General features: G+C 43.9%; 33 protein-coding genes, 1 tRNA gene and 3 pseudogenes. 31 read left to right on the top strand and 6 right to left on the bottom strand.

The annotated features are described in order from the left end of the window. The first annotated feature begins 98 nt into the window (after nucleotides 1–98). The 3 genes from G586_RS0111340 to G586_RS0111330 all read left to right on the top strand — a co-directional run bounded on the left by G586_RS0111340 (nucleotide 99) and on the right by G586_RS0111330 (nucleotide 1,950). Nucleotides 99–704, top strand: coding sequence for an NUDIX hydrolase (locus G586_RS0111340; protein WP_026527848.1), 606 nt, complete (start codon nucleotides 99–101; stop codon nucleotides 702–704). Nucleotides 705–831: 127 nt separating this feature from the next. Next, nucleotides 832–1,527: a YggS family pyridoxal phosphate-dependent enzyme gene (locus G586_RS0111335; protein ID WP_026527847.1), complete on the top strand. Its 696-nt coding sequence runs from the start codon at nucleotides 832–834 to the stop codon at nucleotides 1,525–1,527. A 150-nt stretch (nucleotides 1,528–1,677) separates the two neighbouring features. Further along, nucleotides 1,678–1,950, top strand: coding sequence for a hypothetical protein (locus G586_RS0111330; RefSeq protein ID WP_026527846.1), 273 nt, complete (start codon nucleotides 1,678–1,680; stop codon nucleotides 1,948–1,950). Nucleotides 1,951–2,054: 104 nt separating this feature from the next. Here the strand turns inward: G586_RS0111330 and G586_RS0111325 are convergent, their stop codons facing one another. Next, nucleotides 2,055–2,279, bottom strand: a complete 225-nt coding sequence (locus G586_RS0111325; protein WP_196811590.1) for a hypothetical protein — start codon at nucleotides 2,277–2,279, stop codon at nucleotides 2,055–2,057. Between the two features lie 711 nt (nucleotides 2,280–2,990). On the opposite strand from G586_RS0111325, the gene G586_RS26990 reads away from it, so the two are divergent. From G586_RS26990 to G586_RS24955, 3 genes and pseudogenes are all read left to right on the top strand, one after another. After that, on the top strand, nucleotides 2,991–3,146 hold the full coding sequence (locus tag G586_RS26990; RefSeq protein ID WP_242832005.1) for a hypothetical protein: 156 nt from the start codon (nucleotides 2,991–2,993) through the stop codon (nucleotides 3,144–3,146). Further along, a pseudogene (locus G586_RS27635) lies at nucleotides 3,121–3,678 on the top strand (InlB B-repeat-containing protein); the annotation flags it as partial. The gene G586_RS26990 and the pseudogene G586_RS27635, both read left to right, overlap by 26 nt. A gap of 789 nt (nucleotides 3,679–4,467) precedes the next feature. Continuing rightward, entirely contained in the window at nucleotides 4,468–7,374 is a 2,907-nt protein-coding gene (locus tag G586_RS24955; RefSeq protein WP_242832004.1) for an Ig-like domain-containing protein, read from the top strand. A 52-nt stretch (nucleotides 7,375–7,426) separates the two neighbouring features. On the opposite strand, the gene G586_RS24950 is transcribed toward G586_RS24955, so the two are convergent. Continuing rightward, nucleotides 7,427–8,575, bottom strand: coding sequence for a GGDEF domain-containing protein (locus G586_RS24950; RefSeq protein WP_051204740.1), 1,149 nt, complete (start codon nucleotides 8,573–8,575; stop codon nucleotides 7,427–7,429). A 211-nt stretch (nucleotides 8,576–8,786) separates the two neighbouring features. On the opposite strand from G586_RS24950, the gene G586_RS22720 reads away from it, so the two are divergent. The 7 genes from G586_RS22720 to G586_RS24945 all read left to right on the top strand — a co-directional run bounded on the left by G586_RS22720 (nucleotide 8,787) and on the right by G586_RS24945 (nucleotide 17,810). Continuing rightward, complete coding sequence (locus tag G586_RS22720; protein WP_081674332.1) at nucleotides 8,787–11,471, top strand: right-handed parallel beta-helix repeat-containing protein; 2,685 nt, start codon at nucleotides 8,787–8,789, stop codon at nucleotides 11,469–11,471. Between the two features lie 18 nt (nucleotides 11,472–11,489). After that, the gene (locus G586_RS0111300; protein WP_026527843.1) at nucleotides 11,490–12,791 is read left to right on the top strand and encodes a hypothetical protein; all 1,302 of its coding nucleotides are present in this window, start codon (nucleotides 11,490–11,492) and stop codon (nucleotides 12,789–12,791) included. Nucleotides 12,792–12,847: 56 nt separating this feature from the next. After that, on the top strand, nucleotides 12,848–13,510 hold the full coding sequence (locus G586_RS0111295) for a DUF6320 domain-containing protein (RefSeq protein ID WP_026527842.1): 663 nt from the start codon (nucleotides 12,848–12,850) through the stop codon (nucleotides 13,508–13,510). A gap of 188 nt (nucleotides 13,511–13,698) precedes the next feature. Next, nucleotides 13,699–14,871, top strand: a complete 1,173-nt coding sequence (locus G586_RS0111290) for a pectin acetylesterase-family hydrolase (protein ID WP_026527841.1) — start codon at nucleotides 13,699–13,701, stop codon at nucleotides 14,869–14,871. A 53-nt stretch (nucleotides 14,872–14,924) separates the two neighbouring features. Beyond that, nucleotides 14,925–15,731, top strand: a complete 807-nt coding sequence (locus G586_RS22715) for a class B sortase (RefSeq protein ID WP_051204739.1) — start codon at nucleotides 14,925–14,927, stop codon at nucleotides 15,729–15,731. Between the two features lie 19 nt (nucleotides 15,732–15,750). Beyond that, the gene (locus tag G586_RS0111280) at nucleotides 15,751–16,209 is read left to right on the top strand and encodes a hypothetical protein (protein ID WP_026527840.1); all 459 of its coding nucleotides are present in this window, start codon (nucleotides 15,751–15,753) and stop codon (nucleotides 16,207–16,209) included. 476 nt (nucleotides 16,210–16,685) lie between these two features. Continuing rightward, nucleotides 16,686–17,810 (top strand): hypothetical protein, encoded by a 1,125-nt coding sequence (locus G586_RS24945; protein ID WP_051204738.1) that lies wholly within the window; start codon nucleotides 16,686–16,688, stop codon nucleotides 17,808–17,810. Between the two features lie 82 nt (nucleotides 17,811–17,892). On the opposite strand, the gene G586_RS0111265 is transcribed toward G586_RS24945, so the two are convergent. Then, nucleotides 17,893–17,963, bottom strand: a tRNA-Gly gene (locus G586_RS0111265). 84 nt (nucleotides 17,964–18,047) lie between these two features. On the opposite strand from G586_RS0111265, the gene mscL reads away from it, so the two are divergent. Then, nucleotides 18,048–18,530: a large conductance mechanosensitive channel protein MscL gene (gene mscL / locus G586_RS0111260; RefSeq protein ID WP_051204737.1), complete on the top strand. Its 483-nt coding sequence runs from the start codon at nucleotides 18,048–18,050 to the stop codon at nucleotides 18,528–18,530. 58 nt (nucleotides 18,531–18,588) lie between these two features. Here the strand turns inward: mscL and G586_RS0111255 are convergent, their stop codons facing one another. After that, the gene (locus tag G586_RS0111255; protein ID WP_026527838.1) at nucleotides 18,589–19,617 is read right to left on the bottom strand and encodes a 3-deoxy-7-phosphoheptulonate synthase; all 1,029 of its coding nucleotides are present in this window, start codon (nucleotides 19,615–19,617) and stop codon (nucleotides 18,589–18,591) included. Between the two features lie 273 nt (nucleotides 19,618–19,890). Between G586_RS0111255 and G586_RS0111250 the strand changes: the two genes are divergently transcribed. From G586_RS0111250 to G586_RS0111190, 13 genes and pseudogenes are all read left to right on the top strand, one after another. Next, nucleotides 19,891–21,954: a methyl-accepting chemotaxis protein gene (locus G586_RS0111250; RefSeq protein ID WP_026527837.1), complete on the top strand. Its 2,064-nt coding sequence runs from the start codon at nucleotides 19,891–19,893 to the stop codon at nucleotides 21,952–21,954. Between the two features lie 140 nt (nucleotides 21,955–22,094). Continuing rightward, nucleotides 22,095–24,344, top strand: coding sequence for a transporter substrate-binding domain-containing protein (locus G586_RS0111245; protein WP_026527836.1), 2,250 nt, complete (start codon nucleotides 22,095–22,097; stop codon nucleotides 24,342–24,344). Continuing rightward, nucleotides 24,331–25,047, top strand: a pseudogene (locus G586_RS0111240) (amino acid ABC transporter ATP-binding protein); the annotation flags it as partial. The gene G586_RS0111245 and the pseudogene G586_RS0111240, both read left to right, overlap by 14 nt. Nucleotides 25,048–25,456: 409 nt before the next feature. After that, nucleotides 25,457–27,229: an MATE family efflux transporter gene (locus G586_RS0111235; protein ID WP_026527834.1), complete on the top strand. Its 1,773-nt coding sequence runs from the start codon at nucleotides 25,457–25,459 to the stop codon at nucleotides 27,227–27,229. A gap of 26 nt (nucleotides 27,230–27,255) precedes the next feature. After that, nucleotides 27,256–40,674 carry a non-ribosomal peptide synthetase gene (locus G586_RS0111230; protein WP_026527833.1) on the top strand — a complete coding sequence of 4,473 codons (13,419 nt, stop codon included), beginning with the start codon at nucleotides 27,256–27,258 and terminating at the stop codon, nucleotides 40,672–40,674. Between the two features lie 76 nt (nucleotides 40,675–40,750). Next, complete coding sequence (locus G586_RS0111225; RefSeq protein ID WP_026527832.1) at nucleotides 40,751–41,041, top strand: STAS domain-containing protein; 291 nt, start codon at nucleotides 40,751–40,753, stop codon at nucleotides 41,039–41,041. Between the two features lie 280 nt (nucleotides 41,042–41,321). After that, a complete protein-coding gene (locus tag G586_RS0111220; RefSeq protein ID WP_026527831.1) occupies nucleotides 41,322–43,409 on the top strand; it encodes a M4 family metallopeptidase in 2,088 nt (695 codons plus the stop codon). Nucleotides 43,410–43,478: 69 nt separating this feature from the next. Beyond that, the gene (locus tag G586_RS26125) at nucleotides 43,479–43,616 is read left to right on the top strand and encodes a hypothetical protein (protein ID WP_155834113.1); all 138 of its coding nucleotides are present in this window, start codon (nucleotides 43,479–43,481) and stop codon (nucleotides 43,614–43,616) included. Nucleotides 43,617–43,680: 64 nt separating this feature from the next. Beyond that, nucleotides 43,681–43,995 (top strand): hypothetical protein, encoded by a 315-nt coding sequence (locus G586_RS0111210; RefSeq protein WP_026527830.1) that lies wholly within the window; start codon nucleotides 43,681–43,683, stop codon nucleotides 43,993–43,995. Nucleotides 43,996–44,114: 119 nt separating this feature from the next. Continuing rightward, the gene (locus G586_RS0111205) at nucleotides 44,115–45,200 is read left to right on the top strand and encodes an acyltransferase (protein ID WP_026527829.1); all 1,086 of its coding nucleotides are present in this window, start codon (nucleotides 44,115–44,117) and stop codon (nucleotides 45,198–45,200) included. Nucleotides 45,201–45,224: 24 nt separating this feature from the next. Continuing rightward, nucleotides 45,225–45,770: an NUDIX domain-containing protein gene (locus G586_RS0111200; protein ID WP_196811589.1), complete on the top strand. Its 546-nt coding sequence runs from the start codon at nucleotides 45,225–45,227 to the stop codon at nucleotides 45,768–45,770. A 38-nt stretch (nucleotides 45,771–45,808) separates the two neighbouring features. Next, the gene (locus tag G586_RS0111195; RefSeq protein WP_026527827.1) at nucleotides 45,809–47,710 is read left to right on the top strand and encodes a C1 family peptidase; all 1,902 of its coding nucleotides are present in this window, start codon (nucleotides 45,809–45,811) and stop codon (nucleotides 47,708–47,710) included. A gap of 374 nt (nucleotides 47,711–48,084) precedes the next feature. Beyond that, on the top strand, nucleotides 48,085–48,384 hold the full coding sequence (locus G586_RS0111190; RefSeq protein WP_026527826.1) for a hypothetical protein: 300 nt from the start codon (nucleotides 48,085–48,087) through the stop codon (nucleotides 48,382–48,384). Between the two features lie 65 nt (nucleotides 48,385–48,449). Here G586_RS0111190 and G586_RS0111185 read toward each other — a convergent pair whose 3' ends face one another. Continuing rightward, nucleotides 48,450–49,172, bottom strand: coding sequence for a PilZ domain-containing protein (locus G586_RS0111185; protein WP_026527825.1), 723 nt, complete (start codon nucleotides 49,170–49,172; stop codon nucleotides 48,450–48,452). A 127-nt stretch (nucleotides 49,173–49,299) separates the two neighbouring features. Here G586_RS0111185 and G586_RS0111180 point away from each other — a divergent pair, with 127 nt between their 5' ends. The 4 genes from G586_RS0111180 to G586_RS22700 all read left to right on the top strand — a co-directional run bounded on the left by G586_RS0111180 (nucleotide 49,300) and on the right by G586_RS22700 (nucleotide 56,933). Continuing rightward, the gene (locus G586_RS0111180) at nucleotides 49,300–50,019 is read left to right on the top strand and encodes a hypothetical protein (protein WP_026527824.1); all 720 of its coding nucleotides are present in this window, start codon (nucleotides 49,300–49,302) and stop codon (nucleotides 50,017–50,019) included. Nucleotides 50,020–50,033: 14 nt separating this feature from the next. Beyond that, on the top strand, nucleotides 50,034–51,860 hold the full coding sequence (locus G586_RS0111175; protein ID WP_026527823.1) for an ABC transporter ATP-binding protein: 1,827 nt from the start codon (nucleotides 50,034–50,036) through the stop codon (nucleotides 51,858–51,860). After that, nucleotides 51,853–53,682, top strand: a complete 1,830-nt coding sequence (locus G586_RS22705; RefSeq protein WP_035773085.1) for an ABC transporter ATP-binding protein — start codon at nucleotides 51,853–51,855, stop codon at nucleotides 53,680–53,682. The genes G586_RS0111175 and G586_RS22705 overlap by 8 nt, the downstream gene beginning before the upstream one ends. Nucleotides 53,683–53,804: 122 nt before the next feature. After that, on the top strand, nucleotides 53,805–56,933 hold the full coding sequence (locus G586_RS22700) for a glycosyl hydrolase 115 family protein (RefSeq protein WP_051204736.1): 3,129 nt from the start codon (nucleotides 53,805–53,807) through the stop codon (nucleotides 56,931–56,933). Nucleotides 56,934–57,415: 482 nt separating this feature from the next. On the opposite strand, the pseudogene G586_RS26795 reads toward G586_RS22700, so the two are convergent. After that, a pseudogene (locus G586_RS26795) lies at nucleotides 57,416–57,671 on the bottom strand (hypothetical protein); the annotation flags it as partial.

The raw sequence follows: 57,671 nt of genomic DNA, 5'->3' as shown, positions 1-57,671 counted from the left end.
CTTAGGTTCTCGTCAATAGGCATAGAGATATTTGTTCGAGGGATTTTTGGAATATAAAAATTTACTTTTAGAACATTGAAGAAAGGAAACTGTTACTAATGGCAACTATTAATTCAGTTGAACAGCTTACAGAGAATAAGTTTGTAAATCTGTTCCATGTAAAGGGAGAAAATGATAAAGGACATAAGTCCAATTATTTTGTGGCATCACGCTGCAAGACTAAGGAAGACCTTATGATCACCACAGGGAAAAATGTAGCTGATGGAGTTTCTATTTATGCACTTTGCGGTGAAAAGCATGATAAGGTCGTGATGGTAAGGCAGTACAGATATCCCATAAATACATATATTTATGAGTTTCCGGCAGGACTTTGCGAACCCGGTGAGGACTATCATGAAGCAGCAGTAAGGGAACTGCACGAGGAAACAGGATTGGTTTTCCATCCTCTTGATGTGGATTCCATGTATGAGCTCCCGAGATTTTCATCGGTTGGAATGTCGGACGAATCTGTTGCCATGGTATTTGGATATGCAGATGGGGAGATTACAGATAAGTACCAGGAACTCAGTGAGGAGATTCAGGTTGTGCTTGTTGACAGAGCCGAGGCTAAGCGTATTTTGAAGGAAGAGCATGTGGCAATACTAGCAGCTTATCAGCTTCAGCATTTTATACACGACGAAGAACCCTTTGCGTTCCTACATTAAAAGCCTTCCCCCCCTTTGGGGGGCGCACAACGTCCGGGTGGACGTTGGCTTTGCGCGGACCGAAGCGGAGCGAAGACAGGTGTCAGCGAAGCTGACGGATGAGGGGATGAGAAGATTAGGAGGAGCAATGAGTATTAGTGAGAATTTAAAAGTAGTTGAGAAAAGAATACAGGCAGCCTGCGACAGAGCAGGGAGAGATAGAAGTGAGGTGACCCTCATCGCTGTTAGTAAGACAAAGCCGGTTTCTGACATCAGAGAGGCGATGGACTGCGGAATTACTGTTTTTGGTGAGAATAAGGTACAGGAGATAAGGGATAAGACAGAAGAAATAAAGGAGCCGCTTCACTGGCATATGATAGGTCATCTGCAGACTAATAAGGTGAAATATCTTCCGGGAAAAGTCGACATGATCCATTCCTGCGACAAGCTTTCTCTTGCTGAAGAAATTGAGAAACAGGCAGCAAAGAACGATCTTGTGATGGACGTCTTATGTGAAGTAAACATGGCGGGAGAGGATACCAAATTCGGACTTACTCCCGAGGAGACCCCTGAATTTGTAAGAACCATAGCAAAGTTTCCCCATGTGAGAGTAAGAGGACTTATGACAATAGCTCCCTACACTGATGATCCGGAATCAAACAGGGTGTATTTCAGGGGGCTTCGTGAACTCCTTGAGAGTCTTAAGGCTGAAAACATACAAGGAACAAAACTGGACACACTATCAATGGGAATGACCGGAGACTATGAGGTTGCTGTTGAAGAAGGAGCGACCTTTGTCAGAGTGGGAACAGGAATATTTGGTGAGAGAAATTACAATAAGTGAAAAGCAGAGCCGGTATGACATTGTGGGTCATGGAATAATGATATAACAACAGTTTACCAATTTTTCATAATCATTTTATTGATAATAGAAGCGATGAACTTTAGAATAAGAGTAAGGTACGTATAAGTCTATTTTTCTCGGAGTGGTCTGATGATAAGGACAATGCCATTAACCAAAAATCTCACATTGGATCAGATTAATCACCTGATTGATACAGGGCATGTTTTTGTGGCGCCTCTTGGTATGAACAGGACTGCTTATATTGTAATAAATCACAAACCTTTCATGGTGGTGGTTACAGATGTTTCCATTAATGGCATTCAGCTTTCCGGGTCCTGGTACAACTGGGATGAACTCGAGAAAATGGGAGGAGTATTTGAATCAGAATTTGAAGCACTAAAGGCTGTTGCCGGCGGTGCATAAAGGAACTTTAAGTTTTATTAATTGAAATAAATAATTAACAGGTAAAAAAATGGGGCGGTCGCACTAATGCGACAGCCCCTCCAACATTTTTATATGATAGATGCTTAATTATCTTTACTGGTAAGATCAGCCAATAGAGCTTCAAGTTTTGATATTTTGTCATTCAACTCAGCTAAAGCCAGGTCCTTTTTTGCTAAAGCATTATCTTTTTCAGCTATAACAGCATCCTTTTCAAGAATAATAGCATCTTTCTGAGCAGCGCAGTCATCATATCCATCCTGATACACATTTTTCAAATGAAGTTCTTCATTGTATTCCAATACGCTCACACGAATCACCTCCGCTCGGTTTTTAGATAGGAAGTCAGCCAGGATACCTTCGGTTATACATTCAGCTACAGCACTTTTAACGGCTTCTTCCAAAATGAAAGCAGCTCCTTCTTATTGTTGAACAACATTCTGAAAACTGAGTTCTTGTACTTTTGGTGAATAGCTACTTCTTTCAATTATATCCTCCTTGTATGGTTTTCTGTTTGAAAGACCATATAAGGCAGAAAAATAGAATAAAACTTAACTGTGTGGTCACTATAATTATATCCTACATCGCTTGCACAAACAATCTGTGGAAAATGCGGGAGATACTCCCTGACACCATATATGGCCTTTTGAACAAATGGAATAATACAATATTAAAAATAAGATGACAATCATAAATGCAAGAGACAAAACAATATGACGATGTAATATGATTGTTATACTATTTTTCGTAATGCTTAACACATTTTTTAGATTATAAAATGTATAATTATTTGTGAAATGATTATTTGATTGATATGAGGGGATAATTTTGAAGGAAAAGTACTTGAAAGCCATGCGGAATAGACCTACGCTCCTTAGAGCAGAGCAGAGCAGAGCAGAGCACGAGCTAACTGCGCCCTTTTTGCGTCTTGCGGGGCGCATGAAACTGAATACAACATTCGTGATGGATAACCGTCTGATCTGACGGGGGTATAGCGCCCTGCCGGATCAGACGGTTTTTGTGTGTACATCATGGTCAGCGGCGGCCATAACAGCCGTGAATGCGAAAGGAGACAGATTGTTTATGAAAATGAAGAAACGACTTTTGAGCATCCTGCTCACCCTCGCGCTGGTGCTGGGATTGGCGCCTGGGATGAGTCTGACGGCGTATGCGGATAACCCATATACTGGGGCTGCAAAGATCGTGTGTACAGGTACTTCGACTATTACAAATTCAGGTGGTCATACACCAGTTAACAGAAATGCTACTTTAAGATATAGCTCATTACCTGTTGAATGTACGCTTAAAGACCTGACAGGAGGTTTTAATTTTGCCAACATAACTTCATCAAGTATTAGCCAGGGAACAAATCTTACCATTGATAATACAAAAATGACTGGAACGATAAGCGACTTAGGTTCATCGTCATTTACCTTAACAACTACTGGAGGCAATGGGTTCAATTTTAAATTTGAAATGACTCTTTCAGTAACTGAACTCGCAACCTATTCCGTAACGCTTCATACAAACGACGGAACGATTAGTGAAGGGAAAAATGTTACCAGCTATGTACAGGAAATGGGTGCTACTTTGCCAACGTCCACTGATATTACAAAGGATGGTAATGAATTTAAAGGTTGGTTTGATAATTCAGGTTTAACAGGAAATGCAGTAACTTCAATTTCGACTACAGATACAGGCAACAAGGAATATTGGGCTAAATGGGAATTAGCTCACACCCACAGCTTCACCTACACTGCCAGCGGTGCGACCATCACGGCGAAGTGCACGGCGGCGGGGTGTAATCTTCCTGAGAGCAGTGCAGGGGCTGGCGACCACGTCGCAACCCTGACCATCTCAGCCAATGGCGGCACCTATGACGGGGCGACCGCATACGGCGCGACCACCACCGATACCAACAGCATCCAGGGCGATGCGAAGATCCAGTACCAGAAAAAGACCGACGGAAGCTACGGAACGGCCGCGCAGACTGCACCCAAAGATGCGGGCGATTACAAGGCCAGCATCACAGTAGGCGGCGCGACCGCAAGCGTGGAGTACACCATCGCCCAGGCTGATCCGACCGCAAACGCTCCCACAGGCCTGACCGCGACCTACGGCCAGACCCTGGCGAATGTCTCTCTGGAAGGGAAGAATCCGGAAGGCAACACGCCGGGAACCTGGGCATGGGCGGACAGCACGCAGAGCGTGGGCAATGTCGTTACCCCGGCTGCTACATTCAAGGCGAACTTTACACCGACTTCGTCTAGCTATAAGACTGTAGAAAATGTGGACGTAACCGTAACGGTCAGCAAGGCGGCAAACCCCGCAACGGTCACGGGCACAGCGACTGTAATAAAAGGCGGAAACACCGTCGATCTGGCAAACAACGTCACAAAGAACGGCGCGACGGGCGATGTCGGTTACGCAATCGACGGCGAGGCGAAAGGCTGCACCCTGAACGGCAGCGTCCTGACTTCCGGTAACACCACGGGAACTGTGACCGTCAATGTCACCGTTGCAGCAGACAGCAACTATGAGGCACTTGCCGCAACACCAATCACTGTTACAATCAACGACAAGGGCACGCAGACGATCACCGCTGCTGATGTGACTGTCACCTACGGCGATGCGGACAAGAAGGTAAACGCCAGCGTGACCGACCCAGCCCAGGGCGGCGGCGCGATTAGCTACGCTGTGAAGGACGGCAGCGCTGACTACATTGACGTGAATGCTACCACCGGCGCACTGACGATCAAAAAGGTTCCGGCAGATGGCAAGGCTTATGTTGTTGTGACGGCAGCGGAAACAGCTGCCTATGCCCAGGCGACCAAAGAAGTAACTGTGACGATCAACAAGGCGGCTCCGACTGTGACCGCGCCGACGGCAAAGACGCTGACCTATACAGGCACCGCACAGGAGTTGGTCAATGCCGGTTCTGCAACAGGCGGCACGATGCAGTATGCCATCGGCAAGGATGACAAGACTGCTCCGACAGACGGCTGGAAAACATCCATCCCTACAGCAACCGAAGCCGGAACCTACTATGTCTGGTACAAGGTTGTGGGTGACGCGAACCACAACGACACGCAAGCGGCAAAAATCACAGTTACTATCAGCAAGGCCACCGTGACCGCCCCGACCATCGCCTCCAAGACCTACACCGGCGAGGCACAGACCGCGACCGTGACGGCGAGCACGCTCTATAGCGTGACCACGAACAACGGCGGCACGAACGTCGGCAGCTACAATGTGGTGCTGACGCTGACGGATCCCGCCAACTACAAGTGGACGGACAGCACGGAGGCTGCCAAGACCCTGAAATTCAACATCACCAAGGCCACTGCGCCCACGGTGACCGTCCCGACGCTGACCGCCGTGACCTATGACCCGGCGAAGACGCTGGCAGACATCAGCCTGCCTGACGGCTGGGTGTGGGTGACAAGCAGCACCGTTCCCACCGTTGGCGACAGCGGCTACGAAGCGGCGCTGACCGTGGACGACGCGAACTACGATTACACCAACGTGCAAGGCTACAGCGCGTCCACCCACAAAATGACCCGTACCGTGAGCCTGACCGTGAACAAGGCGGCAGCAACTGTTACAACCGCGCCCACCGCGAAGACGCTGAGCTACACCGGCTCCGCGCAGAAGCTTGTGAACGTGGGCACCGCGAGCGGCGGCACGATGCAGTATGCCCTCGGCACCTCGACCGAAGCCACCGGAGCTTATACCACATCCATCCCTGAAGCCACCGACGCCGGAACCTACAATGTCTGGTACATGGTTGAGGGAGACAAAAACCATATTGACTCAGAACCTGCATGTATTACCGTATCTATTGCACCAATCCAGTCTTATGAGGTTATCTACAAGGTAGTGGGAGGAACATGGTCTGATGGCAGCACCGAGGAAAAAACAGATATCGTTCAAAGCGGATCGAAGCCTACCAATGTACCCACCGATATGAAGGCATTAGAAGGCTATACGGGCGGAGCCTGGGATACAGACCCTGATAAGACAACTATCACTGAGGCGAAGACATTTATCTATTCATTTACAGCGAAAAACACTGTTAGTGCAGTCGTAACCTTCAAGGTGGTTAATGGTTCCTGGGATGATGGAACTACTGCTGATAGGACAGTGCCCCTGACAGCTTATGAGGGTACTGCGCTTTATTTGAAGGATGCAGATATTCCTAAAGTTGGTAATAAGCCTAATGATAACTTCGCAGCAGGAACCTGGGATACGACACCAAATACAGAGGCAGAGATCACAGCAGATATGACCTATACCTATACTTATGCTGCCACGTCTCCAACTAATGCAGGTGAAATAGATACAAAGGTTGATAAGAAGGAAGATACGCCTGAGACCACAGTAGAGGGACTTACTGAAGATGTCGTTCTTGGTGTTGTAACTGACGCTGAAAGAACTGCCATAAATAATGGTGCATCAGCAATAATGTCACTTCAGATCACGAATATCGACCAGTCTGTAAATAACAGTGATAAGCAGCTAATGGAGAAGGCAGCAGTAGAAAACCGGAAGAATGCAAAAGTTGGCATGTTTCTTGACTTCTCAATGATCCTGCAGGTTGGAAACCTGGGATCAAGAAAAGTCACCGAACTAAATGGAAAGAGCATCATGGTTGAAGTAACCGTACCTGAAAATCTGCAGGCACCTCCCGGAGTTAATAGAACCTTCTTCCTGATGAGTATACATAATAACATTGCGAAGATACATGGAAGATCCAGGACAAACAAGATACCGGCAACTCTTACAGATTTTTCAACCTATGCTATTGTCTATGCAGATGATTTGACGCAGCCTGAAGGTTTCAACACCTCTATCAGGATAAAGCAGAAGGATGGAAAGCTTTCTATCAGCTGGGACAAGGTTGAAGGCGTGAAGAAGGTTGAAGTCTATGCTACCTACTGCGGAAATAATTATCCCAATAAGGCAGTAAAGACAACCACCGGCAACTCAGTAAATATAAAGAAGCTCAATGGGAAAAAGATAAACTTCAAGAAGAACATGAAGTTATACCTGGTAGCTTATGACAGCAATGGCAACAAAATCGGAAAGTCAATATGTGCTCATTTTGCAGGTAAAGATCACAAGAAATATACCAATGTAAAATCCATTGAGTTGTCAGAAAACAGTGTATCCCTTACTAAGGGAAGCAGTAAAAAGGTAAAAGCTACGATAAAGCTTGATGATAAGAAAAAGAAGAGGATTGGCGATGATCACGCTAGTAAGTTCCGCTTCAGATCTACAATAGCAGGCATTGCAACTGTCGACAAAAACGGCAACATCACAGGAGTAAGTGCAGGAACCTGCTACGTATATGTATACGCCCAGAACGGTCTTGCCAAGAAAGTACAAGTAACTGTAACAGAATGATATAGATACAGGGAGCTGCACATGCAGCTCCCTGCCTTTGTTTGGGTGTCTTTTATGCTCTCGAATGTTTCATGTGATAGAGATCAGTATCGGCTCTTGCGATGAGAGACGGGATAGGTACAGGAGAGGAGTAGTCGTACTCGGCAATTCCTACGCAAACCGATAACTCATAGGGTGACCCTGCTTTGTCATTTAACAGCTTTACGCTTGAGCGGATCTTATCGGATAGCCAGTTTACTTCGCCTTTGTACTCGGTTTCAGCTATTATGATGAACTCATCACCACCGAATCTCGATACAAAGAAGCGGTTTCTGTGAGCCTGGCAGGCTTCCTTCATTGCGGTAGCAACTCTGATAAGAGCCTTATCACCTTCGAGATGTCCGTAGGTATCATTGATTTCCTTGAAGTGATCAACATCAATGATCATAAGATACAGCGAAAGACCGGGAGTCGGCGTTTTCATTTTTTTCATAAGATATCGCTGCATCTGATGTCGGTTGTTGACCTGAGTCAGGGAATCCATGGATATAAGGGTCTCCAGCGATGTTATGTAAACAAGAAGTACTGCAAGAGTTGCACCGTAGCACATGATGGGAATATCAACAAATATTGCCTGCAGTATTCCGCATCCGATAGGAAGTATGGGGAAGATTCCTATAACGAAGTACATGCTGTGATCTAAATAACGCTCCTGAGTATAGGCTCTTATAAAAGCTTTAATTGAGGATAATACCATGTATCCAATAGGAACCAGCATAAGAAATGCATATAACGGACCGTATTGGAGCCTGCTGTTTTCATCAAAGTAAAAAACAATTCCCCTGAAGGAACCGAATATTATAAGAAGAACCGCCAGAAGCATTGGTAATGAACTTCTTATAACTCCTTTTCTTGAAAGGATGTTTTTGTTCTGCTGAATAAGCTCGCAATAAATAAACCAGCAGTAAGCGCATCCCAGAATAAAGATATATGGAATAATAGTTATTATATATATCCCGCTTCTAGTACTTTGGAAAATTCCACCGTAAAAAAGGACCCAGACAGCGTCGGATAAAAAATAACCTATCATTACCCATATCATACGTCTAATTGTTATGGTTGAAATCTGGCGATCGATGCCATGATTTATTTTTACCAGAATGAGTCCTAAAATACATGTACATGCAATGTTTGCTTGAGCATAATAATAGACTTCAGACACGATAAAGTCCCCCGGAGTTGTAAAAATTTCGCATCTGCGATTTATATAGATAAAGAAATTTTATCACTATATGAGTAGTAAAATTCAGTAAAAACGAAATTTAATACAATTTTTATAAATTTTACATCCCGTGAAATTACCCTAAATTATAAGCTGAACCGGCTAATTGTGCTATACTTATATCTAGAATATTTTTAATGGGGGTAAAGCCATGCAGATTTATGTTTCACAGAGCGTAGTTCGAAGTGGCGACGGAACGAGGAATCATCCCTTCCGCTTTATTCAGGAGGCTGCTGACATTGCGCAGCCGGGAGACGTAGTAATCGTTGAACCCGGTATCTACAGAGAATTTGTTCATCCCACAAACAGTGGAACCAAGGAGCAGCCAATCATTTATTTAGCCACAGAACCACAGGCTGCTGTTATTACCGGTGCCGAGGAGATTAAGGAGTGGGAGCCTTTTAAGGGAGATGTCTGGAAGGTCAGCATTCCCAATAATATGTTCGGGAATTACAATCCTTATACCACGCTTATTGAGGGCGACTGGTGCATTCCCGGGAAGATAAACCATACCGGCGAAGTATTTTTAAATGGTAAATCCATGTACGAGGCTGAGACACTTGGAGAGGTTGAGAACCCTGCTGTCAGGAAGGATTCATGGGATCCGGAATTTAGTGTTTATGTCTGGTACACTGCTCAGGATGTGAATGATACTGTGATTTTTGCCAATTTTCACGGCAAGGATCCCAATGAGGAAAATGTTGAGATCACCGTAAGAAGGAATTGTTTCATGCCTCTTGTTAATGGCATAAACTATATTACGGTTTCAGGATTCGCTCTTAGGCAGGCAGCGACACAGTGGGCTCCGCCTACGGCATACCAGGACGGTCTTATAGGTCCCCACTGGTCCAAGGGGTGGATCATAGAGGACTGCGAGATTTCCGAGTCCAAGTGCTCAGGCATTTCTCTCGGAAAATATCTTCAGCCAAACAATAACAACAAGTGGACCAAAACTTATTTAAAGGATGGTACTCAGACCGAAAGAGATGCTGTGTGCCAGGCCGTTAATGAAGGCTGGGATAAGGAAACAGTGGGCTCTCACATTATAAGAAGATGTGAGATTCATGATTGCGGACAGGCCGGAATCGTGGGGCATCTGGGTGGAATCTTCAGTATTATTGAAGATAACCATATTTACAGAATAAATAATAAGCATGATGTGGATGGAGCGGAGATTGGCGGTATTAAGATGCATGCCGCAATTGATACCGTTTTCAGGAGGAATCATATTCATCATTGTACCAGAGGAATATGGCTTGACTGGCAGGCTCAGGGAACGAGAGTAACGCAGAACTTTTTCCATGACAATACTCCGCCGCAGGGGTGTGAGATCACTAATGGTCTTGCGCTTGGCGAAGATATTTTTGTTGAGGTATCCCATGGCCCTACGCTGATAGACCACAATATTATGCTCTCTGATATTGCATGCAGACTGAGCACTCAGGGAATTGCCCTTGTTCACAATCTTATTTATGGTTCGTTTTCCTTTGTTGGAGAGGGAACAGACAATGGTGGCAAGAAGTTCCAGAGCTGCAGGTATACGCCATACCATGTTCCGCATTCCACGAAGATTGCGGGCTTTATGACAATACTTCACGGCGATGCGAGATTTTATAACAATATCTTTGTGCAGAAGGAAATCAGACAGGATCTTAGGGATTACGTTCACGCTGCAGGCTTTGAATCGCTTAATCTTTACAATTTCATCTGCGGAACAAAGCCCTACGACGGATATCCTACCAAGGAGAAGTATTTTGCTTCCCTAAAGCCTATGTCCGGAGATTTTGCAACGCCCGGTGAGAATGACAGGTATTACGACCATCTTCCCGTATACACAGGCGGAAATGCTTTCTTTAACGGAGCAAAACCCTGCGATATAGAGTTGGGTGCATATATAGAAAATAACCATACTGTTAAGATCATGGTAACCGAGGAGGATGGCCAGTTCAGACTCCATACCAATCTCTATGAGTATCTGCCAAGGAGCATGACACGGATGGTCTCAACCAAAGTTCTTGGTGAGGCATTTGAGCCCGAGCAGCTTTTTGAAAATAATGACGGGTCAGAAATTATCTTTGACACAGATTACTTTGGGAGAAAGAGAAGTATTCATCCTTTGTGCGGTCCTTTTGAGGAGGGCGCGGGAGACAGGTTTACTGTTTCATATCCCACGATGGGAAGTCGTGCGATTTATCATCATGCAAAGGAGAGGCTTGAGGGCAGAATAAGAAAAGGAATTTCCGTAAAGGAAGCAGTAGAGGCTGAGGCTGAGCAGAGGCCCTTTGGGGATTTTGAAAACGGACCTGAGGGAGAAGGAAGCTGGGAGGTTTCCGAGAAGGAGGAAGAGGTCTACAGAGTACAGGCCGATATCACTATGACGGGCTGTGAGAATGTGACCTTCCCTTACAATGGTACGCTGTTCCAGGTGCAGGATATTTTCGTAAGAGGTAATACTGCATGGCTAAGGGACTTGAAGAGCCAGAAGCTGGTTGAGGTTGACTGCGAGTATGGCATTTATTCCGAAAAGAAGAAATGGAGCGTAAGCTCACTTCAGTCAGTGGATGCGGGGGCTGATGCCAACATGGGCGGCCTCGTACAGACTGTGGGAACACTTCTGTGCGTTCTTAGTAAGAGTATGGCTCATGACCCTGCAGATGCCTGCAAGACCATAAGCGACAGAGTTAATAAAGTGCTTGAGCCGCGTATAACCATGCGACTTACACCTAAATATTTAAAATTTATACAGGAGAAAAAATTTATCTCATTAGAGGATGTCATCTACAGAGTAAAGACATCACCTATTGAGCCTGTCACTGAGACAGTAGAGAATCTTTGATGGCAGGTATTTATTGCAATGGAAAGAAGTTCAAACTGGTACAAACTTGATAATGCTGCAAAGATCATTCCTTCAACGGTTCGCGGTGCAAATACGAGAGTTTTTCGTATTTCCTGCGAGCTGTTTGAGGAGATTGATCCGGAAATACTACAAAGGGCGCTTGATGAGTCTATCGTCGAATACCCTTTTTTCAACTGTATTTTAAGGAGAGGGCTTTTCTGGTATTACCTTGAGGATTCAAACCTTTCATGCACTGTTGAGGAGGAGCATCTTCCTCCCTGTGCTGCGCTTTATCTTCCGGGTAAAAAGAGCCTTCTGTACAGAGTGTTCTACTATAAGAGGCGCATCAGCATTGAGATGTTCCATGTGCTTGCCGATGGTACCGGAGCATTTATGTTCTTTAGACGCCTTGTAACAAGATATCTTGAAATTGCCCATGATTTTCATGTGGACGGCGATTTCTTCGCGTCCGAGATATCATCCCTTGATGAGAAGAATAATGATGCGTTCAAGCATTTTTATCAGAATCAGAAGGGCTTAAAACAGCTAAACAGCCTTGCTTCCAACAAGGCATATCAGCTTCATGGAGACATTGACGCCAATAATGAATCCCACATAGTTGAGGCATGTGTATCTGCCAAGGCCTTCAAAAGTCTTGCTGAAAAATACAACTCGACAGTAGGTGTTCTTGCAACTTCAATTTACATCGCAGCAATTATAGATACGATGTCCACAGCTCAGAAGAAAAAGCCGATAGTTGTAAGCGTTCCCGTTAACCTGAGGCAATACTTCCAGTCCTATACGGCGAGAAACTTCTTTGGAGTAATTAGCATATGCTTTGATCCCATGGATTACGATAATACGCTTCAGAGCATAATTAATGTAGTGAATGATTCATTTAAAAATCAGCTTGATCCCGCAAGAGTGAATGAGACCATGAATTCCTATGCGGCACTTGAGCATAATATAGCTATAAAGGTTGTTCCGCTTTTCATAAAGGATTATGTCGTAGGACGCTTTGATGCAGCAGCCAAAAAGGGCGTCACCACCTCTATCTCAAATATGGGCGTTATAAAAATGCCTGCGGAGGTGAGACCTTTTATTGAGCGGTTTTCCGCATTCATGACAGCTGCCAAGGAGCAGATAACCATCTGCAGTTTCAGGGACAAGATGGTCTTTGGTGAGTGTTCGCCCTTTACCAACCATCCCACAATGCTGAATCTGTGCAGACGACTTACAGCCGAGGGAATCGGAGTGGAGATAAGCACAAATGATTATGACGTTCCTGTGAAGGAAAGAAAAGTGAGGGAAAGTAAGTAATGTATTATTGCCCAAAATGTAAAATCCTTATTAGAGGAGACAAGACCTGCTGTCCTATGTGTGAAGGAAAAATCCTTAACAAGCAGGATGTTTTGAGGTCTCAGCTTGATAAGACAATGTATGACCTTGACGATTTTTCAGAGGATAGTGAAGCACCTTATCCCACGCTTCCCGAGAGGAAAATTAATGGTGTGACCTTTGTGAGAATATGCACCTTTTTACTGGCAGTCATCATAGTGATGGGGCTTTCACTCCAGTATCTTTTCGGAGATATGTTTACATGGTTCGGAATGGTAATTCTTGGAAGCATTGTTGTGTGGCTCGATATACTGGCCATCATGAGATACAGATACAACGTTCTAAAGGTACTGGCGGTGGAAGTGCTGGTTGCCATTATAGTTGATTACTACATTGACAAGGTTACCGGCTTCTATGGGTGGAGCGTTGTCTTTATGATTCCATTTTGCCTGGTTGGGCATTCCATAGTGACCTGGATCATAGCCAAGTTTATGAAGCTTCGGTTTGAAGAATATATCATCTATATTGTTTTTGACGCGATCCTTGCGTTTTCGCAGGCCTACTTCATATGGAACGGAGAGAATACCCTTCCGTATGCGGCAGTATTTGTTATGGCTGCATTTGCAATTGCGCTGGCTGCGCTGTTCCTGTTTAGGTTCAGAGAACTTCGGAGCGCAACCCACAGGCTGTTTAATGTATAATTTTTTTGGTCCTGCACGGAAGTTTAATGTATAAATTCTTTGGTTTTGCACGGAAGTTTAATGTATAAATTTTTTGGTTCTGCATGGAAGTTTAATGTATAAATTTTTTTGTTTTGCACGGAAGTGATTGTGTATATTTTGCCTTCTCCCTATGGGAGAAGGTGGCACGAAGTGCCGGATGAGGGTGAATGGATTTTAAAGAAAAAAGAAAAATAAGAAAACAGAAATTTGAGGAACAATTCGGAGACTTCGTCGAGAATTCAATCGGCAAAACAATTGTTGATTGGGATCTCATTGCTCCGGAGCTTCCCGAGAAGCCTGAAAAGAAAAAGTGGTACCGGGTCATAATTCCCATGGGAATGTCCGGTGACGGCTCAGAATATCATATTTATGTTAAAATTGCAGATCCTAAAAAGCTCTGCATCTTTTTTTCAGGTGGAGGCGTGGCTTACAACGAGTACACAGCTGCGAGGCCTATAACCGGGGGAAAAGTGGCAGCGGATCTGCCTAATTATTATTGGAACAATCTTCGTCCCTTTACTCAGATAATGAATATTGATATGGGAATCATGAACCTTAAGGATAATACTAATCCATTCAGAGACTGGTCAATAATTGATATTGCCTATGCTACGGGTGATTTCCATGTGGGAAACAGTGAATTTCCTTATGAAGGCGAGGACGGGGAGCAGCATGTGCTGCATTTCCATGGATATATCAATTTTCTTGAAGCGATGGGGATTTCCAAAAATCTCTTTCCTAATCCCAAAAAGCTTCTGATTGCAGGTAACAGTGCCGGAGCTTTTGCCGTAGCTGCACTTACTGATGAGATACTCAGGATGTGGTATAAGGGAGTGAAGGATGTGACTGTTTTATCTGACAGTGCACTTCTTTTGTATAATAAGTGGCAGTACACCGCAAGGGAAATCTGGAAGGCGCCTGCGCCTATATGTGAAGCTATCAGGTCTGATAATATAACACTTAGCTGGTTCAGAAATCTTTATAAGAAATATGGTGACTCATTAAGATATCTGTATTCGAGCTCAACAAGGGATTACGTGCTAAGCGCCTATTACAATGACATCACAAATAAGACCTATAAAACGGATTCGGACGTTCAGGATGCTTATTATGAGCAACTCCGCGAGATGGTGGGAGAGCTTAAACGGCTGACACCGGGATTTGGAATGTTCATTAACAACTGGGCAGTTCCTTTGATCACTAAGGGTGGAACGGTTCACACCGCTGTGCGTGAGCCCTATTTCACGAAGTTTACCCAGGACAATGTTACCATGTCCAGATGGCTTCATGATGCAGTCAACGGGAACGTTTATGATGTGGGGATGGGGTTAATTTTATAGGCTTTTTTGCCGAAATAAGTTTTGTAAAAATAACATTACGGGGATTATTGCTTATGCAAAAACGTAGGGGGAAGATCAAAAAGACAATCAGAAATACAGTCCTTGCGTTATCCTGTATCACATTTCTTGTGTTTACAGGTGTTTTTGCTGTAGAAATCTATGAAGATCAGAAAAGCTGTGCTAATTTAAAGAAGGTTCAGGCCATGGCGGCAGTTACAGTGTCAGAGTCCAAGGCCATTGAAAACAGCATCAGCGAAGATCCTGATGATCCGATAAATAATCTCGTTGCCCTTAAAATCGAATATTTATTTAAAAAGAATAAGGATTTGAGCGGATGGCTACGGATAAACGGGTCCGAGATAGACTATCCTATCATGTATAGGGAAGGTGATAATGACTACTACCTTCAGCATGATTTTTTTGGAAACGAGGACAGAAACGGGCTGCTGGTCCTTGATAAAAGATGCAGCTTTGACATGTCCGACAACCATCTTCTTATTCATGGACATAACATGAAGTCCGGCGCACTTTTCGGAACTCTTAAATACTATAAGGAAGATGATTATCTAAGAAAGCACCAGGCGGTGGAGCTCGATACTCCTACAGAGCAGAGATTCTATGAGATCATTGCTGTTGTGGATACCACGGCGAACGGTGAAAAAGATGGTTTCAATTACGCTGATTATATAAGTATAAATGATAAGGAAACCTTTGATAAATATGTGGCGTATTTAAAGGCTAAGTCCATGCATAAGATAGCGGCTACCGCTACATATGGAGATCAGCTTTTAACACTTTCTACCTGTGATTACACTATGAAAAACGGAAGATTACTCGTTGTAGCAAAACGGGTTGGATGATATGAAAGGGGACATGAAAATGAAGAAACTAAGATTACTGCCTGCTATTCCTATTTGCTGTATGCTTCTTCTTACGCCGGTTTCATCAATTCGTGCAGAAGCCGTGACGGTTGATATAAATGATAATTATGATGCCGGACTCCTTAAGCAGGAGAATGATGGAAACGGACCTGACATCCTGATTGATGACGGGTCATCATCTGCAAGTTCATCTGCATCATCCACTGCAAATGCAGCAAACAGTGTTTCAAGCGCAGCTGCTACCACAGCTTCCTCAACCGCGGCACCTGCAGTTGCATCTTCAACGACAGATGTTGCCGCAGCCACGACCGCTTCGACAGTAGAGACCACTACAACGGATCTTCCAAGGACAGGAGATGATAACCGCATACTTATCACCTTTATTGCTATGCTTGCAAGCTTCGCAGTATTTCTGACTGCACTTATATCTGGTGATCATTTTGGTAAAAATGCGTAAAAAATAAATCATAAAATCTTATAAAATGATACTAAACATATTATTAATTATTTGGTATAGTGTACATAGAAATATCCAAAGATGAGGGGGAGTTTTCTATGTTTCACATGATTTCATCAATCTTATTATTGATTGCAGCAGTTGTCTGCTGGTTAATTCCAAGGACAGCTCCGGATGAAGAATGATTTTTAGTTAGGGCCATCGGCAACGCGCCGGTGGTTTTTTATTTATTAGAATGCTTTGCGATGGGGAGCTTCCCTTGCGGCACACTTTTTTCACGGAAACTACACAGTTTCTCCATAAATCGCTATGTTTTATGACCGAAATATAAGATAGCAAAGGATTTGCCGAATATCAAAGGAATGAAAAGCTTTTGGTATTCGGCATTTTTTTCGAATTTAGTATAACACTGGACAAAAGCTGATGTAGGATTTGAGTGCCCAACAAAGGGTGGCACAGATAAGGAGGTAATGCCTATGATGGAACTTACTGGTATCAAAGAGCAGAACGGTATTTATACATACAGCTATAAGGTTGATCCTCCGAAGAATGCCGGTAAAGCGGGGAGTGGGCAGCAGGAACAGAGCTTTGCTGAGTGCTTCAACAATGCTGCAAATATAGAGCAGAAGACATCTAAATCTGATTATACGCAGGCTGAGTGGGATGCTCAGAGGGCTAAGAACAATGCAATAGGAAAGCTTCAGAAGGTTGATCCTGATGTGGCAGCCCTTGAACGTGTGGCACCAAATGCATCCGAGGAAGTAAAGAGTGCTTGGATAGATGCTGCAAAGGAGACTGGCTACAATGGTATGGGCTATGGAGGAAGCGGAGCGACAAGGCTTTTTGCTGATCTTGCAGAAAGTGCCAGGATGACGGATAACAGCATCGCAGGGGTTCAGGATCTTCTCGGAGGAACTGTGGAGTCCGCGATAGATGCGATTTCATCTGCAAGCTATGACAGAGCGCATATTGATTCAGACAGCGCTGATCCTGAGAATCTTAGAAAAGAGCAGGAGTTTTATGATTCCTTTCTTGAAAAGCTAAATGGCCTAAAGGATGGGAGCTATATCCCCTCAGATGAGAGTACTTTTGAGAGGTTGAATAAAGGAAACCTCGAGGTTTTGCCGGGAGATGATGTTGAGGGGGCGGAAGCCCTTGAAGTAAGTGACAACTACGGACAGGGATACTTTTTCCATAAAACTACTGCAATGGATGCGGATGGGAATAGATTTGAACTGAGTGCAAGATATCCGGGTGACTATGATAAGACAGACCCTTCCGTTGAAGTATATGTGCTCTATAAAGGTCAGGAGAGCCTATATAAAGTAGATGTGGGAAGTGTTGATCCGGACAGCGCAAGTCAGACAGAGCTCTACGGACTCTTTGCTTATATAGAGGATGATAAGAATGTGCCGAGGAATATAGATCCCGATTCTTCAGACATATATTATTCAGGGCTGGATAAAAAGTATGAAAAGATAAGGTCCGAAGGAGTTACTGAGACAGATACAGAGGAGATGCTCACCGGTTTTAAGAGTATGGATACGCTTTCATACTGGGAAAAGAAGGATTTGAGAAAAAGCCTGTATGAAATCATGTGAGTGTGTATGTTTATAAGTGATATATAGAGAATTGAAGCGCTGTAAAACGTAAAAAGCTCAGGCCGAAGGGTCTGAGCTTTTAAGCAGAACACGGGAGTCGAACCCGCCTCTTCAGCTTGGGAAGCTGACATACTACCGATGTACTAGTCCTGCAAAGAACTATTTTATAATATACAATTTGTGCTATAATTTCAAGTAGTTTGAAAAAATGTTTCAGTTTTGATTGGAGGAGAGAATATGGTAGTAGATAAGAGTAAGGCTCTCGAGAAGAGCAAAGGTTTTGCCGGGGAATTTCGTGAGTTTATCATGAGGGGTAATGTGATGGATCTTGCTGTCGGTGTTATCATCGGCGGAGCATTTCAGAGTATCATCAATTCTCTTGTAAATGACATCATTATGCCTATTATCAGTGTGCTTACCGGTGGTATTGATTTTTCCAATTGGTTTATTTCTCTGGATGGTTCACAGTACTCAACGCTTGCAGCTGCACAGGAGGCAGGAGCAGCAACACTTAACTATGGTGTTTTCATAACCGCTATTATCAACTTCCTTCTCATGGCGCTTGTTATTTTCTGCATCGTTAAGTCACTTAACAAGTTCAGTGAAAAGGTTAAGAAGGAAGAAGAGGAGGCAGCTCCTACAACCAAGATTTGTCCTCACTGCAAGAGCGAGATCAACATTGAGGCAACCAAGTGCCCTTGCTGCACATCTGATTTATAAAAAAGGCAAATTTAAAGGCATCTGTCTCTCGGACGGATGCCTATATTTTTGGTCTGTTTTAAGACAGCTCGGCAATATCGAGGAGGAGGCGCTCGGTGTCTTCCCAGCCAAGGCAGGGATCGGTGATTGATTTACCGTAGATGCCTTCGCCGATCTTCTGGCAGCCTTCTTCGATATAGCTTTCGATCATCACACCTTTTACAAGGTCTGCGATATTTTTGTTCTGATTTCTTGAATGGAGCACTTCCTTAACTATACGGATCTGCTCCTTATATTTTTTACCTGAGTTATTGTGGTTCGCATCAATGATGGCAGCGGGGTTCTTAATGTCGCGCTCTGAGTACAGATAAGCAAGCAGGCTTAAGTCCTCGTAGTGATAGTTGGGCTGAGACTGACCATGTTTATTCTGGGATCCGCGAAGTACACAGTGTGAAAGCGGATTGCCACCGGTTTTTACTTCATAGCCTCTGTATACAAAAGAGTGAGGGAGCTGTGAAGCGTATACGGAATTGAGCATTACGCTTAAGGTTCCGCTGGTGGGATTCTTCATTCCTGCGGGAACTCCGAAGCCGCTGGCAACCATGCGGTGCTCCTGATCCTCAACGGAACGGGCTCCGATAGCAACGTATGAAAGAATGTCCTCAACATAGCCCCAGTTTTCAGGATAAAGCATCTCATCAGCAGCAGTAAGACCTGATTCCTCGATTGCACGGATCTGCATGTGTCTCATTGCAACAAGTCCTGCTCTGAAGTCTGTCTTTCCCTCGGGATCCGGCTGAGATGTAATTCCCTTGTAGCCTTCACCTGTTGTGCGGGGCTTGTTTGTATAAATTCTGGGAACGATGATAAGCTTGTCCTTTACTTTATCATTTATCTTGGCAAGTCTGCTAACGTAATCACATACGGCATCTTCGTTGTCAGCTGAACAGGGACCAACAATTACAAGAAACTTATTGCTGCTTCCTGTTAAGACGTCTGCGATTTCTTTATCTCTCTCTTTTTTAATATCAGCGAGCTTTTGTGAAAGAGGGAACTCATCCCTTATCTCCTCGGGAGATGGAAGCTGCTGAATATACTGAAATGACATATGTAAATTACCTCCGAATTACTATATTAAGGATTGGCACCGCCAAAAATCCTACGAGTTCCACTATAACACGTTAAAGTAAGAAAGTAAACGCTGAAAGTTTTAATTATAAAAAAAGCATAAAATTGAAGCCATTTTTCATTAGTTTTGTTTTCAGAAATTTAATAAAAAATAATCGAATATTTGATAATTAGTTATGACGTTTATGATAGAATTTTTATAGATGTGATTCATATAATTTTGATTATACAGTATTTATGAGAGGGCAAATTTATGTGGAAAAGAATGTCTATTATGGCGAAGATGATCATAGGAATCATCCCTATCGTCGCTATTGCAATGGTGCTGATGAACTATATTAGTATCACGACATGTCGTCAGCTTGTGCAGAACCAGACGACTGAAAGAAATGAGGCTATCACCGCCAGCAATATTAACAGTGTTGATTGCTACCTGACGGAGATAAGGTCAACAGCAGTTGGGCTTGCTGAAACAGTAGGCGGTACCTACAGAAGTACTGCAATGGAAACTTATAAGGATATTTTTTCCAATATCCAGAAAGATAATGATATCATTTCCGGTGCAGGTATATGGTTTGAAGCCTATGCTTATCATGGCGATGAGATGTATCAGGGACCGTACTGGTATAAAGATGGCGCCAGCATCGTTGAAACCTGGGATTACAGTAATGAGGAATATGATTACCTCAACCAGGAGTATTATCTGAATGCCAAGAAGATGAGCAAGGGAACTGCTAAGATAACAGATCCATATTATGATCCTACATCGGGAACTGTTATGGCCACATGTTCGTCACCTATTTATAACAATGACGGAGAGTTTATTGGCTGCGTAACAGTCGATATGGTGCTTGATACTATTTCAGGTATTGCCGGGGCGATTAAGGTTGGTAAGACCGGTAGTGCAATCCTGGTAACAGCAGATGGTACATATCTTTACACATCAGATTCTTCTAAGGTAGAAGACGGCATGAAGATTACTGATGATGAAAATGCATCACTTGCATCTGCGGCAACGCAGGCACTTGCAAATGATACAGGAATGAGCCGCTTTGAAGAGAACGGGAAGTATGTCATCGTAAACTGGGGAACTGTTCCTGATGTTAATTGGAAGCTTATGATTCGAATGAATCAGGATGAACTGGAAGAAAAAGTAAATGCAATGGGAAACATGATGATTTGTATTCTTTGTGTTTCCTTGCTGGTATGCTGCGTGGTTATTTTTCTTCTGGTCAGAGCTATTGCCAGGAGTCTTGCCAATGTTAAGAAGTTTGCAGGATCTCTTGCAGATGGCGATTTTACTGTAGAGAGGCTTCATACAAGATCACGCGATGAGCTCGGTCAGATGAGTGATTCACTAAACAACATGTTTGAATCAAACAGAAGCGTTATCAGTCAGATTTCTGATGAATCAGAGCAGATTAGTTCAGCAAGCTCATCACTCTCATCGATGGCGAGTGAACTGACAAACCAGTTCGAAAAGATTCAGAGTAATATGTCGGGGGTTAATGATGCCATGATGTCATCAGGTGCCGCTACAGAGCAGGTTAGTGCATCTGTTGAAGAGGTTAACACTTCTGTACAGAGTCTTGCTGATGTAAGTGAGGAAAGTCTTGCAGCCACCAAGGATATCATGGTACGTGCGCAGGAAATCGAGCAGAGCAGCCAGAAGGCATATGATAACGCTATAAATATTGCCCAGGAGAGAAGCAGAGAGCTTAATGAAGCATCTGAAAAAGCCAAGGTTGTTGAGGAAATCAGTAACATGGCTCAGTCAATTGCTGAGATAGCAGACCAGATCAACCTCCTTTCACTCAACGCTTCCATTGAGGCAGCGAGAGCCGGAGAGCATGGTAAGGGCTTCGCGGTAGTTGCTTCTGAGATCAATAAGCTGGCAAGTGACACAGCAGAGGCAGTTTCACAGATCCAGACAACGATTGATGGGGTTCAGAATGCGTTTAAGACTCTTACAGACAGTTCTCAGGAGCTTCTTGATTTTGTAAATAATACTGCAGCACCTGACTATGAGAATTTTGTTCATGTAGCACGTCAGTATGGAGATGATGCACAGCAGTTCGGCACGCAGTCCAACCAGATAGCACAGATGGTTGAGAATATCAGAGCTGCTATGGCTGAAGTAAATCACGCTATACAGAATATTGCGGAATCTACGCAGGAGACCGCTTCACACAGCTCAGACATCACAGATTCCATTAATACAGCTGCCGATGTTGTGGAGAATGTAAGCGATATGTCTAACAAGCAAGAGGATATAGCTGTAGTACTTGATGGTATTGTAAAGAACTTCAAGCTTTAATAGACGGCTATGAATTCATAGACACACATTGGATTTGGGAAAAAAACAATGTGTGTCTTTTTTTATTAAATAAGAGATTTCTCCGGATTTCTAATTTCTTGTGACAGTAATACTGGTTAGGAAAGGAAAGCGCATATTCAATGAAGAGATTTTTTATAGCTTTCATGATATTGCTTCTGACGCTATGCATTCCCGGCAGGATTGTAAACGCGGAGGATAAAGAGGCGATTACATCAAAAGAGCAGCTAAATAAACCCGGGAAAAAGGTAGGTGTAGGCGTTGGCTCAGCAGCGGTTCTTATTGTGGAAAAAGAGCTACCTGAGGCAGAAATCTTATATTTTGAGCTTAATGAAGGGCTTCAGGCGGTGGAACAGGGGAAACTGGACGCCTATATCTATGACCGTCGCCAAATGAGGCTGGCTTTGGAGACCAGTGAAAAAAACTTAGAACTGCTTAGTCAGAACATGGATGAAAAGACTAAGATCGCAGTAGGAATATCACCTGTTAGCAAGATTGAAGATTTAGAGAATAAGCTTAATGAGTTTATTGATATTTGCCACGAGGATGGCACACTTGATGAAATGTTCAACAGGTGGGTAGTGGAAAATGATTTTGATATGCCGGATATTCCCGAGGCGCAAAATCCTGAGACTAAGCTGATTGTCGGTACCAGCGGTATAGTTATGCCGTATAGCTACTACCAGGGAGATGAGCTATATGGTTATGATATTGAGCTCGCCAGGCGTTTTGCCCGGTATATCGGTGCTGATGTGGAATTTAAAGTATATGATTACAATTCAATTATCAATGCGGCAGCTTCGGGAGATGTTGACTGCATAATGGCCAATCTTGATGTTACCCCTGAGCGTGCCGAGGCACTTGCTTTTTCTAAAGCGCTATACACGGAAGAAATTGGAATCGCAGTAAAAAGCTCGGGCGAGGGTCCGGAGTTTAAGACATTTTCGGATCTTAGCGGAAAAACAGTTTCGATGCTCACGGGTGCTCCCTTTGAGGAACTCGTACTTAGTCACTCACCGGATGTTGCAGAGTTTACTTTTTTTAATAATACGCCGGATATGCTGCTTGCTCTAAAGCAGGGGAAAACTGATGCAATACTGCAGAATAATGCAATTGCAACGCTTGCGGTGAATCGTGATGCGGAACTGGCGCATTTTCCGGAGGCTCTGAAAGAAAGTACCTTTGGTATTGCGTTTTGCAAGGATGACGAAAGTTATGACACTTGGCAGCAGGCCTATGATGCCATCCCGAAGGAAACTATTGATGAATTATGGGAAAAATGGACCGGATCTGATGATGATAAAAAAGAGCCCATCCCGCAGGACTGGCCGGGAGAGGGTGGCACTATTAAGGTGGCGGCCTGTGACAGCTTAGAGCCTATGAGCTATTTGGGAAATGGTGGAAATGTCATGGGATTCGATGCTGATATAGTTCTTCTTATGGCTAAGGAGATGGACGTCAAAGTCGAGTTTGTACCTATGGAGTTTGCTGCAATTCTGTCTTATGTCCAGTCAGGTAAGGCTCTGATGGGAATAGGATCAATCATAGTCACCGACGAGAGAAGAGAAGCGGTAAACTTTGTCGAATACTATCCTGCAGCATTTGTGCTGATAGTAAGGAGAGTTAATACAGAAGACGGTGCCACATCTTTCTGGAATGATGTAAAAGTGAGCTTCGAGAAAACTTTCATAAGGGAAGGCAGATGGAAGCTTTTCGTAAGAGGTGTGGTGACAACACTGATCATCACAGTGATGTCGGTAATTTTTGGGACAGCGCTGGGATTTTTGGTTTTCATGCTCTGCAGAAATGATAATAGGATAGCAAATTTTATCACCGGGGCTGTCATGTGGCTTGTTCAGGGTATGCCCATGGTTGTTCTGCTGATGATACTCTACTATATAATTTTTGGAAAAGTATCCGTGGACGGAATAGTTGTTTCTATCATAGGATTTACTCTGACATTTGCTTCATCTGTTATCGGACTGCTTAGACTTGGCGTAGGAGCTGTTGATAAGGGCCAGTATGAAGCTGCATATTCTCTTGGCTATCCTGACTGGCGCATCTTTTTCAGGATAATCCTGCCTCAGGCTCTGCCACACGTGATGAATCCATATAAAAACGAGATTGTCAGTCTCATAAAAGCAACTGCTATAGTCGGGTATATTGCGGTGCAGGATCTGACCAAGATTGGAGATATTGTAAGGAGCCGCACATATGATGCATTTTTCCCGCTTATTGCAATAGCTGTCATATATTTTATGCTGGAGGGACTATTAGGGTTTATCATCAGCAGGATAGATTTAAGGATAGATTACAGGAAACGGAAATCTCCGAGAATACTTAAGGGGGTACGACTAAATGATAAGGATTGAGAATCTGAAAAAAGAATACCCCAATGCGATACCGCTTGAAAATGTTAATGTGACGATAAATAACGGAGATGTTATTTCTGTAATAGGACCTTCGGGAACCGGTAAGAGCACACTGATCCGTTGTATCAATCTATTAGAAAAGCCCACATCCGGCAGGATTTTTCTCGATGATACAGAGATAACAGATCCCGGCTGTAACCTTCAGGAAGTCCATAAAAAAATGGGAATGGTATTCCAGTCCTTTAACCTGTTCGGACATATGACTGTGGTGGAGAACATCATGGCTCCTGCGATGGACATCCTGGGAAAAGGAGCGCAGGAGGCATATGATGAGGCGATGCGACTACTAAGAACAGTCGGCCTCTATGACAAAGCGCTATCCTGGCCCGATGAACTCTCCGGCGGGCAAAAGCAGAGAGTAGCAATAGCCAGAACCCTTGCAATGAACCCTGACGTGATTCTCCTTGATGAGCCCACGAGCGCACTTGACCCAACCATGGTCGGCGAGGTTCAGGCTGTTATAAGAGACCTTGCTTCTTCGGGAAAAACGATGATGATCGTGACTCATGAAATGTCCTTTGCAAGAGCCATAAGCAACAGAATATTCTTTATGGATGAGGGCGGAATCTACGAGGAAGGCACTCCCGAGGAAATTTTTGATAATCCTAAAAAGGAGAAGACCAGACGATTCGTAAAGCGTCTTAAGGTAATTGAGATTGACATTGATAGTAAGACCTACGACTATCTCGGAACCCAGAGCCTTATAGAGGATTATTGTGTGAAGAATCAGGTGCCCTATAAACTGGCAAAGCAGATACATCTTGCATTCGAAGAGGCTGTGCACCAGTGCATTGTAAACACCATGGATAAGCCCATGGTGCATCTTTCTATCGAATATTCAGAGGAAAAAGAGAATGCTGCATTTGTCCTTTGGTATGGCGGAGAGCAGTATGATCTTTTTGAGGATGGAGATGAAATTTCGGTTTCGATACTTAAAAAGATTGTCAGGGATGAGAAATATTCGCGGGATGATAATAAAGAACTGGGGAATAATGTAGTGTTTTGTATTGGGTGAAGGTAGTGTCAAGATTAGTAAAGGCAGGTGTGAAGATATGGAGAGTCGGAACAGTTACCTGATCAACAGAAGTCTGAGAAAATTTCTTACCGCATCTATAGCCACAATGGCTGTCATGAGTATTAATGGTGTGGTTGACAGTATCCTTATGGGACAACTGATCGGCCCGCAGGCTGTTGCTGCGATACAGAATGTAGTGCCGGTTTTGGGACTTATTTCCGCCATAACGTTTCTACTTTCTGCCGGGGCAGCGATCATAACGGCGAAAGCGCTGGGCAGCCGGGATTTCGATGAGGCGGCTAGCTCCATGACCGTTTCTATTTCCTCCTGCCTGGCTTTCGGTCTTATAATATCCCTTCTTTCCGGAGTACTATCGCCTGGGATCAGTTCCCTGCTCTGCCAGGACATGACATTATACGACAATACTTATAAATATCTGTTTGTCATTATGGCAGGTTCTTTTTTGCTGTTTCTGTTTAACGGCATGTCAATACTCATTGAGACCATAGGTTATCCAAGGCTTGTTTCTTTTGCCACTATTTCCACCGTAATCGTAAATTTAATCTGCGACATATTGTACGTAAAGGTTTTATCACTGGATATTTCCGGAGCGGCTTTCGCGACCCTGACAGGTTCTCTGATCGGAGTGGCAGTGCTGTTTGTTTTTCTTTTCCGGGAGAGAAAGGCTCTTGGAATAAGAGCGTATTTTACGGGCTTTGCCGGCATGATGGGAAGAAATGTGATGATGGGGATTCCAACCTTTTTCGGAAGTACTGCCCTTACATTGATGATATTTATTTGTAATTATTTTATTCAGTCTGTTCATGGGGCAGCTGGAGTTTTTGTCATGTCCATTGGCAATGCCATGATATCATTCGGACAGATGATATCAGGAGGAGTACAGGGAGCTTTTCTGGGAATAGGAGGCATGCTTGCAGCTCAAAGTGATTACGATGGCCTCAGACGGCTGCTGAAAAGAGGCCTTGTAATTTCCTGTGGATTTGCGACGCTTAGCGTCCTTGTCGTTTTATTCGTTTCAGGCGCTCTTGCGGCTCTTTTTGGGGCTACGGATCCCTCAGTGATAAGCCTGACCCGTCAGGGACTTCCGCTTATCGCCTGCCTTAATTTTTCTCTGAGCGTGGTACTTCCCCTGATGATCATGTACCAGATAAATGATCACTCTGTTATTTCCACACTGTCTGCGCTATCTCTGCTTTTTAGTCTTGGCATTGGTTTTCTTCTGGCAAAATACCTGATCGGTAATATCTGGGTGGCATTTCCAACAGGAAGCGGCATTTCCATCGCATTTGTATTGATTTGCTCCATACCCGCGAGGATTAGGGCAGGAGGAAATGTAGGGCGGATTCATCTGATACCGAAGCCCCTTGATGACACCATGAGATTTGATGTTTCAGTACCCTGTGACAGGAAGCATGTCGGGGAAGCGGTGAATAAGGTAGGTGATTTCCTTTCCGGTAAGACCGCACATGAAAAGGAAATGGACATTTCCCACTGCATAGAAGAACTATTGCTCAATTATGTTGAGCATAGCGGAAGACCGGAGAACGCATATATGGATATCAGCCTGATTAGTGACCGTGATGGGATTACCCTCTTTGTTAAAGATGACGGTATACCCTTTGATCCGGTCCATGTGGCCAATGAGGACGCAAAGGCGGGCTTAAAGATCATGAAAGAGTTTATGAATGATGCTTCCTACAGCTATTCATTCGGGCAGAATATGGTAATTATGAAATGGAAGGAGACGCAAAATAGCGCTTCTACGACTTCCGATGAGTCTGGCATCTGAAAGGTGCTTTCAAGGAGGAAAAGTAAATGATCGAGCTTTTCAAAAATATTCAAAGTCATGTCTTGAACACTCCTGAGAAGATAATTCTTTCATCAATGGGAGATGGAAAGAATATCACCTACCGTGAATTGGATCTGCTCTCAGGAAAGGTTTACCGTTATCTGAAGGATCATGGAATTGGACGGGAAGATTTCGTGAATATCATACTTCCCAGAAGTGTGGAGCCTTTTATTGCCATGCTTGGAGTATGGAAGGCAGGGGCCGCTTTTGTTCTGCTGGAGCAGGATTACCCGGCGGAGCGTATAGCGTTTATCCGTAAGGACTGCGGGTGCAAACTGGTACTTGATAGCAGAGTCTGGGAGGAAATCCTTCAGTGTGAATACCTTCCGGGCTTTGCCGATGTGGATGATCATGATGCCGCCTTTGCGGTTTATACCTCCGGAACAACAGGCAATCCAAAAGGCGTACTTCATGAGTACGGGAACCTTGACATGATTGCACAGAGCATGTATGAAAACGGCGAGAGTCTGATGAAAATTGTTGAAAACTTTGCGCTGATAGCACCTCTTTATTTCGTTGCTGTGGTCATTTGCTATATATGCTTAATAGATGTTGGCGGCAGACTCAGTGTCGTTCCCTTCAGCATTACCAAGAATCCGCCGGCTTTATTAAAGGTTTTCGTGGAAAATAGGGTTAATGCTCTTTTTTGTGCCCCGTCTATCTTACATCTCATGCGAAAAATACCAAAAGTCAAAAGGATTTTTGTGGGATCTGAACCGGCAAATGGTATTTGGTCCGATGATCCCGGATTAAGCATAATAAACGCTTATGCTATGAGTGAGACCGCGTTTTGTATCACTATGGGACATCTGGACAAGCCTAACGAGATCGCACCGGTAGGAAAACCTTTGACAAACCTGAAGATTACGCTGCGGGATGAGGAAGGAAAGCCGGTGCCGGAAGGTAAAGCGGGAGAGCTCTGTGTCGAGAATCCGTTTGTCCGCGGATACATAAACCGACAGGAGGAAACTGCCAAGGCTTTCGTGAATGGAGAATTCCATACCAGGGATTTAGCCCGTATGCTGCCGGATGGCCAGTATGAGATCATCGGACGCATAGATGACATGATTAAGATAAACGGCAACCGTGTGGAACCGGCGGAGGTCGAGGCAGCGGTAAAGCGTGTGTCAGGTTTGGAGCGGGTGGTAGCAGCAGGCTTCGGAGAAGGCTCGGATACCTTTATCTGCTGCTATTATGCGGATCCGGTGGAACTCAATACTGAAGAACTCAGGGAGAAGCTTGAAAGTGTCCTGCCCTACTACATGATACCGTCGCGCTTTGTACACCTGGATGATCTGCCTCGTACGGCAACCGGAAAGGTCAGCCGTCGTCTTCTACCTAAGCCTGTAGCTGAATCGGCAGAGTATGTCGCACCGGCAAATGACATGGAGCGTGCCATGTGTGATGCCATGGCTCGCGCGCTTGGAATAGAGCGCTTTGGAGCCGAGGATGATTTCTATGCTTTGGGAGGTAATTCCATTAATTCCATTGAGGTCGTGGGCACATGCGGCCTTCCCGGGCTTAGCATCAATCAGATTTTCCGTGGGAGAACTCCGAAGAAAACAGTGAAATACTATCTGGAGGAGCTGTCTTTGGAAAAAGAGGCGGAAGGGGATAGCAAGAATCTGGCACGTCCTTGTCCACTGACCCAGTCCCAGCTCGGAATTTTCCTTGAATGCGAAAGGAGGGAAGGGGAAGCTGTCTATAATAATCCATTGCTTTTCAGCCTGCCATGTGATACGGATCCGGAGCTTATGAAAGCTGCGGTCGAAAAGATGGTGCGGGCTCATCCGGGGCTCTTTGCCGGGATCGTATCAGATGAGCATGGCATGCCAGCCATGCAGTATCAGAGCGCTTTCGCGGAGCAGGAGATATGCATCCGTGAACAGATGACCGGAGAGGAATTCGAGAAGATAAAGAAATCTCTGGTGCAGCCCTTTGATATAAAGAACGAGCGCCTGTTCCGCATCAGGCTGATCGGGACAAAAGAGGTACAGTATCTCTTTATGGATTTTCATCACCTTGTCTTTGACGGAACCTCCATGCAGATTCTGGCAGCAGATCTGGAAAAAGCTCTGAACGGGGAAAACATCTCTCCGGAGAGCTGGACTGCCTATGATGCTGCCATGGCCGAACAGGGCGCAAGACAGAACATGGAAGCATGGAATAATGCAAAGGAGTGGAACTTAAAGCAGTTTGGTGATGCTGATCCCACATCGATTCCGGAGGGCGATCGGACGGGAAGCGGGATGACATATGGGGATCAGTCATTTACATTGGATATTTCCTATGGAGAACTGAAGGCTTTCTGTGAGAAGCAGATGACGACTGAAAATGTGCTCACTACGGCAGCTTTCGGTTATCTCCTGTCAGCATACACTCTTAAGAAGGATGTTCTGTTTACTACAGTCTATAACGGCCGACGTGATCCTCGCTGCCACAGGACAGTATCGATGTTTGTTACGACCCTGCCTGTGCTTTGCCACAGGGCCGTGGATATGACTGTTGCGGAGTACATCTCTGCTCTTAAAGAGCAGCTTCTTGGCTCCATGGCCAACGACCTTTATTCCTTCGCGGAACTCTCTGCGGATACAGGCATCACTAGCGATGTACAGTTTGTCTGGCAGGCGGATATGCTTTCTCTTCCAAAGGGGAGCACTTTAAAGCTAAAGCGTGAGACGCTGCCCTTCATCGCAACGGGAGATGCGCTTTCCGCACAGCTTTTCCCGGAAGAGGATAAGCTTGTCTTTCAGGTACAGTATCATGCGGACCGATACAGTGAAGAATATATAGCGCGGTTTGCCGGATGCATGAATCAGGTGCTGAAGGACATGATGGTAAAGAATAAGCTTTCGGATATCAGTCTTATTTCCGATGAGGAGCGCAAAGAGATTCTTACGCTTTCAAAGGGAGAGGAACTGCACTATGATGCCGGGCAGACCTGGCTTGATCTCTTCTTTGCAAGTGTCAATAAAGTACCGGAAAAGACGGCGGTATCGGACAGTAAAGGAAGCTATACCTACGATGAACTGAATAGTGCATCAGACCGGATTGCGGCTTTTCTGCATGAAAATGGAGTAGAGGAAAACAGCTGCGTAGCCGTAAGGATGGACCGTGTGAAGGAGTTTGCCGCAGCGGTGATAGGCATCCACAAAGCAGGGGCAGCCTATCTGCCCATAGATCTGGATTATCCTCAGGAGAGGGTAAACTATATGCTTTCAGATTCCGGGGCAAAGCTTTTACTCACAGAAGATACAGTTGCGGACATACTATCCGCTGAACCGGATAAGATTGCTGCGGCTGCAGAAGATGGGCAGGTGCTGATATACAGGGTGGACATAAGCCCGGAGCATCTGGCCTATATGATCTATACCTCCGGATCTACCGGGAAACCCAAGGGCGTCATGATACAGCATAAGGCCCTCCATAATTTTGTGCAGTTTATCCGTAACAGGTGGGGGCTTAGTGAAAAGAGTCGCATCGCCCTTCACTCGAATTTTGCCTTCGATGCGGCGGTGGAGGACCTTTTCCCTCCGCTGAGTGTGGGAGGAACAGTATGCATCGTACCGGAGAGCGCAAGGCGGGATCCTGTGGAAATGCGGGGATTCATGAAGAAATACAGTGTGAATGGAGGTTCCTGTTCCACTCAGTTCGGCCAGCTGCTGGCAGCAGATGAGCCTCTCGATATGGATTACTTCTGTGTTGGCGGAGAGGCGATGACCACTGTGCCGAAGGCGAGAGGACCGGTTTACAATGCTTATGGTCCTACGGAGTTTACTGTAGATGCCACTTATTATGAAATAGATAAGACAAGGGATTACAGGACGATACCCATTGGACGTCCTGTCCATAACTGTTTTGCATATATTATGGATCCAAACGGAGGGTTGCTTCCGAGGGGATTTACGGGTGAGCTGTGCCTTGCCGGCCCCCAGATGGCTCTTGGATACCGGAATCAGCCAGAACTTACGGAGGAGAAGTTTACCCTGGCGGACTTTGGGGGAGAAAAAGTCAGGATCTATCACACGGGAGACCTGGCCAGATACAACGAGGAAGGCGACCTGGAATACCTGGGACGCATTGATACCCAGGTGAAACTCAGGGGCTTCAGAATCGAGCTCGGAGAGATCGAAAGCACCGCGGCCGGATACGAAGGAATTGCGCTTGCGGCGGCGGAGGTGAAGAAGGACCAGTTGATACTTTATTATTCCTGTAAAGAGAGTGCCGGCAGACAGGGTGTGGATGAGGATGCCTTGAGGGATTACCTTGCGGGCAGTCTCGCGGATTACATGCTGCCTTCTGTTTTCATGCAGCTTGATGAGATGCCACTGACACTAAACGGTAAGATAGACAGAAAAGCCCTTCCCGAACCATCGGTTTTGCGGACGGGTGATTATGTAGAACCTCAGGGAGAAACGGAGTGCTCAATTGTTGAGGCAATGAAGCAGGTGCTTGGAATGGATGAGGCTCCCGGGGCATTAGACAGTTTCTTTGATCTGGGAGGAGATTCCATCAGGGCGATACGCCTGGTAAGTCTCCTTCGTGAAAAGGGGTGCCGGGTTTCTGTGGCGGATATCATGAAGCAGAAAACGGTCAGAGGGATTGCCTGCTGCGCTGAAAGCGCCGGTACCGCCGAGGTCAGCCAGGAACCTTTTGAAGGAGCCGTTCCTGACAGTGCCATTGTGGCCTTTTTCAAAGATATGAAGCTGCCCTGTCCCGGTCATTACAACCAGACAAGGCTCCTTGAGATGTCCAATCGCGCAGGGAGAGATAATCTTCAGAAGGCGTGGGACGCACTGGTTTACCAGCATGACATGCTGAGGGCTGTGTTTAAGGATGAGACACTTTTCGTCCGTAGCGCGGATACGACGATAGAGGTAGAAGAATATACTGTTCAGTCTGATAACAGCAAGAGTGCCGCGGAAAATACGGAGGCTGTGACTGAAATCTGCAAAACGATACAGACAAAGATTAACATGGACAAGGCCCTTATGAGGATAGCCCTTATCCACGGAATTTCTCACGATTATCTGTATATTGCGATCCATCACCTCGTGATCGATGGCGTATCCTGGAGGATCATCCTTTCAGATCTGGAAACTGCTTACGGACAGGTACTGCAGGGGGAGGAGATACGCCTTCCTCACAAAACCAATACCTACAATGATTATGCAAAGGCCCTTTCGCGCTTCCGTGACAGCTACATCCTGAGCCTGGAGATACCTTACTGGAAGGACGTGCAAAAGAAACTCGCTGATCTTGGAACGGCTGACGGAAAGGATTATAAACGGAGCTTTGAGCGGTTAGCCTTGACCTTAGACGAACAGAACACTTACAGCTTCCTTCATGCGGACTTTGGGAAGCTGAATACAGATATCAACGATGCCCTGCTCACGGCTGTCTGCAGGAGTTTTCATGATGTGACGGGAAATAACAGAATCTCCGTGCAGCTTGAAGGACATGGAAGAGAGGAAATTGGTGAGAGACTCTCTACAGACAGGACGGTAGGCTGGTTCACATCAGAATATCCGGTTATAGTGGAAGGCCTTAATAAAGACCTTCGCCATGACTTTTTAACAGCCAAAGAAGCTCTTCACAGAGTTCCGAACAAAGGCTTTGGTTATAATGTACTGCGCTTCATAGACAGCGGAAAGTCTGGCAATAACGGTTCATCCACGGATCAGAAGGAGGAACTGGATAAGAACCTTACGGCCCAGATTGGCTTTAACTATCTTGGAGATATGGGCCTGGAAGAAACTGACGGAGCACGTTTCTTTACGGATACGGATATTCCTGTGGGAGATGATATCAGCCAGCTGAATACATATGGCCCCGATATCGCCATAAACTGCTATGTTCAGGGCGGGTGCTTTAACCTGTTTATGGACTTCAATAAGGAATTGTATGGAGAAGATGAGGTACACAGGTTCGCAGAGGGAATATTGTCTCAGATCAAAGAAATCACGAAATACCTGTCTTCTGATATCGCTACGGTGGTGACGGCAACAGATCTTGGTGAAACACAATGGAGTGAAGATGAATTTGAAGCCGTGATGGCGGACTTTGCCTCCCGTGGAGAAACATTGGAGAGAATATATCCTCTGCTCCCCATGCAGGAGGGCATGCTGCTTAAGCATGTGTCCGAGCCGAAATCGCATGCGTACCGGCTCGTGGATATTTTTGAAGTGGATGGGAACCCTACGGAAGAGATGCTGAGAAGGGCTCTTGACAGACTTGGCAGGAAGCATGAAGTTTTGCGTACAGCTATAATCCACGAAGGGGTTACAATACCCAGACAGGCTATTGTTGACAGAAAACTCGGACTCCGAATGATTGATTTTTCCACAGACGCCTATGCAGGAGAAGCCGGTTCAAAAGAAGCTGATGAAATAGAAGCTGTCATGAAGATAAGGGAAGATATATTGCAGAATGGCTTTGACCTCCAGAGAAAGCCTTTATTCAGCGTGTCCTGCGTGAAAGCGAGTGAAGGTCGCTCCTATCTGATCACAGCGGTACATCACAGTATAGTTGACGGTTGGTGTACAGGCCTTTATATGGGTACCTTTGTACGGTATCTCAGGGAAGAACTAGAGGGCAGCGGACTGACAGGGGCTGTGTCAAAGGCTACAGGCTGTTTGGGAGAAGCAGCCGCAGATGCCGAAACACAGGAAGCAGGTAGGTACGAAGCCGCGGTACGCGAGATCCTGAAAAAGGATATGTATGCCGGTCTGGATTACTGGAGAGAGCTTCTGGACGGTTATGAAACCAGGGCGGCTGTTCCTTCTTACGGCAAAGTGCCGGAGGACAAGAGAAGCAAAGAGGATGATGTTTTTATCGCCATAAGCCGGGAGGTGACGTCCTGCTTTGAACAGGCCTGCCGCGAGGCGGGGGCAACCATCAATACCGGCGTGGAGCTGGCCTGGGGCATGGTACTTGGCACCTGCAGCCGGCAGAATGACGTTGTATTTGCCAGAGTTGTTTCGGGACGTGACAACACCGTGGTAAAGACGGAGGATGTGGTCGGACTCTTTATCAATTCCGTGCCTGTCAGAATCAGAATCGATAAAGATACCACCGCTGCAGCTGCCCTGAAGGAGCTGCAGGAGCAGGCTGCAAAGAGTAATGCTTATGATTACTGCGCACTTTCGGAAATACAGAAGCAGTCATATCTGGGAAATGACCTGCTCCAGACGGTTTTTGCTTTTGAGAATTACAATAGTGGCGCAAAGGAAACAGTTTCGGATAATCTTCTAAAGCCCGTATACATCCGGGAAGAGAACTTTTCCGAGATATCTCCTTTCGCATACCTGGAAGACGGAAAGCTGGTTCTGCACATAAAATTTGATACAGACCTTTACAGGAAAACGGAGATTGAAAGGGTACTTGCTTTATTCAAAACCTATGTGGAAGAGATTTCAGCAAATCCTGAGGAAGAGATCCATACATTCCGACATCTGGACAGAGATGAACAGGAGAAGGTGATAAAGCTTTCCCAGGGTGAGACGCTACCATATGATGCAGGGAAGACCTGGCTTGACCATTTCCATCTGCATGTCATGGAAAAACCGGATAAGAAAGCTGTCATAGACAATAGTGGAAGCTATACTTATTCAGAACTGGATAAAGCTTCTGATGCTGTCGCTTCGTACCTGATTGCAATGGGAGTGGAGGAGAACTGTTTTGTTGCCGTGAAAATGGGTCATGTGAAGGAATTTGTCCCGGCCATCATCGGTATACAGAAAGCCGGAGCAGCCTATGTGCCTGTGGATCCGGAATATCCAAAGGACAGGATTGACTATATGCTGGAGGATTCTGAAGCAAAGGTTGTCCTGACAGAAGAATCGCTAGAAGACATCATTGCAAAATATCAGGATGTGGAATCGATAAACCGTGCCACGCCTGCTCACAGGGCGTACATGATCTATACATCGGGATCTACGGGAAGACCCAAGGGCGTGGTGCAGAGTCACCGCTCACTTTGCGCATTTGCCACATGGAGGCAGCATGTGCTTCATATCGGGCAAGACAGCATCCATGCCCTGCATCCAAGCTTTTCCTTTGATGCCTCGCTGGATGATCTGATCTGTCCGCTCTTTGCCGGAGGAGAGGTGCATATTTTCTCCGATGAGCTGCGTAAGGATATGACAGGGATGGCGGAGTACATCCGTGAGCATCATATAAGTGGCCTTACCATGTCTACCCAGATCGGCATGGCCATGGTGAACCAGTATCCGGACCTGGCGCTTCGGTTCATAATGATGGGCGGGGAGAAGATGCTGCCCTGCGCAAAGACGGGAATCAGACTTATTAACGGTTATGGACCGACGGAATTTACCGTATGCTCCTCACTTCATGTGGTGGATCAAAATAAGGATACGGATATTCCCATTGGCCGGCCCGTACCCAACACCTGGTCCTTCATCTGCGATGCATACGGAAAGCTGATGCCGCAGGGAATGGAGGGAGAACTGTGCCTTGCCGGACCTCAGGTGGCAGAGGGCTACTGGAAGAAAAAAGAGCTTACTGAAGAAAAATTCGTACCATGTACATTTGTTGATGGCGTGGAAATGAAAATGTACCGTACCGGTGATCTGGTAAGGTATAACGAGGAGGGAGATCTGGAATTCCTCGGACGAATCGATACCCAGGTGAAGCTGCGTGGTTTCCGCATCGAACCGGGTGAGATCGAAGCAGCAGCCAGTCATTATAAAGGAATCGCTCAGGTGGCTGCCCTGGTATGTGATGACCATTTGGTACTCTACTATACCGGTGACGGACAGATCGATCAGGAGGCTCTGCGCGGCTTCCTTGTCGATAGCCTGGCCGAATATATGGTTCCGGGTGCATATAAGCAGCTGGATGAGATGCCGATGACGCCAAATGGCAAAATAGATCGAAAGGCGCTGCAGAAAATCCCGGTTACTTCCGATGAACTTATAGTTCCTCCGGAAAATGAGACAGAGCAGAAGGTCAGTGATCTGGTGAAAGAGGTTCTTGCAGGCAGAGAGATTGGGGTTACCGCAGAGTTTCGTAAAGAAGGTCTGACTTCCCTTGCGGCTATGCGACTCAGCGCTATGATAGCAACGAAATTTGAGAAAGACTTTAAGATTTCCTATATAAATGAGTTTGGAACCATAAGAAAGATCGCGGAGTATCTAAACACTGACACAGAAGAGGAGCGCTTTGAGCAGCAGCAAAGCTATCCCATTACTACTGTTCAGCAGGGAATCTATGTGGAGTGCATGGCAAACTTCAATACGACGATATACAATACGCCTGTCTTACTAAAACTGGATGAGGAGGTAGATATATTCAGGTTAAAACAGGCCATTTCTGAAACTGTGGATGCCCATCCATACCTGAAGATGAGACTTTCCTTAGGTGATGAAGGCCGTATCGCTGCATGGCGGAGAGATGATTATAAACAGCAGGTATCCGAGGTGAATCTTGAAACTGTGGAGCATGGATTTGAAGGACTGGTAAGACCCTTTAATCTGACAGGTGACTGTCTGTTCCGGACTATGATCATACATGACGGGGAGGATCATTATCTTTTCCTCGATGGACATCATATTGTGATAGATGGTGAATCCATGCATATCTTTATGAGGGACTTAAACCGTGCATATGCCGGGGAGATTCTTACGAAAGAGAGATTCACTGGCTTTGAAGCTGCCCTTGTGGAGGATAAGCTTCGCCACAGCTCTCATTATGATCATGCAAAGGAATATTATGAAGGGCTGCTGGAAGGAATCGATACGGACTGCCTGCCTATATATGACAGGGATCTGGGAAAGACTAAGACAGGGCAGCTTACCATCGTTGCCCCCTTTGATTGGGACAGGCTGTCTGCCGTCGTAAAGGATGGAAGCGTGACGCTGAACGGATTGTGGAATGCTGCCTTCGGCCTTGCGCTTGTCAGGTTTTTATACAGGGAAGACTGTGTGTACACTACCGTATATAACGGAAGAAACGATACCCGCCTGAATGACAGTGTTGGTATGTTTGTCCATACGCTTCCCGTGGTCTGTCATGCGCAGAAAAATGAGAACGGCATGGAATTTGCCAGACGAATGAGTCTGCAGCTGTCAGATAGTATGTCAAATGACATTTTCTCCTTTGCCGAGATTTCAAAAGCTTTTCAGCTGAAGGCCGGTATCATCTTTGTCTATCAGGGAAGAATCGGTTCCGAACCGATGATTGGAGGGAAGAAGGCTGAAAGTATCATGCTTGACTTGAATGCCCTGAAAGCACCTCTGACGATCAATGTCCTGGAAAAAGAGGATGGTTTTAAGATCTTCAGCGAGTATGATTCACGGTATTACGAGGAATGGAGCGTAAGGGCGCTTCTTGGATTAACTGTAAGGATATTGGAGCAGCTTCTGGCGGACAGAAAAATAAGCGAAATATCCCTTGTCACCCCGGAAGAAAAGCAAGAACTGGATGCCTTTAACAGCACGGAAAAAGCTGTGGAGACTACGGATATTGTGACCCTATTCAGGAGAGCAGCCAACAGGTATCCGCACAGGCGAGCCGCGATTTTTAAGGAAAAGGCCCTTAGTTACCGGGAGCTTGACGAATTGACCGACCGCGTGGCAGCGCATCTCATGGAAAGGGGTATAGGAGTAGGAGATATAGTCGCCATTCTTATTCCAAGAAGTGAATACATGGCCATTACTGCGCTTGGTGTATTGAAGACAGGAGCGGCGTATCAGCCTCTGGATCCTGCTTATCCCACAGAGCGACTGAGAATCATGGTAGAGGACTCCAAAGCAAAAGCTCTGATAGAGGATGAGATGTTAAAGGACAGGCTCCCGGATTATAAAGGTGAAGTTCTGCTGATCAACGAGATTGGGGGACTTCCTGACAGAAAACCCGTGGAGATCCAGCCAGGGCCGGATGCTTTATTCATTCTTCTTTATACCTCCGGCACCACGGGCGTCCCGAAGGGTGTGATGCTGACACATGGAAATCTGGTGAACTTCTGCCAGTGGTACAGGGACTATTTCGAGCTTACCGAGGATTCTGCTGTTTCCGCATATGCGAGCTTTGGATTTGATGCGTGCATGATGGATATGTATCCCGCGCTGACAACGGGAGCTTCCGTCTGTATCGTCCCCGAGGATATGAGGCTGAATCTTCCCGAACTGGATGCCTATTTTGCTAAGAACCAGGTGACACACGCCTTTTTGACAACTCAGATGGCGAGGATGTTCGCGACAACCATGACGGGGACAAAAGTGAAGTACCTTATGGGTGGCGGCGAAAAGCTTGTTCCTTTTGCCCCGGAAGGAAGTTACAGATTCTACAACGGTTACGGCCCTACCGAATGCACCATATTTACTTCGATCTTTCCTGTGGAAGAAAATACTTTCCGTGTACCGATTGGGAAGCCTCTGGACAATTACAAGATCTATGTGGTCGGGAAGGACGGATACGAGCTTCCGGTCGGCGTTCCCGGTGAACTGTGGATAGCGGGATACGGGGTAGGAAAAGGTTACTTCAATAAACCTGAACTGACGGAAAAAGCGTTTATATCCAATCCCTTCTGTGATGCGCCGGGCTATGACCGTGTTTACTGCACAGGAGACATTGTGCGCAGGCTCCCGGATGGTTCGATAGATTTCATCGGGCGCAATGACGGGCAGGTGAAAATACGCGGATTCAGGATTGAGCTGAGTGAAGTGGAAAGCGTGATCCGGATGTACGAGGGGATAAAGGATGCCACTGTACAGGCCTTTGATAAACCTTCCGGCGGAAAATACATAGCTGCCTATTATGTGGCCGACCAGAAGATAGATGAGGACGATCTTGCGGAATTCATAAAGAACAGAAAACCGGAGTATATGGTTCCTTCGGAATTTGTACAGATTGATGCGATACCTTTAACACAGAATCAGAAGGTAAATAAAAAGATGCTACCTGTTCCTGAAATCCGGGATGAAAGTAAGGAATATGCGGAACCTGCAACCCCTCTTGAAAGAGAACTCTGTGATGAGTTTGCAAAGATACTGGGCATCAGCAGAGTCGGAGCTGAGGATGATTTCTTTGAGTCAGGTGGAAGCTCCATATTGGCTGCCAATTTGCTCACCTACGCAATGGGAAAAGGTTATAATATCGTATACGATGATATCTTCAATCATCCGACCCCGAGAAAGCTTGCAGCCGTAATCGAGGGCGTGGACACAAAGAAAACGACTGATGAGATATCAGGATACGACTACAGCAGAATTAACAGTTTAATAGCTGCTAATGCAATGGGTTGTATCGATGATATTTCAAGAGAACCTTTAGGTGATGTGGTTCTTACGGGTGCCACGGGATTCCTCGGTATACATATTCTGCAGCAGTTTCTGGAGAAATCTGAAGGAAGGATTACCTGCCTGATGCGAAAAGTCAGCTGGGATACGTTGGAGAACCATCTGAAATCCCTGCTAATGTATTATTTCGGCAACACTTATGAAGAACTGTTTGGTAACCGGATCTTTTGTCTGGAAGGAGATATTACCGACACGAAATCTCTTCTGGCGATTGATTCGGTAAAGGCTGACGTGATCATAAACTGTGCCGCCAATGTAAAGCATTTTGTAACTGACGATGTACTGGATAGGATTAATTTCCATGGAGTTGAAAACCTGATAGAGGTTTGTCTGAAGAATCACATGAGGCTTGTCCAGGTATCTACCCTGTCAGTCGGTGGCAGCACAAGGGTCGGGCAGAAAAACAGGCTGTACGAGAATGATCTCTATTTAGGGCAGCGTGTTGACAATGACTACATCCGTACCAAATTCCTTGCGGAGCGCTCCATTCTTGAGGCCAGGGTGGAGAGGGGGCTTGATGCCGTCATTTTAAGAGCAGGAAACCTTATGGGAAGATACACTGACGGTGAATTCCAGATCAACCTCTTAACAAATGCCTTTATGAGATCGCTTGCGGCTTTTAACCGCCTTGGCGCGTGCCCGGTTACTGCTCTTGCAGACACCGCTGAGTTTTCACCTATAGATGCAACGGCCTCCGCGATGTTGGCCCTTGCCGGTGTAAACAGTAAATTCAGCATTTTCAATGTCAACAACAATCATACGGTGACCAGAGGAGATATCATCTTCGCTTTGAACAAGCATGGTTTTAAAATTGACATCGTTACTGAGAAGGAGTTTGCAGAGATCGTACAGAAGGCTTTGGGGGATGATTCCTACAGCGAGTCGGTAATGACACTGATGGCTTATGAAGAAAAGGAGGACAACATAGTCCCGGTAGAAAGCGACAATTATTTTACAATCAATGCGCTTTACCGTCTTGGCTTCAAGTGGCCGATAGTCGATGATACCTACCTGGAAAAAGTGATATCTGCTGTGGAATCGCTGGAATTCTTTAAAAACCTGTGATCCTATCTGCACTTGAATATTCCGCTGTTTTAGACAGGAAACAAAGTGAAATCATAGAGATGTGAAGGAGAATTATATGGTCATTACAAAAAGCTTGAACGGAACTGAAGAGACCTTTAAGGTGGAAGGAAGGCTGGACACGCAGGCTGCTCCGACCCTGCTTGAAGAGCTGGAACGGATGGATGATCATGTCGAGAGCCTGGTATTTGATTTCTCCGAGCTTGAATATATGTCATCCATGGGTCTTCGTGCACTGATCATTGCATCTAAAAAGGTGAATGGGGCGCTCGTCATAAAGAATGTATCCCCAAGAATCATGAGCATTTTAAGCACAACCGGCCTTGACAAGACAATCAGAATCGAATGAGCAACCATAAAAATCGGTGATCGTGATGATCACCGATTTTTAAGTGGCTTTTATTGATGAAAAGAGTCATAGCGTTTATTATTTCCAGACTTCTTCTGTAATTGTGTTTTGGCTGCTATTTTTATATGCGTCGTCATTTAAAAAACTAAAGAATGAGTTGAGAGTTCCGTGAGACTTTTTCTTCTGTTTAATAATAAATTCATTTGTGTTTAATTACTTGATAATTTTTATAGTGGATAATTAGCTTGTAAACTCAAACTTTTTATGAGGTATTTTTATTATGCATAAGTTTGCGAGAATAATTATTGTTACAAGCCTTATTTCCACAATTGCAGTAAGCGGACTGAACTTTCCGGGATTATCAAAAACGGCGATGAAGGTATCTGCTCAAAGTGAAACGGAAGAGGAAAGCGACATAGATAGTATTATGGAAGCAGCCTTTGCCTGTGATGGATTTGAGCGGGGATTTATCGATGAGCCTTTTTATGATGGCGTAATAAAAAATAAAGAAGACGCTGCTAAAGCAATCTATAGTGTTATGGACAGAATCAGTGGGGATAAAAATATCCGGCTTGATTATGCAGACACTCAGACTGCTGAGGATGATATTACTTTTTACAGTTTCCGACAGATTGTTACCAACGTTGCGGTGACCGGTGCTTTCGTTAAGATTGCTGTTGATAATAACGGTAAAGCCTTAGGACTTGTGAGTACTCTTATTCCCGGAATCAATGCAACGCCTATGGAAGAGTGGGAAATTGATGCTGATGATGCGGAGGCTGTTCTGGAGGAAGAGATTAAGGGGAGTGATCTTGAAATTATCCATGGAACGACAGAGAAGGCCCTTCTTCCCCTATGGGATGGAAGTACCTCCTTGTATTATGCCTGGGTAGTTTATACTAACAACGATGATGATGATGAACATGCTCCTTATCTTGCCCATTATATCAGTGAAGATGGAGATTATATGTATTCCATGCCTGTTACGGCTATGGGAACTAATGATGCGCGCTCAGGCTCTACAGCAGTTTTTACATTTACCGGTATGGAAGAAGGGAATTGGAAGGGGAGTGTCTTTGACCATAACGGCAACAAAATGAACGTAGATATCCCTATAATGATAGATTCGGAAACAGGAGATCAGATTCTTGGCGATGTAAAGAGAAAGATAATATGTGCTGACTGGAATGATTTTCAGAATAATGATACCCTTACTCCCGTGACCATGGAGAATGGCAAGTGGGATGATGCAGCTGTTATTACATACAATAATTTTGTGAAAATATATGACTTTTATGAAAGCATCGATTGGATAGGACCTGATGGGAAAGGGACACCAATGCTGGTTTTGGTTGATGCGCTCGATGATGATGGAAATCCTATGGTTAATGCCTGTTATTCAGGAAAATGGCAGGGATTTCAGATTTTTGAGATCGATACAGCCAATCCGTTCGGAGAGTCAACGGATATTATAGCGCATGAATTTACTCATTGTTATACGTCAAATGCTTTGGGAACATCCATCTATTTTAATGATAATGGAGCGATTAATGAAGCTATGAGCGATATCCTTGGCAATCTTTTAGCTATTATGATAGATGAAAAAGACATACCTTTTACAATGGGTGATAGAATGGATACACCCTTTAGGGATATGGGAAATCCCAGAAAGCATGAGCAGCCTGAATTTGTCTGGGATGAGTATTACCTGCCATGGGCTGCTGAGAGCACAGAAGATAATGACAATGGTGGTGTTCATACTAATTCATCTTTGTTAAATATTATCTCATATAAGCTTGATAAGGCAGGAATGTCTCGTGAGGATCAGTTCTACTATTGGGCACTTGTAGATATTGCAATGGCTCCGGGAACAGATTATGAGCAGATTATTAAGATACTTCCCTGGATGATGAAGATTCTTAAATATGATAAATATCTTGGAGTGTTAAATGATGCTATAGCTGCTACCGGACTAAGTGATCGTTCACTTCCTAAGGTACCGCCTAAAGGATATGCAATCATCAAGACTTTATTCCCGGTTGAGAGAATTGCAGACAAATATGATACTTCTGTAACAATAGTAAAAGTTGATGGCAATAAAGAGTACGATACCTATCCTGAGAGAGAAACCGGTCTTGTGGCTGCTACAGTGGAACCCGGAGATTATGGGATCATTGTTACTGTACTGGATAAGGAAACAGGAGACAGTTTCTGTCTCTTACCGGGACAAAAATTATGGGCTGAAGCTTCAGATATGGACGAGGCAGCGGGCATAATTTGGGATGATTCCGGTGATTATTTATTTACGGTAAAAGAGGGAGATGTACTTGAGTTAGACAGTGATGAGGTGTTTGACTACGTGGAATAATGTCAGTTAAGTAGATAAAAACCGTGTATTTTGTGTTAAGATGTCACTGTTTTGTAGAAAGAGGGTTATTTGACAGAAAAACTACTGTTAAGTAATCCTCTTTTATACAATAAACAGCTTATTTCAGAGGGAAACCTCTATTTTCAGACTGATGAATTCAAGAACCTCGGCGGAAGAGCGGTTCAGGGTGAAAAGGTTATTCTTTAAAAAAATAAGAAGATAACATATACTATCGTACTGAGGGAAAAAATTTTGATTGGAGGAAAAATATATGGGAAACAAGGCAATATTTTTTATATGTCTTATTGCAGTACTGGGACCTGTGTACGCGTTGTTCGGAGGAGCACAGGCAAAGAATATGAAGGATAATGGCATCAAACAAAATGATACCAATTTATCCAAGGGAATGAGCATTGGAATGTGCATAGGAATTGTCATCGGGATAATTCTTGGATTTGCTATCTGGCGCACCGGTACAGCAATGTGTCTTGGAGGAAGTGCAGGAGATATAATCGGAGCTGCAATCGGAGGCTTTATTGGTTCCAAAAAGGATAAAGCCGAGAAAGAGGATAATGCGGAGGCATGATCCACAAAAATCACAACACCAATCCCAATTATGATATACTAGAGGCAGTTTAAAGTATAAAATATGACGCTTATTTGTTGATAAAGAGACAGGTAAGCGTTGGGGGATTTGGGGTTTATATGAGTCAGAGACCACTTAGGGATTCAAATATAGAACTGCTTAGAATTTTATCTGCCTGCGGCGTAATAATGCTGCATTACAACAGTACCGCCAATGGCGGATTTGCTTCTGTTGCTAACGGAGGAGTTAATCAGTTCATTCTTGTTCTTCTGGAAACCGTGAGTATTTGTGCGGTCAATGTGTTTGTTCTTATCACAGGTTATTTCATGTCTAAATACAATAAAAGAGACGGACTTAAGCCAATCAGCCTGTTAATGCAGGTTGTTGTGTTTGCAGCTGCAACATTATTGGTTCAAAAGCTGATCCTGCATCAGAATCCTACTATTGATGATGCATTTGAATATCTTTTCTCGGGCAATTGGTTTGTATATGTCTTTATTGCTCTGTATTTCATTTCACCGTTTATAAATCTTGCATGGGATGCACTTAATTCATCCGGAAGAAAGCTATTAATCGGAATATCATTTGTTCTTTTTTCGATTTATCCCACAGCGATAGATATTCTTAAATACTGGTCAGGCAGGCAGCTTGCGGGCAGCAGTACAATTGGTATTGAAGGCGGTCAGGCAGGATATACAATCGTTAACTTTGTACTTGTGTATCTTATAGGAGCAGGTATCAGAAGCATGGATGAAAAAAAGGTGCCTGACGTTGGAACACTCTTTCTCTCATATATCCTCAGTGTCGGTGTGACAATATCCTGGAGCTATGCTGACGGACTTAGAGCCGGGATGAACGTTTATGATACTATCGCATGGAATTATAACAATCCGCTTGTTATTTCTCAGGCGGCACTGTTATTTATGATGTTCAGGAAAATCGATATAAAGAACAGCAAAGTAATAAATGCAGTATCAGGAAGCACTTTTACAATTTATATCCTGCATCAGAGGCTTATTGGGCTCTTAAATATCAGGGGAGTTGCCTCAGGCGATGCTGTTTTACTTGTGCATCATATAATAGGCAGTGTTATCGGAATCTTTTTCGTATGCTTTATATGTCATCTGTTATATTTAATAATTAAAAGGCCTGTCTATAGATTTGTTGCTGATAAATGGTACAGAAACAGGTATTTTACTACATAAATAATGTTTACAGAGGTGGAAGAAATGAGCGATGTGGTTAGAGATAAAAACGGTTTAACCGAGGAAGAATATTTGAAAAATTATAATCCTGATAAGTGGAAAAAGCCTTCACTTACAGCGGATATTTGCATAATAACAAACGATATAAATAATAGAAAACTGTTACTTATAAGACGTGGAAACCACCCGGACCTTGGAAAGTGGGCTCTTCCCGGAGGCTTTGCCCAGGCGGGAGAGAGTATTGAGGAAACGGCATCAAGAGAACTTGAGGAAGAGACGTCCATAAAAATGGCAGCCTCTGACCTTAGGCTCGTTGGAGTATTCAGTAAACCCGGAAGGGATCCAAGAGATTGGACAGTTTCTTGTGCATTCCTTGCAGAGGTAGATGAGAATAAGGTTAAGCCAATAGCAGGTGATGATGCGGCTGCTACCGGATGGTACAAAATAGAAGAGACAGACGAGGGAGTACAGCTCACCTGCGGTGATATAACTATTAATTCAAAGGAGCTTGCGTTTGATCACGTGGATATTCTGCGTGACGCGTTAAATCTTATCAGGGGTAGAGAATGAGGAAAAACAAAATATCCGCCACTGCTATAGGGGGTACGATGGCGATATTGTTTACATTGGCGGCATGCTCGTCAGGAGCTTACGATGCTGAGTCTGAAGACGGATCAGAGCTCTTTGAAGAGATACCGAATGAGGAAACATCTTCTGCTTTAGAGGCTGAAGGTGTTAAATCTATGCCTTCTGATAGTGAAGAAAACTCATCAGCTGATTTGACGGATGAGGAGCTGCAAGGCTACATAGAAACTGAAATTGAAAATGAGATAGCTAATGAAAATAGTGGCCGATATGATTCCGCAGAAGATGAAGACTCAGAGGTTGACTCTGATGAGGATGAAAATGCTATCGAAGGTAAGGCGCCAATTAAAATAATACCAATAGATATTAAGAAAATCGAAGTCAATGAAGCAATTGTTATTGATGATACCAGTGAGGATTTACTCGAAGCTTCAAGTGGAACAGAGGTTGATTTTGAATCTGTATCCTGCGATGAAGATCTTCCTGTTTTTTACTCTTCAGATCAGGTAGATAACAAGGATTATATAACGCCTGTGAGGAATCAGGGGTTTACAGCGCTATGTTGGAATTATGCAGCGCTGGGTGCAGTTGAGAGTGATCTTCTAATACATCATGAAGAGCTTTCGCCGGATTCATTAAACCTTTCTGAGAAGCATGGAGCATATTACAACATGCATAAGGCTACCGGATCTGTCTTAGGAGGGATAGATGACGATTACCGCGAATTTGAATTCCTTGAGGATGACGGTTTTCTTAGCGATTATGATACCAGCTACCTTTCAGTCGGAGGTGTGACCGATTACTGCCTTAGCATTCTTACGTCCTGGAAGGGACCTGTCGTAGACGAGGACAATAATTCAATTCATGTGCTTAAAGGACAGAATGATATTTACACACAAAATTCTGATAAGCCATCAGGCGCCTATGACAACGCGTTTTGTCATGTACAGAATGTTTTGGAAGTTCTTGCGACTGAAAAGAACAGGAACATCATTAAGAGCCTGATAATGAAGCATGGATCTGTCACTGCAAGTATAAACTCTGATGATTCATTCTGGACGGGGAAGAAAGTAGCTCTCTATGACTACAAACCATACGGTGAAGAAAATTATGCCGATCATGAGATACTGATAGTGGGCTGGAATGACGAGTATCCTGCGGAGAATTTTATCACAAGACCCGAAACGGATGGAGCATTTATCTGTAAAAACAGTTGGGGTGAGAAATACGGAGCATCAGGATATTTTTATCTTTCTTACGAAGATAGCATCCTCTGCAATAATATTGTGGCAGCATATGACTGTGCGATGCCGGGAGATAACAATTGGTATGACAAGAATTATCAGTACGCGGCATTTTTGACACATATAAAGGATCCGATAGTGGATCAGAGAAATGTAGTATACATGTATGATAAAAATAACGCTTCTTATGGTATGCTGTTTTCACCTGAAGAGGATGAAGTACTCTCTGCAATCGGATATTTTTCCATGAATACGTTAAATAATGATAAGGTCAGTGTCTATAAGCTTGGCGGAAGTGAGAGTGATGAAGCGGGTGAGTATTACAATCTTCCGGACTCCGACGAATCAATAATAACAATGGATTGTAAATCTGTTACCGGAGGATATCATACGTTTCCTTTGAAAAAGAGCATTGCACTGGAGAAGGGAAAAAGGTATCTCATCACGATCACACCGGGGAAGAAGCAGCGCCTGGTCTATGAAAAGGCTTTGGATTATACGACACATCCTCATAAGGACGAATGGCAGCATAACCTCGGTGCAATCCATACCCACAATACAGCCAGCGGACATTGTTATTTACAGGATAGTACCGGTGATTTGATGATAAGGCAGGATGACAAGGACTTTTTTATTAAGGTATATACAAGAAATAAGAAAGCAGATGCGGAAACAGAATAAAAATCCCCATTAATGGGAGGTGGCCATGCGATGGGGAGTCGCATGGCCATGTTGTATGAAAAAAGTTTTTTGGGGTTCAGAAGATGTTCTTCATCTCTGATGAGTATATCTTAGGATAAATATGTTGCTAAAATATGGACGGTTCATAAAGTAAAAATATTAAGTTTATAAACTAATATTTTTTGTCTCTTAACCAGAAATAAAAATTATCGGATTGACGTAGCTTTTTTCTCTTAGAGCCAGAATCTGTGCGAACTTCACTTTGTTAAAGTAATACCAATTCTTGCAAACGATTATCGAATGTGCTATATTTTGTGGTAGGAAAGCATTTAAACACAAATTCTGCTAATTTTTGATTCGATAGGAGGTTTGTAGTGGGGAGAGAAGAAAAAATACCTGCAGAGATTCGTACCACAGATAAGTTGAAAATCCAGAGAGTTCTTTCTGAGGCCGGTTACATGGTTGAGATGGGGAATGGAAGTGTTCCGACTGTAGTATGCAAGAGACGAGAGGACATGAGTAAGGATCTTCAAGCTATCCGCAAGATTCTTAAGGAACAGCGATACGAGGGAAGCTTCGGAGTTCGTGCTCCGCGTAAGACGGATGAGCTTATTACAAATGAGAATATAGACAATTCAGAAGTAATGGACGAGATGGTAGCTGCAGCAGGTTGAGACTGATGATAAAAATAAGGAGTTGACTTAAAATAAGGCAACTCCTTTTTATTAGGATTTTTTAGCTATTTAAAAAGTAATGAAGCTCTTTTATTTTTTGCTACATTTTCTTTTTCAATCTCTTTCGGAGAGTCATTGTTAACGGTGACTCGAGGCATGGCTTTTGCTTTTCGATGTTCTTCCTTCTGCTTTTTTACAGAGAGAATATAATTCATAAAATGGCTATCAATTCCAAGCATTTTACATCCTACAGCTTCATAAGAACCTACTTTGAAATTCCTTACAACAGTCAGATTAACTTCAAAGGTTCTGGCCTGGCCTGCGGGCTTAAATGCAAGAGTCATATTGTCTCCTACTTTAGCAGTGGCTGATTTACCCAGTATTAAGGATAAACCTCTGACTGAGATATCATATATTATGGCGCTTGTTGGAGTCACACGATTTATGACAGCTTTACATAGCGAATTGATGACAAATCGTTCGGCCTTTCGCTGGTTTTTTTCATCTGTAATAAGCTCAGTTCCTTTTAGCAGATAATATGTATCATTCCAACTAGTGTATGGAATCAGTGACTCCAGAACGAAACACTTTTTCTCGCCGTTCGCAAAGCTCACCATAGCTGCTGCCTGAGTAGCAGCAGGTATTGGCCGACCCATATATTTAAGAGGTTCAACCAACAACGAGCCATTAAGCACGGTTATGGCACGAGTTTTAATAACCACAGGAGTATTGTTGATTAGTACACTCACGGAGAGTTTTGTCCCCGGAGCAAGTGATATGATATTCATAGATTCCCCATAAGCTTTTGCTAAATATATATTTTAATATTAATAACACCTTCATGAAATATTTAACCAAAGGAAACGATAAAAGTAAACGTGGTTTATGCAATTTTTTATGCATTGGTGAAAGTAAATGTCAGGAAAATATAAATTCTATGAAAAATTTATTCCAAAATATATCCCAAACGCTGTTGTATTGGCAGCTTTTTCGGTTATTGCTTTTCTGACGGGACCTGTAAAAAAGGCTGTAAGGGAAGCTCATTTTGAGGAAAATAATAGGCTTTTTGCACAAGATGGGAATCGGCTTTTAAAGGACGCCGGATATATAGAAAATCAAAAAGAGTGGAAGGCTGTTCATTTTGGAACACATAAGAAATCTGATATGTCATATTCCGGCTGTGAGATAATCGCAACCTATAATGCCCTGAGAAATCTTAAGGACTATAGCGTCAGCATGCCTTATCTTATCAGACATTATGAACAAAAGGGCATTGCACTTAAAGGTGGCTTTGGAATTTCGCCATCAGCGGCTATTAAGTTTTTTAGAAACAGAGGATATGATGTAAAAAAGATAACAACAAGAAATAAAGGAGCGATAGATAGTATTGGTGAGGAATACCAAACCTTTATCGCGACATTTTACTGGAATGTGGAAAATATTAAGGATCAGCTCCACACAGTAAATATTTCAAAGGAAACAGATGGTTTCTATATACATAATAACTATTGCAGGGGAGAAGGCGGAGTATATACACGCCAGGGCGCATACAGAAGCCTTGGAGATGCAATTTATGCTGTTGGGAGCACGGCAGTTCCCATTGTTATAATCTGCATAAGACCGCGTATATCCTGACAGATCGGAGGACTATGAAAAACAATAACGAGAGATTTTTAACTAAAATATCGATGGTCCTGTTTTTTCTTAAGGGAAGTAAGGCATTGTTCATGTTTGGCGTCATCTTTTCGATGATGGTTGCCTTTCTTGATATGATAAATCCCAAGATTATTCAGTATACCGTTGACTATCTGATTGGCGATTCCCAGTCAGCGATGCCATTTTATATGCAGATGATTGTGAACATAACTGGTGGCAGAGATTATCTTAGGGCACACATTGCTGCCATAGCATGTGTTGTTGTTTTTATTGCGCTTATTTGTGCGATTTTCCGTTACCTTAACAAGATTCTCAATTCAATGGCTGCTGAGAAGCTGATATGCAGAATGCGCGATATCTTGTTCGAGCATATCAGTCATCTGCCATTTGCATGGCATAGCGAAAACCATACAGGTGATATCATTCAAAGGTGTACATCTGATGTTGACACCATCAAGAATTTCCTGTCAGAGCAGCTGACAGCTCTTTTCAGGATAGTGATAATGATAGGTCTCGGACTGACCTTCATGATTCAGATTGATCTTAAGCTGTCATTGATATCAGCTGCTTTTATTCCGGTAATTGTGCTGTATTCTTTGTTTTTCCACAATAAGATAGGCAGCGCATTTGAGAATGCGGACGTAGAGGAAGGAAAGCTCTCTGCCATTGCACAGGAGAATCTTACCGGTGTAAGAGTTGTAAGGGCTTTTGGCCGTGAGAAATTCGAAAGAGAGAGGTTCGAGAAAAAGAATACGGAATACACCAAAATGTGGGTGCATCTGATGAAGCTTTTGGCTGCCTTCTGGACTTCAAACGATATGATATCAGGAATGCAGGGAATGACTGTACTTGTGGCAGGGTCAGTGTTCTGTGTTCAGGGCAGGATCACTGTAGGAGAGCTTATAGCATTTGTTGCATATAATGCAATGATATCCTGGCCTGTTCGCCTTTTGGGACGTGTAATTTCTGAAATGAGTAAGGCGGGAGTTTCCATCGACAGACTTAGGTACATCATGAATTCCGAGGTGGAGCAGGATGAAGAGGATGCATATGAGCCTCCGCTTGATAAGGACATAGAATTTAAGAATGTCAGCTTCGCGTATGAAAATGGCACAGCTGAGATTTTAAGGGATGTCAGCTTTAAGGTAGAAGCAGGAAAAACTGTCGGAGTTCTTGGAGGAACAGGTTCGGGTAAATCTACACTAATGTATCTTCTCGACAGACTTTATAACCTTCCTGAGGGTAATGGCAGCATAACAATAGGCGGAGTCGATATTCATAAGATCAAAATGCATTATCTCAGGGAAAATATCGGCTTTGTGCTTCAGGAACCCTTCCTGTTTTCAAGAACCATTTTTGAAAATATCGGAATAACCAGTAAATCGGCCAAGATGGAGGATGTCAGGAAAGCTGCTAAGATGGCTTCTCTTGATGAGACCATTAAGAATTTCGATGAGGGCTATGATACCTTCGTTGGAGAGAGGGGAGTAACACTTTCGGGTGGACAGAAGCAGAGAACAGCCATTGCTCAGATGTTGGTGTCAAATCCTCCTATAATGATATTCGATGATTCACTTTCTGCAGTGGATACCGAGACAGATGCTAAGATCAGGGCAGCACTGGACAAACATGCAGGGCAGGCTACCACCATAATTATCTCGCATAGAATAACAACGCTTATGCATGCAGATCACATAATTGTCTTAAGTCATGGTAAGCTGGTGGAAGAAGGTACCCATGATGAGCTTGTGAAAAATAACGGGCTTTACCGTAAGATTTATGACATACAGATTCAGGGAGGAGGTGAAGGAATTGCCTAATAATACTGATGAAAAGAATACCGCCACCACACTTCCATGGTTTGGAATCCCAAGACTTTTGCCTTTTTTAAAACCATATCTTCCGGAGATGGCAGTTATGGTATTTCTCGGAAGTATGGTAAGTTTTGTTGACTCCATGATTCCACTTTTTAACAGATATGCTCTTAATAATTTTGTTGCAAAGGGAACTGTTAAAGGCATAGGTTATTTTGCACTTGTTTATGCTGTAACACTTTTGGTGAAACTTGTCATGGACTTTACCAGCGCATTTATGTGTGGCGATATAGAGATGTCTGTTGATAGGGATCTTCGAAATGCCGCATTTAATCATTTGCAGGAACTGTCTTTTTCCTATTTCAATCAGAATAACGTTGGTTATATTCATGCCAGAGTTATGAGTGATACAGGTAAGATAGGAATGATGTGTGCCTGGAGAATGATGGATATCGTGTGGAACGGAAGTTATATCATATTTGTGCTTGTCGTCATGCTGACAGTCAATGTTAGACTCGCAATGTATATTATAGCGCTGATTCCTATTGCGATATTGCTTGTTATTTATTTCCAGAAGCATCTAATAGTTCTGAACCGAAAAATAAGGGAACTGAACTCTACAATAACAGGTAATTTTAATGAGGGAATAACAGGTGCTAAGGCTATAAAAACACTTGTTGTTGAAGATAAGATTCAAGAAGATTTTATGGAAGATACTGAAAAGTACAGAAAATCAGCGGTTCATGCAACACACTTTTCAGCGATGTTTACAGCTTCGGTAACGATGCTTTCTTCCTGTGCTCTTGCGCTTGTTCTGTGGAGAGGTGGAAAGATAACGATGGAAGGCGTTATGGAGATAGGAACTCTGTCAGTTTTCCTCTCTTATGCACTTGGAATACTTGAGCCTATACAAAATATCATCGTTACTTTATCCGAGCTTATTGCAGTTCAGGTAAATGTGGAGAGATTTACCAGGCTTCTTAATCAGGAGTCTGATGTAGCTGACTCTCCGGAGGTTATTGAGAAATATGGAGATACCTTCAATCCTAAGAAGGAAAACTGGGAAGACCTTGTAGGTGATGTGGAATTTAAGGATGTATCCTTCCACTATCCTGATGGAACAGAATATGTTCTTGAGCACTTCAACCTAAAGGTTCCGCAGGGCAGCAATGTGGCTATAGTTGGTGAGACAGGCGCCGGTAAATCCACACTTGTAAATCTGGTTTGTAGATTCTATGAGCCAACGATGGGACAGGTCCTAATTGATGGCAAAGATGCAAGGGAAAGATCTCAGCTTTGGCTGCACAGCAATATTGGATATGTTCTCCAGACACCTCATTTGTTTTCGGGAACAGTCAGGGATAATCTGAAATATGGTAACCCTTCTGCGACGGATGATGAGATATGGAAGGCCTTGAAACTGGTTTCTGCAGATACGATCGTAGAAAGAATGGACAAGGGCCTTGATAGTGATGTCGGAGAAGGCGGAGACATGCTCTCAACCGGTGAAAAGCAGCTGCTATCTTTTGCAAGGGCCATTCTTGCAGATCCCAGGATACTGGTCCTCGATGAGGCCACATCTTCAATTGATACGGTGACCGAGAAAGCTATCCAGGATGCAATATCAGTTGTTATAAAGGGCAGAACCTCATTCATGATAGCCCACAGATTATCGACAGTAGTGGATGCAGATTTCATTCTTGTTGTAAAAGATGGAAAAATCATTGAGCGTGGAACCCACAAAGAGCTTATGAAAAATATCGGTGGTTATTACCATCAATTATTCTCAAGACAGTTTGAGGAGATGGAAGTGAGGGCGGCACTATAAAAATAACTGGTTAAGTTTATAGTGGATTTTACCTACATCTGAGAAGAATAATCAAATAATCGCAATATTAGAGAAGCCTCCGTGATTTTTATGAGTATAATAAAAATCGCGGAGGAATTTTTATGAGCAAGTTTAGTTTATATGAAAATGGTCGATTGGCGGGCTTTCTGATTGAAAAGGAGAGCTTTGATGGAATAAAACAGATAGGTGCAACTGTCTCACGGGATGTTGAGCTGGTGACAGGAGAAAAGCCTGAAATTATAGAAGATTTAAAGGGACTCTATGGTGATTTATCCGGAAAAAACAAGGCCGCTGCTGAAAATTGCGATTTGAATAATTCTGCAGAAAATTTAGTACTTATGGCAACAATTGGCAAGAGTGCCATTCTTGAGAGGCTTGTTTCAGATAAAAAGCTGTCACTTTCAGAGATTGAAGGCAAGCGAGAAGTATATTTGCTAGCAGTTGTAGAGAATCCTTTTCCGGATCATAAAGGCGTGAAGAAACTACTTGTAATCGCAGGCAGTGATAAGCGCGGAACGATTTACGGCATGTTCAGATTATCTGAGATGTGCGGAGTATCACCTCTTGTTTTCTTCGGTGATGCTGCACCCGATAAAAAGAGTGAGCTCATTTTTGAGTTTGATGAGCCCGTTGTATCAAAGGAACCCTCTGTAAAATACCGTGGATTCTTCATAAATGATGAGTGGCCGGCCTTCGGTAACTGGTGCACAGAGAAGTATGGAGATGTAAATGCCGGGGCATATGAGAAGATATTTGAGCTTTTGCTAAGACTTAAAGGAAACTATATGTGGCCTGCTATGTGGAATTCCTCATTTTCTGAGGATGGGCCGGGGCTTCTTAATGCAGAGCTTGCAGATAAGCTTGGAGTTATTATGGGGCTTTCTCACCATGAGCCCATGTGCAGATCAGGTGTCGAGTGGCAAAGGCAGTACAAGAATTACAGTGATGATAATACCTGGAGCTTCCTTTCAAATGAAGAGGGAATACGAAAGTTCTGGGAGGATGGCGTAACAAGAAACAGACCTTTTGAGAATGTAATAACAATTGGTATGCGTGGAGAGGCTGACTCAAAGCTGATGCCGGAGGATGCCACCTTAGAAGACAATATAAATGTTATTAAGAAAGCAATCACGGCACAGCATGAGATCATTAAGGATAAGGTGAATCCTGAACTTAAAGAAGTTCCGAGAATGCTGGCAATTTATAAAGAAGTAGAGGACTACTATTTCGGCGATGAATCCTGCGAGGGCTTAAAGGATTGGGATGAAATAAAGGATGTTATTTTTCTCTTAAGTGATGACAATCATGGCAATGTGAGAGCTCTGCCTACTAAGGAGACTGCTGGGCATCCAGGCGGATTTGGCATGTACTATCATTTTGACTACCATGGAGCTCCTGTGAGCTATGAGTGGGTGAACTGCAACAGGCTTACCAAGACCTGGGAGCAGATGAGTCTTGCATATGAAGCCGGCGTCCGTGAAATGTGGATCGCGAATGTGGGTGATTTGAAGCTCAATGAGTATCCTCTTAGCTTTTTCATGGAGATGGCTTATGACTATGAGCCGTGGAGTGAAAGTGCATTGCTTAATTCTGATGATCTATGTGCTGAAGCGAAGGATGAGAAATCTTCAGTGGTAGAAATACAACATCAAACTTTTAAAGCACAGAAAAATGGCGAGCATTTTTCCAAGATAGAAAATTTTGTATATAAATGGATAGATGTTCAGTTTGGGGAGTCTGTATCACCGGCGCAGAAAAAGGATATATTTAAGGTCCTTGCAGGGTACACCAAGTGGAACTCTATGAGAACTCCTGAGACAATGAATGAGCTGGTATATGAGCCGGTTAACTTCATGGAAGGAGACAGGGTCTGGGAAGAGGTAAATGACCTTCTTAAAACGGCAAATAGACTTAATGAAGAGCTGCCTGATGCTGCACTTACAGCCTATAGGAGCATGATTTATTATCCTGCCGCAGCAAGTCTTAACGTAGTTCTTATGAGCGTAGAAGCAGGAATGAACAGAGAGCTTGCTATGCGCGGCTGTGTTTATGCCAATCATTTTGCAAGGACAGTTCAAAAGAGAATTGCTGATGATAAAAAATATGTTGCTGATTTTCATGCATTTAACGGTGGTAAATGGAACCATATGATGAGCTCTGCTCACATCGGCTTTAGAAGCTGGGATGCCTATAACTGGTCATATCCTGTGACTATGGTGGTAACACCGCTCCATGAGGCAAAAGCAGTAGTGTCCTTCAGAGGTAGTAGGAGATTTGATCTGGGATCTCACTGGCAGGGAACACCACCTCTTAGAAGCGATGCATTCACGAGACCTGATACAGAGGTTGTGCTGCTTGATATCGACAGTAGGGGCGAGATTGGTTTTTCATATGAAGTGGAAACCGATTGCGAATGGCTTGAGTGCACGGATAGGACAGGAAAAGTCGAAATCCTGAGCTTGGATCAACTAAGCGAAAACATAAGTGAGAATATTTTAGACGCTGCTCCGGGAGAGGGCAGGAAAACACTTAAGTTCAAGGTTGACAGAACCCGAATAAATGGCGTATCCGAAGCTACAGCCCGAGTGAAAATCACCTTTGATGATGGCACAGTATCCACAACAGAGCTGTTATTTGAGGCCATCGGAGATATTAAGGATATCGTTGGTGAAAAGATGACTGCAACAGAGAACCTGTTTGTTGAAAGCCAGGGCATCATCTCAATTTGCGCTGAGCATTTCTGCGAGAAAAAGGATTCGGAAGGCGCGGGCTTTAAAGTGATTGATAACCTTGGCACAAAGGGAAATTCAGCGGTTAAGGTTTTTCCTGCATATAAAGACAATATTCCCGGAAAAGGTCCTGAACTCATTTACAACTTCTTTGCAAAAGAGAGTGGAACCTACAAAATTGATTTCTATCTGCCTATGAGGAATCCTATTGTCAGAGGTGGTCGTCTGAATTTTGGCTATTCCGTAAATAGCGGCGAGGTTAATAACATAAGCGCCGTATCAGATGGCTATTTTACAGACTGGCAGTGCGCTGAGTGGGGAAAACATGTGTTATCTCATGAGCACGTGGCTACCGCTGAAGTAGAAATAAAAGAAGGCCTGAACACATTAACGGTTTATGCAGGCGATGCAGGTGTTATTTTTGAAAAGTTCGTGATGTATAAGGCTAATATGGAGCTTCCGAAGAGTTATCTAGGACCGACGGAAAGTTATAGAATATGATATTTATAGGAAAGTCACCGGAATCATATCCGGCGGCTTTCTTTTTGCTTAATAAGAAATTCCTTGTTATTTCGCAAGTGAAATCATTTATGTGAAAATTCCACAAATGAATTTAGTAATTTTTTTTCATAAATATGGTTAATAATCTAAAACTAAATGTCGATAAATTACTAAGAAGGGGCATGGATGCCCTTTTGCGCAGATTGTGGGTGAAGAAGGCGGGCAGGCTGGAATCACGATTGTTACGAAACAGGTTGTGCAAAAAGATATGGCGCAATCTGCGCACATTTTTTAATAAGAAATGTCTATTTCTTATTATTGGATGATCTCTCGGAATCTTGAGTGATCATGCCAGCTAAATTCTGGCAATTGAACTTTGACAAGTGAATATTACCCAAGATGAAAAAAGATGCAAAACAGGGCATGAATAATAGACATAACACTGTTGCTATGCCTGAGAATGCTGTATGATATTTACGAGATCATGCTACATTACAAACCAACTTTCTCAGGGCGGATTCGTAAGGCAGATCCCATGCATCCAAATGTTGTAACATGAGGATGTGATAGAGGCGGCAGTACCACATCTTTGTTGAGCGGTGCCTGCCGCTTTCTAGCTTGAAGTCTATTTTCTCACGCTTGTTTGAGCGTTCAACAGAAGTTCTTGCATTATACTCATTTTTCCATTCATCACTATCTCTTGGCGGTATGTTTATAAGGCGCGGATTATCTTTCATG

It is taken from the genome of Butyrivibrio sp. VCD2006, from assembly GCF_000423925.1.
Classification (GTDB): Bacteria; Bacillota; Clostridia; order Lachnospirales; family Lachnospiraceae; genus Butyrivibrio.
The sequence above is the reverse complement of the archived record's forward strand: the minus strand, read 5'-3'. Positions and strand labels throughout refer to the sequence as shown.

Coding starts and splice junctions, on each gene's coding strand:
- G586_RS22720 (WP_081674332.1), top strand. CDS start 8,787: ATGCAGATTTATGTTTCACAGAGCGTAGTTCGAAGTGGCGACGGAACG.
- G586_RS0111295 (WP_026527842.1), top strand. CDS start 12,848: ATGTGTGAAGGAAAAATCCTTAACAAGCAGGATGTTTTGAGGTCTCAG.
- G586_RS0111255 (WP_026527838.1), bottom strand. CDS start 19,617: ATGTCATTTCAGTATATTCAGCAGCTTCCATCTCCCGAGGAGATAAGG.
- G586_RS24945 (WP_051204738.1), top strand. CDS start 16,686: ATGATGGAACTTACTGGTATCAAAGAGCAGAACGGTATTTATACATAC.
- G586_RS0111185 (WP_026527825.1), bottom strand. CDS start 49,172: ATGAATATCATATCACTTGCTCCGGGGACAAAACTCTCCGTGAGTGTA.
- G586_RS0111250 (WP_026527837.1), top strand. CDS start 19,891: ATGTGGAAAAGAATGTCTATTATGGCGAAGATGATCATAGGAATCATC.
- G586_RS0111180 (WP_026527824.1), top strand. CDS start 49,300: ATGTCAGGAAAATATAAATTCTATGAAAAATTTATTCCAAAATATATC.
- G586_RS0111230 (WP_026527833.1), top strand. CDS start 27,256: ATGATCGAGCTTTTCAAAAATATTCAAAGTCATGTCTTGAACACTCCT.
- G586_RS0111335 (WP_026527847.1), top strand. CDS start 832: ATGAGTATTAGTGAGAATTTAAAAGTAGTTGAGAAAAGAATACAGGCA.
- G586_RS0111205 (WP_026527829.1), top strand. CDS start 44,115: ATGAGTCAGAGACCACTTAGGGATTCAAATATAGAACTGCTTAGAATT.
- G586_RS0111235 (WP_026527834.1), top strand. CDS start 25,457: ATGGAGAGTCGGAACAGTTACCTGATCAACAGAAGTCTGAGAAAATTT.
- G586_RS22715 (WP_051204739.1), top strand. CDS start 14,925: ATGCAAAAACGTAGGGGGAAGATCAAAAAGACAATCAGAAATACAGTC.
- G586_RS0111220 (WP_026527831.1), top strand. CDS start 41,322: ATGCATAAGTTTGCGAGAATAATTATTGTTACAAGCCTTATTTCCACA.
- G586_RS0111340 (WP_026527848.1), top strand. CDS start 99: ATGGCAACTATTAATTCAGTTGAACAGCTTACAGAGAATAAGTTTGTA.
- mscL (WP_051204737.1), top strand. CDS start 18,048: ATGGTAGTAGATAAGAGTAAGGCTCTCGAGAAGAGCAAAGGTTTTGCC.
- G586_RS0111225 (WP_026527832.1), top strand. CDS start 40,751: ATGGTCATTACAAAAAGCTTGAACGGAACTGAAGAGACCTTTAAGGTG.
- G586_RS0111175 (WP_026527823.1), top strand. CDS start 50,034: ATGAAAAACAATAACGAGAGATTTTTAACTAAAATATCGATGGTCCTG.
- G586_RS0111330 (WP_026527846.1), top strand. CDS start 1,678: ATGATAAGGACAATGCCATTAACCAAAAATCTCACATTGGATCAGATT.
- G586_RS0111200 (WP_196811589.1), top strand. CDS start 45,225: ATGAGCGATGTGGTTAGAGATAAAAACGGTTTAACCGAGGAAGAATAT.
- G586_RS0111280 (WP_026527840.1), top strand. CDS start 15,751: ATGAAGAAACTAAGATTACTGCCTGCTATTCCTATTTGCTGTATGCTT.
- G586_RS0111290 (WP_026527841.1), top strand. CDS start 13,699: ATGGATTTTAAAGAAAAAAGAAAAATAAGAAAACAGAAATTTGAGGAA.
- G586_RS0111245 (WP_026527836.1), top strand. CDS start 22,095: ATGAAGAGATTTTTTATAGCTTTCATGATATTGCTTCTGACGCTATGC.
- G586_RS22700 (WP_051204736.1), top strand. CDS start 53,805: ATGAGCAAGTTTAGTTTATATGAAAATGGTCGATTGGCGGGCTTTCTG.
- G586_RS0111195 (WP_026527827.1), top strand. CDS start 45,809: ATGGCGATATTGTTTACATTGGCGGCATGCTCGTCAGGAGCTTACGAT.
- G586_RS0111300 (WP_026527843.1), top strand. CDS start 11,490: ATGGAAAGAAGTTCAAACTGGTACAAACTTGATAATGCTGCAAAGATC.
- G586_RS0111210 (WP_026527830.1), top strand. CDS start 43,681: ATGGGAAACAAGGCAATATTTTTTATATGTCTTATTGCAGTACTGGGA.